This is a genomic window from Acidovorax sp. GW821-FHT11A03 (genome assembly GCF_058809075.1).
The window spans coordinates 1-56,085 of the sequence record NZ_JBXASG010000010.1 but is presented as its reverse complement, the minus strand read 5'-3'; the positions used below and the strand labels follow the sequence as shown (position 1 = coordinate 56,085).

Sequence of the window (56,085 nt, the reverse complement as noted above, 5' to 3'; positions counted from 1 at the left end):
CGTGCTGCAGCGGCTGCACCGCGAAGGGCAGCGAGTAGATGAGCGAGCCCGCCACCAGCCCCCAGAAAGTGAAGGGCAGCGTGCCCAGCCCCAGCGACTGCGTGAACTGGCCCACCGGGCCGTGGGGGCCCATCGTGACCAGCAGGTAAAAGCCGATCACCGTGGGCGGCAGCACCAGCGGCAGCGCCACCACGGCCGACACCGGGCCCCGCCAGCGCGACGGCGTGTGCGCCAGCCACCAGGCCAGCGGCGTGCCCAGCACCAGCAGCAGTGCCATGGTGGTGCCCGCCAGGCGCAGCGTGAGGCCGATGGCCGCAAGGTCGGCGCTGGAAAAAGGCATGGATAGCTGAAAAGCGGATGGGGAGGTGGAGGGAAATCGCCGGGGCCGCGGCGCCGGCGCGTGCGGGCCGCCGGCTCAGAAACTATAGCCGTAGGACCTGATGATGGCGCGTGCCTTGTCGCCGCGCAGGTACTGGAGCAGTGCCGCGGCGGCGGCGCTGTCCTTGCCGGGGGTGAGCAGGGCCGCGTCCTGGCGGATGGGTTCGTGCAGTTCGGCCGGCACCTGCCATGCGGACCCGCCCGTGATCTTGCCATCGGCCATCACCTGCGACAGCGCCACGAAGCCCAGCTGCGCATTGCCCGTGGAGACGAACTGGTAGGTCTGGGCAATGTTCTCGCCCTGCACGAAGCGCGGCTGCAGCCGCGCGGTGACGCCCAGCTTGTCCATCACCTGCATCGCGGCCAGGCCGTAGGGGGCAAGCTTGGGGTTGGCGATGGCCAGGTGCTTGAAGTCGCCGGTCTTGAGCACGGCGCCCTGAGCGTCCACGGTGCCGGGCTGCGCGCTCCACAGCACCAGCGTGCCGATGGCATAGGTGAAGCGCGAGTTGGCGACGGCCTTGCCTTCCTTCTCCAGCCTGGCGGGGGTGGTGTCATCGGCCGCCAGCAGGATCTGGAACGGCGCACCGTTGGTGATCTGTGCATGGAACTTGCCCGTGGCGCCGAAGGACAGCTCCGCCTTGTGGCCGGTGTCGGCCTCAAACGCCGCGGCGATCTTCTGCATGGGGGCGGTGAAGTTGGCGGCCACGGCGACCGACACGCTGTCGGCATGGGCGGCCTGAAACATCGCAAGGCAGATGGCGGTGGCGGCAAGGGAGCGGGGCACAGGAATGAAGCGGAACGGCATGGCGGCGTGGCGCAGGTGCGCTATTCATTAATGGAATAGCGAGAGTATATGAAGCCACGGCGGCCCGGCGCCTGGCGGCAGAAAAAATCGCATCCCGGACATGCACTGGCGAGAGATGTCCCTGCGCCAGGTCAACAGGCGGGTCCGTTGCCACTGCCGCGTTGCGCCGGGGCGCGAAGGCGGGGCGGGGGTGGTGCGCCGTCCGGTCAGAATCCCATGCCGGCCCTGGCCACCAATCCGATCTTCACCATGCCTTCCTCCCTTTCCATTTCTTCCGCGCTGACCCACGCCCTCACCGACAAGCGCATCGACATCCTGCGGCAGATCGGCGCCACGGGCTCGATCTCGCAGGCGGCCCGGGTGGTGGGGGTGAGCTACAAGGCGGCCTGGCAGGCGGTGGACACCCTGACCAACCTCGCGGGCAGCGCGCTGGTGGCGCGGGCCGTGGGTGGGGCGGGGGGCGGCGGGGCGCGGCTGACCGAGGCGGGGCAGCAGTTGCTCGCCGCCGCAGATGCCATGGCCCAGGCGCGCGGCGCGGTGCTGTCGCGCTGGCAGGCCACGCCCCATGCCGGGCCCGCGCTGGCGCGGCTGGCCGTGCGCACCAGCATGCGCAACCAGTGGCCGTGCGTGGTGCGGCGGCTGGAGGTGCAGGGGCAGATCGTGCGGGTGCACCTGGCGCTGGAGACCGGGGAGGGCGGGGGCGGCGCCCCGGCGGCGGCCGTGCTCATCTCGCGGATCACGCGCGAGAGCGCCGAACTGCTGGGCCTGCAGACCGGGCTGGCGGTGCAGGCACTGTGCAAGGCCACGGCGGTGCGGGTGGAACGCCTGGCGGGCCCGCGCACCGAGACCGGCACGCAGGGGACGGAGGAGCCCGCCCGCTGCCGCCTGCCGGCCAGGGCGGTGCGCGTGGTGCGCGGCGCGTCGGGCGACGAGGTGTCCGCCGAACTGGCCGCGGGGGTGCGGATGGTGGGTTTTGCCCCCGCGGGCAGCGGACTGCGCGCCGGCAGCAAGGTGGTGCTGGTCGTCGATGACAGCGCGGTGGTGCTGGCCCTGGCGGAGGTCTGAGGCGGGTGCAGGGCGGCCGCTGGGGGCCGCCGACAGGCGTGCTGGCGGGATTGCTATTGTTTGAATAGCTGCAGCCGCTTGTGTGACAAGCGCGGTGCGGCATTTTCGTGCATGAACGCAGTCCTTGTGCCGGGCCTGGCTGCCTGCGTGCCGGGCCCGAAGACCCGCCCTCAGTGCCCCCTGTGCGCCCCCAGCTTGCGGTACACGGTGGCGCGGCTGATGCCCAGGGCGCGGGCTGCCTCCGCCACGTTGCCGCGGGCATCCTGCACCGCCTGGCGGATGAGGGCGGTTTCCGCCTCGCGCAGCGGCGCGGGGGCCGCTGCGCCGGCAAGGCGCGGCCCATTGGCGGGCAAGGTGGCCTGCGCGCCCGGGGGCGCGGCCGCGAGGCCGTGGACACCCGCCGCGCGCGTGTCGTGGTGCGCCAGCCCCTGCAGCCGCAGGCCGGACCACAGGGGCAGATCCAGCGGCCGCGCCGCGCCGCGCTGGCGGGCGGCGTCGAACAGCAGGGTCCAGGGCAGCGCGATGAGGTCACCGCAGTGCAACGGGCTGCCGGGCGCGCGCAGGGGCTGGGGCAATAGCTGGCGGGCCACGCTGTTGCTGCCGATCACATAGCCATCGCCATCCAGCGCCAGCAGGCCGTCGCCTTCGGCGCCCAGCGGGCAGCCGGGCCAGTTCAGGCGCAGCAGCAGCGCATGGGGCATGTGCAGCAGCAGCGCGTCTTCCATGGCGCGGGCCGAGCGCGCCACCAGGTGCCGCAGCTCGGGGCGCTCGGGCACGTCCACGCCGGTCAGGTCGAGCATGCCCATGCAGTGGCCGTGCGGATCGAACAGCGGCGCGCCCGCGCAGCTGTAGCTGGCGTTGTCGTCAAAGAAGTGTTCGCCCCGGTGCAGCCAGACGGGCTGCAGCTCGGCCAGCGCGGCGCCGATGGCCGTGGTGCCCACCGCGGCCTCCGAGAGATCGATGCCCACGCGGCCGATGGCGCGGGCGCGCGGGTCGCGGCGGTCGAAGGTGCCCTGCACATCCACCACGATGCCGCGCGCATCGGTCAGGATGGCGAAGTAGCGCATGCCCGCGATGGCACGGGTGAGCTGTGCGAGCACCGGCCGCGCGGCCTGCAGCAGGGGGTGGTTCTGTTCCCGGCTGCGGCGCAGCGCGGGGGCGCTGACCATGTCGAACGCCACGTGCTGCGCGGGGCGCAGGCCCTGGGCCAGGCAGCGCTGCCACGATCGCGTGATCCAGGGCTCCACATCGGCGCGCGCGGGGGCCGCGCCATCGGCCAGCAGCGCATGGCGGGCCTGCGCGATCAGCGCGTGGCGGTCGGCGGCCGGCAACGGCGGTGCAGCGGAAAGCATCGGACAGACCCCTGGGACGTGGAAGGCGGAGCGGCGCGCGGAACGCCGTGCGCATGATGCGCCGGTGTGCGGCGCAACATGTTTCATTTTGAGAATATCCCGCGCGCACTCCCGTGAATCTAGGGTTCTCCCTAGGGGTGGGGCCGGGGGGCAGGCAGAAGATTCAACGGCCTATCCAGCCAAAACTCTTCCAGGAGACAGCCAGATGCAAGTCCAGTTCACGGTCAACGGGCGCGCTGCCAGCGTTGACGTCCCGCCCAACACCCTGCTTGTCCATGCGCTGCGAGAGCACCTGCTGCTCACCGGCACGCACGTGGGCTGCGACACCAGCCAGTGCGGCGCGTGCACCGTGCATGTGAACGGCCGCGCCGTGAAGTCCTGCGCCATGCTGGCCGTGCAGGCCCAGGGCGCCGAGGTGCAGACCATCGAAGGCCTGGCCGCCGCGGACGGCACCATGCACCCCATGCAGGCGGCGTTCAAGGAATGCCACGGCCTGCAGTGCGGCTTCTGCACGCCGGGCATGGTGATGAGCGCGGTGGACCTGTGCAAGCACCATCCCCAGGCGAACGAAGGCGAGATCCGCGAGCTGCTCGAAGGCAACATCTGCCGCTGCACCGGCTACCAGAACATCGTGCGCGCGGTGCAGGTCGGCCAAAAAGCCATGGCATCGGCATAAAAAGGAGAACGACCATGGGTGCATCCGACTTTTCCAAGCTGCCGCACATCGGCGAATCGCTCAAGCGCAAGGAAGACTACCGCTTCCTCACCGGCGCCGGCCAGTACACCGACGACGTGGTGCTGGCCGCGCAGAGCCATGCCGTGTTCGTGCGTTCGCCGCATGCGCACGCGCGCATCAACAGCATCAACGTGGACGCCGCCAAGGCCGCGCCCGGCGTGCTGGGCGTGTTCGTGGGCGCCGACGTGGCGGCCGACAACATCAACGGCCTGCCCTGCGGCTGGCTCATCACCAGCACCGACGGCCAGCCCATGAAGGAGCCGCCGCACCCCATCCTGGCGCAGGGCAAGGTGCGCTACGTGGGCGACCACGTGGCCATGGTGGTAGCCCTCACGCAGCAGCAGGCGCGCGACGCGGCCGAGCTGGTGGAGGTGGATTACGACGTGCTGCCCGCCGTGGTCAGCGTGGCAGATGCCGCCGCCGGCACCGTGGCGGGCGCGGGCCTGCATGACATCGCCGAGGACAACCACTGCTACAAGTGGGCCATCGGCGACAAGAGCGCGGTGGACTCGGTGTTCGCTAGTGCCGCGCACGTGACGCAGCTCGACCTGGTCAACAACCGCCTCATCCCCAACGCGATGGAGCCGCGCACGGCCATCGGCTCGTACAGCCGGGCCAACGACGAATACACGCTGTACGTGAGCAACCAGAACCCGCACGTCGAGCGCCTGCTCATGACGGCCTTCGTGATGGGCCTGCCCGAGCACAAGGTGCGCGTGATCGCGCCCGACGTGGGGGGCGGCTTCGGCTCCAAAATCTTTTTGTATGCCGAGGACGTGTGCCTGACCTGGGCGGCCAAGAAGCTCAACCGCAACATCAAGTGGGTGGCCGACCGCAGCGAGTCCTTCCTGTCCGACGCGCATGGCCGCGACCATGTGAGCCATGCCGAAATGGCGATGGACAAGGATGGCAAGTTCCTGGCCATGCGCGTGCACACCGACGCCAACCTGGGTGCCTACCTCTCCACCTTCGCCACGGCCGTGCCCACCATCCTCTATGCCACGCTGCTGGCGGGGCAGTACACCACGCCGCAGATCTATGTGGAGGTGGATGCCTGGTTCACCAACACCGCGCCGGTCGATGCCTACCGGGGCGCGGGCCGGCCCGAGGCCACCTACCTGCTCGAGCGCCTGGTATCGCGCTGCGGCTGGGAGATGAACCTGTCGCAGGACGAGATCCGCAAGCGCAACTTCATCACCAGCTGGCCCTGCCAGACGCCGGTGGCGCTGCAGTACGACGTGGGCGACTACCACGCCTGCATGGCGCAGGCGCAGGAGCTGGCCGACGTGGCGGGCTTTGCGGCGCGCAGGGCGGCCAGCGAGGCCAAGGGCTTCAAGCGCGGCATCGGCTATTCGTCATACATCGAAGCCTGCGGCATCGCGCCGTCCAACATCGCCGGCGCCCTGGGTGCGCGCGCGGGCCTGTTCGAATGCGGCGAGGTGCGCGTGCACCCCACGGGCAGCGTGACGGTGTTCACCGGCTCGCACAGCCACGGCCAGGGGCACGAGACCACCTTTGCGCAGGTGGTGGCCGCGCGCCTGGGCATTCCGGTGGAGAACGTGGACATCGTGCACGGCGACACGGGCCGCGTGCCCTTCGGCATGGGCACGTATGGCTCGCGCTCCATCAGCGTGGGCGGCGCGGCCATCATGAAGGCGCTGGACAAGATCGAGGCCAAGGCCAAGAAGATCGCGGCCCACCTGATGGAGGCGAGCGACGCCGACATCGACTTCAGCGGCGGCGAGTTCACCGTGCGCGGCACGGACAAGAAGATCCCGTTCGGCCAGGTGGCGCTCACGGCCTACGTGCCGCACAACTACCCGCTCGACAAGCTCGAACCCGGGCTCAACGAGACGGCCTTCTACGACCCGACCAACTTCACCTTCCCCGCAGGCACCTACATCTGCGAGGTGGAGGTGGACCCCGCCACCGGCAGCACGCGCGTGGACAGGTTCACCGCCGTGGACGACTTCGGCACCATCATCAACCCGATGATCGTGGAAGGCCAGGTGCATGGCGGTCTGGTGCAGGGCATCGGCCAGGCATTGATGGAAAACTGCGTGTACGACCGCGAGACCGGCCAGCTGCTGACGGGCAGCTTCATGGACTACGCCATGCCGCGCGCCGACGACTTCCCCGAGTTCAAGCTGGGCCATGTGTGCACGCCCTGCACGCACAACCCGCTGGGTACCAAGGGCTGCGGCGAGGCGGGGGCCATCGGCTCGCCACCGGCGGTGATCAACGCCGTGCTCGACGCGCTGCACCCGCTGGGCGTGAAGGAGTTCGACATGCCCGCGTCGCCGCACCGCGTGTGGGAAGCCATCCAGAACGCCAAGGCCTGAGGAGACACACCATGTACGCCTTCACCTTTGAAAACCCATCGTCCACCGCAGCCGCCGCGCAGCTCATCGCCCAGGGCGGCAAGCTGCTGGCGGGCGGGCAAAGCCTGCTGCCGTCGATGCGGCTGCGCCTGGCCAACCCCGAGAAGATCGTCGACCTGAACAGTATTCCCGAGCTGGCGGGCATCCGCCGCGAGGGCAACGCGCTGGTGATCGGCGCCATGACGCGCCACATGGACGTGGCCAACAGTGCAGAGGTCCAAAGCGCCATCCCTGCGCTGGCCGACCTGGCGGCCCACATCGGCGACCGGCAGGTGCGCGCGCGGGGCACACTGGGCGGGTCGGTAGCCAACAACGACCCGGCGGCCTGCTACCCCAGCGCCGTGCTGGGCCTGGGCGCCACCATCGTCACCAACCAGCGCGAGATCGCGGCCGACGACTTCTTCGTGGGCATGTACACCACGGCGCTGGAAGAGGGCGAGATCATCACCGCCATCCGCTTCCCCATCCCCAAGCGCGCGGCCTACCTGAAGTTCAAGCAGGCGGCATCGCGCTTCTCGCTGGTGGGCGTGTTCGTGGCGCAGACCGATGGCGGCGTGCGCGTGGCGGTGACGGGTGCGGCCAGCAGCGTGTTCCGGCACGCGGGGCTCGAGGCCGCGCTGAACCAGAGCTTCACGCCCGCATCGGCGGCGGCGGTCAGGATTGACGCGGGCGATCTCAACGCGGACATCCACGCGAGCGCGGCCTACCGCGCCAACCTCATCAGCGTGCAGACCCAGCGGGCGGTGGCGCAGATGCTGGGCTGACGGGCGGGAGAGTGCCCGCTGCCGCTGTCCGGCATCCAGGAGCGGGTGTTTGAATGAAATTGGCCTCCAGCGCTTGTCTGTCAAGCGCTGGTAGCTATTAAAAATATAGTGATGAACGTTTCCCCTGCTGCGCCCGTGACCGCGCCCGCGCTGTCCTCCATCGATGCCCTGGTGCTGGCCTTGCAGGGCGTCGGGTACTTTGCCGACCGGCGGCTGGCCACGGCCGTGTTCCTGGCGCTCCAGCTGCAGCGCCCGCTGCTGCTGGAAGGGGAACCCGGCGTGGGCAAGACGGCGCTGGCCCAGGCACTTGCCAAGGTGCTCTCGCGCAGCCTGATCCGCCTGCAGTGCTACGACGGGCTGGAGCAGCGCGAGGCGCTGTACGAATGGAACTACGCGGCCCAGCTTTTGCACATGCGTGCGGCGGAAGGCCAGGGCAGTGCCGACATGGCGCAGGTGGAGCGCGAGGTGTACCAGGACCGCTACCTCATCCGCCGCCCCCTGTTGCAGGCGCTGCAGGCACCAGCCCCCGGTGCGGTGCTGCTCATCGACGAGGTCGACCGTGCCGATGAGCCCTTCGAGGCGTTTTTGCTCGAATACCTGGGCGAGTACCAGGTGAGCATTCCCGAGATCGGCACCGTGCGCGCCACGGCCACACCGGTCACCATCCTCACCAGCAACCGCACGCGCGACCTGCACGACGCTGTCAAGCGCCGCTGCCTGTACCACTGGCTGGACTACCCCGAGCGCGAACGCGAGCTGGCCATCGTGCGTGCGCAGGTGCCGCATGCCAGCGCGGCCTTGGCCACCCAGGTGGCGGATTTTGTGGGCCGCCTGCGCAGCCAGCCGTTCGCCAACGCCTTTCAGCGCGCGCCGGGCATCGCGGAGAGCGTGGAGTGGGCCAAGGCGCTGGTGGCGCTCGACACCATCGTGGTGGACCCGGAGGTGGTGTCCGACACCGCCGGCATTTTGTTCAAGCAGCGCGAGGACGTGGCGGCCCTCACGCGCGACATGGCGGCGCAGCTGCTGCAGCCCGCCGAGACGGATGCGTGAAGGCTCGCGCCATGGCTGAGGGCACGACGATCTCGCAGCTGGGGGATGCCCGCACCGGCAAGCTGGCCGACAACCTCACGGGTTTTGGCCGCACGCTGCGCCGTGCCGGCGTGCCCGTGGATGCGGCCCGCATGGCCCTGGCGCAACAGGCCGTGATGCTGGTGGGCGTGGGGCGGGAGGACTTCGGCGCCGCGCTGGAGTCCGTGCTCATCAGCCGCGAGCAGGACCGGCAGGTGTTCCGCGAGCTGTTCGACGCCTATTTCAAGAACCCCGGCATCGCACAGAAGCTGCTGGCCCAGATGCTGCCCAGTGCCGAGTCCAGGGCCGAGCCCGCCAAACGCCGCCCGCGCGTGAGCGAGGCGCTGTCCCCGGTGCGCGCCGCGCGCGATGCGCCAGCGCCGCGCGAGGATGACAAGATCGACCTCGACGCCGCCATGACCGCCAGCGACCTGCAGCGCCTGCGGCACGCCGACTTCAACCAGCTTTCGGCCAGCGAATACAGGCTGGTGGAGCGGCTGGCGCGTGAAATTCCCTTGCCCCTGCCGCGCTATGCGGCCCGCCGCACCCGCCCGGGCACGCGCGGCGGGCGTCCCCACTGGCCGGGCGCCATGCAGCAGGCCGCGCGCACGGGCGGCGAGGTGCTGCGCGTGCCTTTGCTGCAGCGGCGCCGGCAGCCATTGCCGCTGTGCGTGCTGGTCGATGTGTCCGGCTCCATGGAGCGCTACGCGCGGCTCTTGCTTGCGTTTCTGCATGCCGCCACCGCGCCCCGCCACGCAGGCGCGGGCCTGCGCCGCGACGTGTTCGCGTTCGGCACCGGCCTCACCGACCTCACGCCCGCGTTCCGCCTGGCCGATACCGATGCGATGCTGGAGGCGGCCAGCCAGGCGATCCCTGACTTTGCCGGCGGCACGCGCCTGGGCGACAGCCTGGCCCGGTTGCGCGTGCAGCACGCGCGCCGGCTCGTGGGGCGGCGCACGCTGGTGCTGCTGGTCAGCGACGGGCTCGATACCGGCGCGCCCGAGGTGCTGGAGAGGGAGCTGGGCTGGCTGCGCCGGCACTGCGGCCGGCTGCTGTGGCTCAACCCCCTGCTGCGCTTCGAGGGCTATGCGCCCACGGCGCGTGGCGCCGCGGTGCTGCACCGCCAGGCCCACGGCATGGTCGCCGTGCACAACCTCAGCCGCCTGCAGGACCTGGCTGGCAGCCTGGCCGAAGTGCTGCGCCAGTGAGCGCGTGGCCCGCACGCGCACAGCCCCCCCATTGTTCAGGAACCCGGAGGACTCCACCATGGAAATGCAAGCCAGCCGAACCCTCGCCGTCAGCCAGCAGCAGGCCTGGGACGCGCTCAACGATCCCGAAGTGCTCAAGCTGTGCATCCCTGGCTGCGACAAGGTCGAGCCCACGGGCGAGCACCAGTACAGCGTGGCGATGGCGCTCAAGATCGGCCCGGTGTCCGCCAAGTTCGCGGGCAAGATCACGCTCTCCGAGATCGTGCCGCCCGAAAGCTACACCATCGCCTTCGACGGATCGGGCGGCGTGGCCGGGTTTGGCAAGGGCAGCGCCCAGGTCAAGCTGGTGCCGCTGCCGGCCGATGCGGCCGGGCAGGACAGCTGCGAGCTGCACTACACCGTGCACGCCACCGTGGGCGGCAAGATCGCCCAACTCGGCCAGCGCCTCATCGATGGCGCGGCCAAGGGCATGGCCGAGGATTTCTTCAAGCGCTTTGACACCGAGATGCAGCGCCGCCATCCGCGCGCGCCCGTGGCCGACGACCCCGAGCCCGGGGCGGGGGGCGGGGCCGCCGTTGCGGCGTCGGGCGCGCTGGCGGCATCGGCGGGTGAGGACAATCCCCCCAGCGGCATTCCGGTCTGGGTGTGGGTGGTGGGCGCGGCGGCGCTGGTGCTGTTAGCGTGGTGGTGGAACTGAGCCCCTGCAGGTTTGAGCCCCGCCCGAGGCGCCGCGCGCACCCTGTGTGGGCTGCGGGGCCGGAGGCAGGGGCCGTAGAAATGAATGGGCAACGAAGCAAATGGAAAACCTGGATGTGATGGTGCTGCGCACGCTGCAGGGCTGGCGGGCCGCGGGCCGGCGGGCGCTGCTGGCCACGGTGGTGCGGACCTGGGGCTCCTCGCCCCGGCCGGTGGGTTCGATCATGGCGCTGTGTGAAGACGGCTCGGTGGTGGGATCGGTCTCGGGCGGGTGCATCGAGGACGACCTGATCGACCGCCACACGCGGGCCTATGCGCAGGCGGCGGCGCAGGCCGGCACGGGCGATGGCGGCGATAGGCGCATTCCGAGCGGACCTCCCGCGTTTGTCAAATACGGCGTCACGGCCGACGAGGCGCACCGGTTCGGGCTGCCCTGCGGCGGCACGCTGGAGCTGCTGCTGGAATACGACCCCGACCCGGCCAGCCTCCGCGATCTGATCCTTGCGCTGGAGGGCGGGCGGCTCATGCAGCGCACCGTGCGCCTGGCCGACGGGCTGGCCACCGTGCAGCCCGCCGCTGCCCCCGCCGAGCTGGCGGTGGACACCCGGCAGCTGACCAACACCTTCGGCCCGGAGTACCGGATGCTGCTGATCGGCGCCGGCCAGCTGGCGGAATACCTGGCCACCATGGCGCTGTTCAACGGCTTCGCGGTCACGGTGTGCGACCCGCGCGAGGAATACCGCGGCAGCTGGAACGTGCCCGCGGCCACGCTGGTGAGCGGCATGCCCGACGATGTGGTGCTGGCCTTCAGGCCCGACCGGCGCAGTTGCGTGGTGGCGCTCACGCACGACCCCAAGCTCGACGACCTGGCGCTGCTGGAGGCGCTGGACACCGAGGCGTTCTATGTGGGCGGCATCGGCTCGCGCCGCAACAACGAAGCGCGCCGTGCCCGGATGATGGAGCATTTCGGGCAGACCGCCGAGAGCCTGGCCCGCCTGCGCGGCCCGATCGGCATCTACATCGGCAGCAAGACGCCGCCCGAGATCGCGGTGAGCGTGATGGCGGAAATCCTGGCCGTGAAGAACGGCGTGGCCCTGCCGCGCGACGTGGAGGTGGCGCAGGCCAAGAACGAGCGGGAACTGGCGCGGAACGACCCCGGGCCGCTGGTGTGCGGGCTGCGCTAGCGCGGCCCGCCCCTTCCCGCCGTGGCGCCGTCAGGCAGCGCCCATCACCACCGGCCCGCCCTTGGCGATGCCGCGCTGGTACGCCGGGCGTGCCTCCATGCGCTGGCGGTAGGCCTGCAGGCGCGGGCAGTTGCCGGCCGTGCTGGCGCGCGCGAGCGCGGCTTCCACCGCGAAGCTCATCTGGAAGTCGGCCATGGTGAGGTGCTCGCCCGCGAACCAGGTGTGCCGGCCCAGGTGCTCTTCCATGAAGGCCAGCGCGGTGGCCACGTTGGGGTCGATTACCTTGTCCTGCACCTTGCCGCACAGCGCCCGGGCGATGGGCTTCACGAAAAAGGGCATGGGCTGCGTGGGAATGGTCATGAACACCAGCTTCATCACGAGCCAGTTCATGAGCGAGCCCTCGGCGTAGTGCATCCAGAACCGGCACTGGCGGTACTCGGGCGTGCCGGGGGCGGGCTGCAGGTGGGCCAGGTCCCCGCTGGCGCGGGCGCCGTAGGTTTCCACCAGGTATTCGATGATCGCGGCGGATTCGGCGATCACCTCGCCGCCGTCGGTGATCACGGGCGACTTGCCCAGTGGATGGATCTTCTTGAGCTCGGGCGGGGCCAGCCGGGTGGCCTTGTCGCGCTGGTAGATCTTGAGCTCGTAGGGCACGCCCAGTTCTTCCAGGAGCCACAGGACGCGCTGCGAGCGCGAGGTTTCGAGGTGGTGAACGGTGATCATGGGCGGATTAGAACCTGTCCACGGCGGTTCGGGGCCGGGTTGGTGTCGCCTGCACGATGTTCGCGCCCGCAAGCCTGGGGAGCCTTGCCCGCACCGGCCCTGGCGGGGACCAGAAAGCAAAAAGCCCTCTGGCGAGGGCTTTTGCGGGGGCCGGCGCAGCCGGCCGTGGCGATCTGGCGATCAGCCGCCCTTCTTGGAGCGCTTGCCGGGGTTCTTCTTGCTGCGGGTGGCAACACCGCGCTCCAGGCTCACGCGCTGGCCGCGGCCAGGGGTGGCGAGGGTGTAGCCGGGCACCGGCGTGGGCCGGGGGGTGCGCTTGCGGTCTGCTTCGGTGACGATCTTGTTGCCCATGGTAGGTCTCTGAGATAGTGGAAAAAAGAGTGATATTAGGCCACAGCCGGGGTGGGGGGGCTTCCCGGCCACCGCCATCCGCCCCCCGGACCCAGGGGTTTGGCGGCCCATGGGGCGCGAAAAAGCACGGTGCGCGGGCGCACCGGCACCCCTTCACGGCGCGATGAAACCCGCCGCCACGCCCGCACCGTGGTCGGTGGAGAGCGCATCGGTGCAATGGCCGGGCAGCACGAAACCCCGTGCGGCGTCTTCCACGGCCTGGGTCCGTATCACCGGGGGCTGTGCCCGCACGCCGCCGAAGATGGTGGCGAACGCCACGTCCGCCGCATCGCGGCCGGTGCCAAAGCGCAGCAACCCCATGGGTATGGCGGTGCCCGAGGGGTCGAAGATGTACCACCGGTCTCCCAGGTAGGCCTCGACGTAGGCATGGAAGTCCGGCGGGCCCAGGGCCGGGTCGGCACCGTAGTCGGTGCCGGTGGTGAAGCGCGCGGGAATGTTCACGGCGCGGCACAGGGCAATCATCAGGTGCGCGAAATCGCGGCACACCCCCACCTGCTCGACCAGGGTATCGACCGCCGAGGTGTTGGAGTTGGACGTGTTCGAGGTGAACGCCACATGCCGCTGGACCCAGTCCCGGATCGCCTGCACGCGGCTGTGGCCTTGCCAGAGCCCGCCAAACTCGTTGAGGGCAAGGCGCAGCAGGCGGTCGGACTGGCAGTACCGGCTGGGGTAGATGTACCCCATGACTTCCTGCGGCAGGCGCCGCACGGGGACCTCCGCCAGCTGGGAGGGGTCGGTGCGGTAGTGGGTGATGTCCACCGTGGCGGAATACGACACTTCCAGGATGCCGGGTTCGCCGTGCAGGCGCAGATAGCGGTTGCCGGTGGCCGGGTCGGTATGGATATTGTGGGGAATGTCCTGGTTGATGACGAGCCGTTCGCTGCTGACCGCCTGGCTGGGCGTCTGTGCGGCATGGATGTTGAACACGAAGTCCGCGCCGTACTGGTCGATCTCATAGCTCAGGTCGATCTGCAACTCCATGCGCACCCGGCCGTGGCCCTGGTGGATCGCCGGCGCGCGCGCCACCGGGCTGGCCGCAACGGGCTGGGTGGAGGGCGGCAGCGAGGGAAGAGTGGCTTCACCGCCCTGCGCCAGGGTGTTTTCACGGCCCGCGCCAGTGGGCAGGGCCAGGGGTGAAGCCGTGCTGCCGCCGCAGCCTCGAAGAAAAGGCTGGGACCGGGCAGGGGCGCGGGACGGGGTGCTTTCCATGGAAATATCCTTCGTGCGCTGCGCGTCGGGGCATCCGACACGGCGGCGTGATCCGAGGATAGGGCGCGGACCCCGGGGGCGGTGTAGGCGGACGGCCCGCGCTCACGCAGGCATGCGAGGCAGCCCCGCACCGCGCCGCCGCGTCAGTCGATGGCGAACGCTTCGCGCAGGGCGCCGCAGAAGCCCGCATGCCCGCTGAGCGACAGCGTGACCGTGGTCCGGGGAGGGGCCGGGGTGCCGGGCACGGTGGCGATGCGCCCGCTCGCTGCATCGAAGTCCAGCGCCAGCGGCGTGCTCACCTCCTGCACGCCCTGCAGGTCGTATTGCCATTCGCCACTTTCCTCCGAGGGACCGCAGGCGTCGGGGTACTGCGCGTGGGCCCAGCGCAGCACCTGCGCGATCTCGGCGTGCAGGGCGGGCATCTGCGCGGGCGACACGCTGGCCATGGCATCGAAGGTGCCGGTGCCGTCCGTGTCTTCGCTGTAGTCAAAGTCCAGGTAGTGAAGTGGCATGGTGTCTGGTGTCTCGTGGTTGCGGTCCGGGTTCATGTCCAGGTGCGGGCGAGGGCCTGCGCCGCCTCGCTGAGCCGGGGCACCTGCTGCAGGGCCCGCGCCAGCGGCATGCGCACTGCCGGGGCCTGCAGCGCCACCGCGCTGTGCACGCTGCGCCGCCCCCCCGCCGGCACGGGCACCGCAACGCACACCAGCCCATCCACGAACTCCTCGGCGTCGGTGGCATAGCCCTGGCGCGCGATCTGCTCCAGTTCGGCCTCCAGGGCCTTGCGGTCGGTGAGGGTGGTGGCCGTGTGGCGCGTGAGCGGCAACCCGTCCAGGATGGCGCCGCGCCGCGCCGCCGACAGGTAGGCCAGGAAAAGCTTGCCGCTGGCCGAGCAGTGGATGGGCACGCGGGTGCCCGGCCGCAGCTCCAGGCGCAGCGGAAACGCTGATTCCACGCGGTCCAGGTAGATCACTTCGGCGCCGCTCAGGGCGGTTAGGTTGCAGCTCTCGCCGATGTCGGCCACCAGCTGGCGCAGCACCGCGTGGCGCACGCTTTGCTGCGTGCCCGCGCTCAGCGCGCTTTCGGCCAGCCGCAGCAGGCGGGGCGCCGGGGCGTAGCGACGCCCGCCCGGTTCGCGCGCGAGCAGCCCGCCGCCCTCCAGCTGGCCCAGCATGCGGTGCACGCTGGGCTTGGGCCAGCCGCAGGCCTCCACCGCATTGACCAGCGTGAACGGGCGGCCCTGGGCGCACAGGATCTCGAGCAACTCAAAGAGCCGCAGGCTGGGGGATGTTTCTGTCATAAATACCGGAATTCGAGACGAATTCATAAATCATTCCGAGATTATTCCGCACTTTGGCTAAGCTGCAAACACATATCCCCTTGAACAACACATGTCCATGACAGCCTCATTCCAGAACGCGGTACTGACGGGCGCCTGTGGCGGCCTGGGCCAGGCATTGGCGCGGGAACTGATCGCACGGGGCGCCGCGGTGGCGCTGGTGGGGCTGCACCTGCCCACGCTGCAGGCGCTGGCCGCGCTCGCGCCAGAGCGCTGCGCCGTGTACACGCCCGACGTGGCGGACAGTGCCGCCATGCAGGCCATGGCGGCCGACTGGATGGCGCGCGCGGGCGCGCCCGACCTCGTGATCGCCAACGCCGGCGTGGCCGGCGGCTATGACACCGCGCAGGCGGACGACCTGGCCGTGCTGCGCCGCATGCTGGAGATCAACCTCCTGGGCGCCGCCACCACCTTCCAGCCGTTCGTGACCGCGATGCGCTCGCAGCGGCGCGGGGCCCTGGTGGGCGTGGCCAGCATCGCGGGATGGCGCGGCATGCCGGGCAACGGCGCCTATTGCGCCAGCAAGGGCGGCCTGATCCGCTACCTGGAGAGCCTGCGCGCCGAAATGCGCGGCGGGCCCGTGGCGGTGGTCACGGTGAGCCCGGGCTACCTGCGCACGGCCCTCACGGCGGGCAACCGGTTTGCCATGCCCGGCCTCATGGAGCCCGATGCCGCCGCGCGCGCCATGCTGGCTGGCATCGCGCGGGGCCGCACCCACATCGTTCTGCCCGCGCGCATTGGCTGGCTGGCGCGGCTGCTCAACCTCTTGCCCGGCGCCCTGCACGACCGCCTGCTGCTGGGCCAGCCGCGCAAGCCGCGCAGGGGCGAGGCGGGTGCCACGCCGATACCGGGCCTGGCGCCCCCCACCGATCCCCGCGCCTGACCTGCCCATGGCGGGATGGGCCCCAAAAAAATGCCGACAGAAAGCAAAAAAGACATGACACCGGAGACAACCCCCACCGTGGTGGACACCCGCACACAGATCGCGCTCATCGGCGCCGGCCCCAGCGGACTGGCGGCGGCGCGCAACCTGCAGAAGCTGGGCGTGCCATTCCAGGGCTTCGAGGCCCACACGGACGTGGGGGGGCTGTGGAACATCGAGAACCCGCGCAGCACCGTCTACGAATCCGCGCACCTGATCTCCAGCAAGACCACCACGGAGTTCACCGAATTCCCCATGCGCGCCGGCGTGGCCGACTACCCCAGCCACCGCGAGATGCGGCAGTATTTCTTTGATTTCGCGGAGCACTTCGCGCTGCGCCCGCACTACTGGTTCGGCTGCCGCGTATTGAACGTGGAGCCTGCGGGGGAAGGGGCGGCCCCCTTGTGGCGCATCACCTGGAGCCAGCACGGGGGGCCCGCGCAGACCGCGCAGTTCAAGGGCGTGGTCATTGCCAACGGCACGCTGGCCGAACCCAGCATGCCGCGTTTCGAGGGCCGGTTCGACGGCGAGCTGCTGCACACCAGCGCCTACAAGAGCGCCGAGCTGTTCAAGGGAAAACGCGTGCTGGTGGTGGGCGCGGGCAATTCGGGCTGCGACATCGCCGTGGATGCGGTGCACTACGCGCGCAGTGTGGATCTGTCAGTGCGGCGCGGCTACTACTTCGTGCCCAAGTACGTGTTTGGCAAGCCCTCCGACACGCTCGGTGGCAAGTTCAAGATGCCGCCCTGGCTCAAGCAGAAGGTCGACAGCGTGGTGCTGCAGTGGTTCACGGGCGACCCGGTGCGTTTTGGCCTGCCCAGGCCCGACTACAAGATGTACGAGTCGCACCCCGTGGTGAACTCGCTGGTGCTGCACCACCTGGGCCACGGCGACATCCACGTACGACCCGACATCGCGCGCCTGCAGGGGCACACCGTGTTTTTCAAGGACGGCAGCGCGCAGGACTATGACCTGGTGCTCTGCGCCACGGGCTACAAGCTGCACTACCCCTTCATCGACCACAGCCTGCTGAACTGGCAGGGCATGGCGCCGCAGCTGTACTTGAACATCCTTTCGCCGCGCTTCGACAACCTGGCCGTGATGGGCATGATCGAGGCCAGCGGCATCGGCTGGCAGGGCCGCTACGAGCAGGCCGAACTGGTGGCGCGCTTCTTCAGGGCGCAGGCAGAGGGATCGCCCCGCGCCGATGCGCTGCGCCAGGCCAAGGCCGGCCCGGCCCCCGACCTCTCGGGCGGCTTCAAGTACCTCAAGCTCGAACGCATGGCGTACTACGTGCACAAGGACACCTACCGCAGCGCGGTGCGCGCGGCGTCTGCCGCGCTGGCCTGAATTCCCTCCCCACTATTCCGAAGGGCCCACCATGCTGCCTGTCGACGAAATCCGGCTCAATTTCAATCCCGCATCGCTCGTGGTGCTCAACGTGGTGCTGGGCTTCCTCATGTTCGGCATCGCGCTGGACACGCGCGTGGCCGACTTCAAGCGCGTGCTGCGCATGCCAGGCGCCATGGCGGTGGGCGTGGCCGCGCAGTTCATCGTGCTGCCGGCGGTGACCTTCGTGCTCACGCTGCTGCTTTCGCCCGGCCCCAGCATCGCGCTGGGCATGATCCTCGTGGCCTGCTGCCCGCCGGGCAACGTGAGCAACATCCTCACGCACCGCGCGGGGGGCAACGTGGCGCTGTCGGTGTCGATGACGGCGATCTCCAACGCGCTGGCCATCGTGCTCATGCCGCTGAACTTCGCCTTCTGGGGCGGCATGCACCCCACGGCGGCGCCGCTGCTGCGCAGCATCGCGCTGGACCCGCTGGAGATGGCGGGCCACATCGTGGCCATCATCGGGCTGCCGTTCGTGCTGGGCATCCTGTGTGCCGAGAAGCTGCCCCGCTTCACGCGGCGGGTGCACAAGCCCGTGCGCATCCTGAGCTTCGTCTGCCTGATCGGCTTCATCATCGGTGCGGTGGCGGGCAACTGGCGCTATTTTCTCGACTACGTGGGGCTGGTGCTGCTGGCGGTGGCGCTGCACGATGCGCTGGCCTTCGGCACCGGGTATGCCTGTGCACGGCTGAGCGGCCTGTCCGACTACGACCGGCGCGCCGTGAGCATCGAAGTCGGCATCCGCAATGCCGGGCTGGGCCTGGTGCTGATCTTCAGCTTCTTCGGCGGCCTGGGCGGCATGGCCGTGGTGGCGGGCGTCTGGGGCTTCTGGGACATCATCGCGGGCCTGGCGCTGGCGGGATGGTGGGGGCGCCGGCCGCCCGTGGTGCCCCATGCCGTGCGGGAGGGCGGCGCATGATGGCGCGCATTCTCGTGACCGGGGCCGACGGTTTCCTGGGCCGCGGCGTGGTGGCGGCCCTGGCGCGCGAGGGCGCCCCCGTCATCGTCGCCGCCGACGTGCGCGAAGTGCCCGCCGAGCGCCGCCTGCCCGGCGTCACCTACGTGGTGCAGGACGTGCGCGACCCGGCGCTGGCGCAAACGCTGGCCGAGCACTCCATTGACAGCGTGGTGCACCTGGCCTCCATCGTCACGCCCGGCAAGGGCTCCAACCGCGAATTCGAATACTCCGTGGACGTGCTGGGCAGCCAGAACGTGCTCGACGCCTGCGTGGCTACGGGCGTGCGGCACCTGGTCGTCAGCTCCAGCGGCGCGGCCTATGGCTACCACGCCGACAATCCCGACTGGCTGCGCGAAACGGATGCGCTGCGGGGGAACGAAGTCTTTGCCTATGCGCACCACAAGCGCCTGGTGGAGGAGATGCTGGCGCGCTACCGCACACAGCACCCGCAACTCGCGCAGACCGTGCTGCGCATCGGCACCATCCTGGGCGAGCGGGTGGACAACCAGATCACGGCGCTGTTCGAGAAGCGGCGCCTGCTGGCCATCCGGGGCAGCGCCAGTCCGTTCGTGTTCATCTGGGACGAGGATGTCACCGGTGCCATCGTGCACGCGCTGCGCACGCGCCGCGCCGGGTGCTTCAACCTCGCGGGCGATGGCGCGCTGCCGCTGCGCGAGATCGCGGCGCGCCTGGGCAAACCGGTGCTGGACCTGCCGGCGGGCCTGCTGCGCGCCGCGCTGGCGATGGGGTCGGCCCTGGGCGTGAGCCGCTACGGGCCCGAGCAGCTCGACTTTCTGCGCTATCGCCCGGTGCTGCACAACACCGCGCTCAAGGAGGTGCTGGGCTACGTGCCGGCCAAGACCAGCAGCGAGGCCTTCGACGCCTTCGTGGCCGCGCGCGAACGCCAGGGGCGTCCGGTGGCAGTGGGCAGCCGCGTGGTGTCCGCATGAATGCCGCCGCGCTGAGCCGGGGCGACCTGCTGCGCGCCTTGGCGGTGGTGGTCATCTGGGGGCTGAACTTCGTGGTGATGAAGCTGGGCCTGCAGGGGCTTAGCCCCATGCTGCTGGGGGCGCTGCGGTTCTCGGCCGCGTCGCTGCCCTTCCTGCTGTTCGTGCCGCGCCCGGCGCTCCCCTGGCGGTTCGTGCTGGGCTATGGGCTGGCCCAGGGCCTGGGCCAGTTCGGATTCCTGTTCCTGGGGTTGCAGCTGGGGATGACGGCGGGCATGGCGTCGGTCGTCATGCAGACGCAGGCCTTCTTCACGCTGCTGCTGGCCGCCCCGCTGCTGGGCGAGCGCGCCCGGCCCTGGCAGTGGTGGGGCCTCACGCTGGCCTTCGCGGGGCTGATGACCATCGGGCTCGCCCATGGCGAAGGCCCCGGGCAGATGACGCTCGCGGGCTTCGTGCTCACGCTGGCGGCCGCCTTCATGTGGGCGGTGTCCAATCTCGTGGCGCGCCGTGCCGCGACGGCGGGGCCGTACGGGCCGTTCCCGTTCATCGTGTGGAGCAGCACGGTGCCGATCGTGCCTTTCTTCGCGCTGGCGCTGTGGACCGATGGCGCGCAGGGCGTGCTCGCGCAGCTGCGGGCGGTGGACGGCGTGGCGCTGGCGGCCGTGCTGTACCTCGCCCTGCTGGCCACCTTGCTCGCCTACACGTTGTGGACGCAGCTGTTGCAGCGCCACCCCGCCGGGCGGGTCACTCCGTTTTCACTGCTGGTGCCGGTGGTCGGGCTGTGGGCCGCATATGCCTTTCTGGGAGAGCAGCCCGCGCCGCTGCAGTGGGCGGGAGCGGGGGCCGTGCTCTGCGGGCTCGTGGTCAACCAGGCCGGGGGCTGGCTGCGGGCGCGGCGCGCGAGGCCGGCGGCCTCCTAGAATCCCTTCTTTTCTTCTTTTCGCAAGGATGCATGGTGGCCGACAGCGTGGTGTTGCAGGTGCAGGGGTTGCGGTTTGCCTACCCGGAGTGCGCGGTGCTGGAGGGCTTCAGCCTCGCATGGCCCGCGGGGCTGGCGCTGGTGCAGGGCGACGAGAGCACGGGCAAGACCACGCTGCTGCGCGTGCTGGCGGGTGAGCTGGCGCCCCAGGCGGGCGATATCACGCTGCGCGGCGTGCGCCGGGGGGCGGTGCCTGCCGCGGCCTGGCGCGCGCAGGTGTTCTGGCAGGACCCGCGCGCCACGGCGCTGGACCCGCTCACGGTGCGCCAGTGGCTGGGCAGCCTGCCTGCGCACTGCGCGCAGTGGGACGCCGCCGCCCTGGCGGCGCATGTGGAGGGGTTCTCGCTGGAACCTCATCTGGACAAGCCTTTTTTTGCCTTGTCCACCGGCAGCCGGCGCAAGGCGCTGATGGCCGCCGCGCTGGCCAGCGGGGCCGCGCTCACGCTCATCGACGAGCCGGTGGCGGGGCTCGACAAGCCTTCGGTCAGCTACCTCGGCCAGGCCCTGGCCGAAGCCGCGCGCCAGCCGGCGCGGCTGGTGGTGGTGGCGCACTACGAGGCGCTGCCGGGCGTGCCCTGGGACAGCGTGGCGACATTGGCCCGGCCTCGCTAGGGCCCGTCAACACTGTTTTCACCAGTGCCAAGGCCGGGGCCTTGGCTAGGAACGCAACGACGAGTGGCCTGGATGGGATGCAGTGGGCGGCCTCCCCTTCGGGTTGCGATGCCAGCAAAAATAGTGCTGACAGCCCTAAACTGGGCGACCCTGCCTGCCCATTTCTCTTGAAGGACACCCCATGGACGCGCTCCTCTTCGCCCCGGTCGCCGTGGCCATTGCGCTCACGCCCGGCCCCAACAACTTCTGCGGCCTCAACAACGGCATCCGCGCGGGCATCGGCGCGGCGCTGGTGGCCACGCTGGGGCGGGTGGCGGCGTTCGCCATCTTCCTGACCATCTCGGCCGTGGGCCTGGGGGCGATGCTGCTGGCATCCGAGATGGCGTTCACGGTCGTCAAGTGGGTGGGCGCCTGCTACCTCTTCTGGCTGGGCTGGAAGGCATGGCGCAGCCGTGAGTTCAGCGGGCTGGAGGTGGTCGAGGGCGGCGACGTGAAATCCTCCGGCGCCCCGGTGCGGCTGAAGGCGCTCATCACCCAGGAGTTCCTGCTGGGCATCACCAACCCCAAGGCCATCATCCTGTTCGCGGCGATCTTCCCGCAGTTCATCGACCCGAGCCAGCCGGCCGTGCGCCAGTTCGTGGTGCTGGGCGCCGTGTACCTGGCCGCCGAATTCGTGTCCACAGCCGTGTACGCGGCGGGTGGGCGGCAGATTCGCCGCTTCATCCGCACATCGCGTGGGGTGGTGCGGCTGAACAAGGCCACGGGCGGTTTCTTCATGGGGGCGGGCGGCCTGCTGCTGGCCACCAATCGCTGACACCCGGGCGCGGGCGCGCCGCTACATCGCCTTGAACAGGTGGGCGTAGAGGCGGCTCACGGGCAGCTTCTCGGGCCGTCCGGCCAGCTCCAGGTGCAGCTTGCCCGCCTCGTCGCGGGTCACGGTGGTGATGCAACTGGCGCGCACCAGCGTGCTGCGGTGGATCTGCCAGAACACCTGGGTGTCGAGCTGGCCGATCAGGTCCTTGAGCGGGGTGCGGATCAGGTACTCACGCGCTGCGGTCAGCACCCGCACGTACTTGTCGGCCGCCTCGAAATACAGCACGTCGGCCACCGGCACCATGTGGATCTGGCTGCCGCTGCTGGCCTGGATGAGCGTGAGCGGGGTGCCCGTCGCCGGTGCAGCGGGCGCAGCTGCGGCAACGGGGGCCGCCACCCCGGGCGCCACCAGCAGGTTCCGCAGCTGGGCCATGGTTGCTTCAAAATCCATAGCGGCTGGCGCTTTGCTGGCAAGCGCCAGCTGCAGTTTTTGCACCGTTTTTTGCAGCCGCGCGGCCTGCACGGGCTTGAGCAGGTAGTCCACCGCCTGCGCTTCGAACGCCTGCACGGCGTACTGGTCGTAGGCGGTCACGAACACCAGCGCCGGGAAGGGGCGGCCCGCGGGGCCTTCCGTTGGCCAGGCGTCGGCCAGTTCCACGGCCGCGTCCAGCCCGCTCTGGCCGGGCATGCGGATGTCGAAGAACAGCACGTCCGGCTGCAGCGCCAGGGCCTGGCGCACGGCGGACAGACCGTCGCCCACGGTGGCCACGACCTGCAGCCCGGGCCAGGACCGGGCCAGCTCTTGCTGCAGCGCGGCGGCGAGCAGGGGTTCGTCTTCAGCAATCAGGGCGCGCACGGCAGGCTGGGTCATGGGGTGGTGGTCGACGGGCTCGATTTCAAGGGAAAAGTGACCGTAGCGCTTGTCCCGCCAGCGCTACCAGCTATCAATTTCAGAGTGCCCGCCGTTCCGTGCAGTGTGGCCAGCCGCTCACGGGCCTGGGCCAGGCCAAAGCTCTGCCCCGGCCCCGGGGTGGGCAGGGTGTCGGGCAGGCCCGCGCCGGTGTCGGTCACCTCCAGCACCAATAGCGGCCCGCTGTCACTCTGCCGCGTGCTGGCACGCACGGTGATGTGCCCGCCCTCGACCTGCGGCTCCAACCCGTGGCGGATGGCGTTTTCCACCAGGGGCTGCAGCAGCAGCGGCGGCACGGGCACATCGCGCAGCGCGTCGGGCAGGTCCAGCGTGTAGGCCAGGCGCGGGCCCATGCGCACCGCCATCAGCTCCAGGTAGTCACGCAGGCGCTCGAACTCGTTCTCCAGCCGGTGTTGGGTGCTGCGCGAGGCGCTGAGCGTGGCGCGCAGGTAGCCGATCATGCGGTCCAGCATCTCCTGCGCGCGGGCCGGGTCGGTGCCGATCAGCATGCGCAGGTTGGCCAGAGTGTTGAACAGCATGTGGGGTTCGAGCTGCGTTTCCAGCAGCTTGAGCTGCGCTTCGCTCGCCTGGCTGCGCACCTCGTTGACCTTGGCCAGCAGCCAGGCGCTTTTGCTCTTGGTGTAGAAGTAGTAGGTGCCCAGGAACCCCGCCACCACGGTGATGCCGATGGAGATGCGCAACTGCGCACGGCCACCCTGGTCCCACGACGAGCTGCCGCACCACCAGTCGCCCAGCAGCGTGCCGCCCAGGTAGCCCAGCACGATGCTGGCAAACGGCAGCAGGAACCCGGACAGGCCCGTGGGCCAGCCCGTCTCCTTGCTGGACGGAAACAGGTGCCGGCCGAAGTCGATCAGCGCCCAGGTCAGCGAGCCGATGGCCAGCGAGTAGCGGGCCGGGATGTCGTAGGCCTTCTCGGGCTGGAAGGCGTACTGCAGGGCCGCGATGGCCAGGCAGAAGGCCAGCACCTGCAGCAGGTGCTGCAACTTCTCGATCCAGTCGATTTTCATGGCGGCGCGGGCGTGGTGGTCGGGGGCTCGGAGCGGTGCGTGCTAGCGCTGGTTGCGCTCTTGCTGGTCGCGCAAAAGCCGCTCGCGCTCCTTTTGCACCATGCGCTCGCGCAGGCCGCTGCCGGTGCCCAGCACGAACACCGAGATGCCGTGCAGCGCCAGCCCCAGGCCCCAGCCCAGCAGCGGGAACACCGACCACGGCCGGTTGCCGAAGCCGTAGCGCGACAGGCTGAACAGCACCAGGTTGACCACGACGAAGGCGGCGGCGTGCACATACCAGCCCAGCTTGGCGCCAGCGCGCCGGCGGGCCAGTTGTTCGATGTCGTCGGGGGTCATGGGTTGGGGCATGGTGAGGGGTCGATTCTAGGCGGGCGCCGCGCAGGCTCAGCCCTGGCAGGCGTGGGCGATGGTGCGCACGGCCAGCGCGTTCAGCGTGAGGCCGATGTGATTCACGCCGGGCACCAGTGTCACGGACACGGACTTGCCTGCCTGGGCGAAAAGCCCAGCATAGCGCTCGGCGTGGAACAGCTCGTCCTCCTGGCCGGCCACGATGCAGATGTGGCCACGGGCGTTGCGGATGTCGCTCAGGTAGTCGCCGCGCGGGCGGAAGTTGCTGGCCACCGTGTAGGAATAGTGCGGCGTGAGCCCGGCGCGCGAGGCTTCGTCCAGGGCGAAACCCAGCACGGGCAGGTGGTTCCACCAGGCGATGCCCAACTGGTTGAGCAGTGTCAGCGCCATGAGCCGGGGGACGCCCACCGCGGCCCAGCCGCCAGTGTCCGGTCGCGCAGTGGGCGCATTCTGGTGCAGGAAGGGGGCGAGCAGCACGTAGCGGTCGAAAAGCCCCTGCAGGGGGCCGCCCGCAATGCGCAGCGCGAAGCCACCCCCGGCGGAAAATCCCATGAGCGTCTGGGGGCCGGCGTGGGGCACGGCTCGCAGGAAATCCTCTAGGTCATCGTCCATCTGGCCCACATAGGCAGCCTGCCCGCGCGGGCCGGATTCGCCGTGCCCCCGCATGTCCAGCGCTGCCACCGCATAGCCGGATGCGGCCAGCGCCTGGGCCAGCACATGGGTGGACCGAGCCCTCGAGGAAGACCCATGGATCAGCACCACGCGCCGCAGGGGCTCCGCGCCGGCTGCCGCCACGGGGGCGTAGCCGTACCAGGCCAGCGCCGTGCCGTCGCGTGCCGTGTAGCGTTGCACGGGCGGCAGCTGGCTGAAGTCCACGCCCGCAAAAGGCGTGTTCACGCTGTCCAGCGCGGCGATGTCCCGGGGCCCGCCCCAGGCAATGGCGGCCGCGAGCGCGGCGAAGCCGGCAAGGAGAAGGATGGCAGGGATGAGCATGGCGTAAAGGTGGCGGGGACTGATGGGCCAGAAGGACTGCGGCAGGGGGATGCGGACACGGGCTTCATGGCGAAACGGGTGTCTCGCGTCATGCGGTCACGGAGCGCCACGGCGCGGCAGCGGCAGCAGGTGCTGCTCGAAGTAGCGCACGATCCGCAGGTCGACAGCGTGCATCTGGCTGCGGTCGAAGCCCGGCGGGTCGCCCAGCAGCCGCGCCGCCAGCGCGGACATCCGGTCCCGGGGCGGCGGTGGGGAGAGCAGCGCGCCGTGGCCGGCGTCGGGCAGGGCGGCCAGCACGGTGCAGCGGTCGGCGCAGGCCTGGAGCACACGGTCGCTGTGAAAGCGGGGCACCAGCCACAGATCGTGCCCGGAGGTGATCAGCGCCAGGGGCACGCGCGGCCTGGCCAGTGACTCCATGTCGAAATCCGCCGCGGCCGGCACCCCCGCCACCACGGCCGCGATGCGCGGTTCGCCGTGGGCCTGCCAGGCGGCGTCGTCAAAACGCTGGCGGATGACGCCCAGCGCCACGGCCTTCTTCACGCCGTCGAGGACGTTGCCCTTGAGTTCGGTGGCAAGCCCCACGCAGGTCGCGAAGTCGTCCGCGATGTGGGCTTCGCAGTGCTGCCGGAACAAGGCGGGCGACCAGCGTCCGCCAGCCAGGCTGAGGGCGGTGTGGCCGCCGGCGGACATGCCGTACATGCCCACCCGGTCCAGCGACAGCAGGGGCGCCAGGGCCGCGTCCTTGGCGATGGCGTCGATGGCGCGTGAGACCTCGGCCGGGCGCCGCTTCCAGCTTTCGGGGCCGGGGGTCGACGGGTCTTTCGCGTTGTCGCCGGCGTGTTCGGGCAGGGCCACCACGAAGCCCGCGCCCACCAGGGCGCGCGCCAGGTCCGAGTGCACCCACGGGTTGCCGCCGGAGCCGTGCGACACCACGACCAGCCGGCCGTTGCCCGCCACCGGAGCGCCTTGCCAGGCCGCCTGGAGGCTGAAGGGGCCGCGCTGCAGTGCCTCGTCGGGTGCGCTGCTGGGGTAGTACACGGTGACGGGGCCGTCGCCCTGCATGCCCGGAATCTCCATGAGGCCCGTACCCGCCTGCGCCAGGCTGGCGCACACGGCGAGCAGGCCCGCCAGGATCAGGGAAACGTGGTGGTGGATGTGCAGCTGTTTCATGGAGCCTCGCTCAGGATGGGTTGTGGTTCTGGGCAATGCGGTCGCGCTCGGCCTGCACCATGCGCTCGTGCAGGCCGGACCCACCAGCCAGCAGAAACACCACGATGCCGTGCACGGCCAGGCCGATGCCCCAGCCCAGCGCGGGGTAGACGGCCCAGTGGCGGCCGCTGCTGGCGGACAGCGTGACGAGCAGCAGGTTGACCAGAAGATAGACGCTGGCGTGCATGTACCAGCCCAGCTTGGCGCCGGCACGTTTGCGGGCCAGGCGTTCGATGGGGTCGTTGAAGGTCGGTTCTTGGCGCATGGCGGGTTCTCCTAAACAGTCAGGCAAGGAAGGGAAGGGGAGGGCAGGCAACGGGCATGGCCGGGGTTCAGGTGCCCACCGGCGAAGCGCCGAAGACCGCGCTGTGCTGCGCCAGGCGCCACAGACGCAGTGCCCGGGCGGCAAACAGGCCGTTGAACACGCCGTAGAGGGCGGAGATCTGCAGGGCAAACGCGCCGTCCCGGGCCAGGGACGGCTGCAGGGCCAGCTCGGCGCCCACGAAGTACTTGGTCAGGAAGATGCCGATGATCAGCGCCAGCGGCATCGCGCTGCCCGGAACGTGGAAGCTGCGCGAGGAGGCCGCGTAGAGCGTGCCGGCCGGCGCGGTGGGCTGGAACCACAGGGCCAGCGCGCCGATCAGCACCGCGGCCACGAGCCAGGCGCCGACCGCCTGCGCCGCCGTCTGGCCCGCGCCGCCAAACGCCGACACGACGCCCGCCACGGAGAAGATGGCCATGCCCACGGGCATGAGCAGGGTCCGGCGCAGGCTGGCGGTGCGGTCGCACAGCTGGCTGGCCCCCAGCCCCACGAGGGCGGCCAGCAGGCCCCAGACCCAGTAGGGAGTGTGCGTGACGATCTGGATCAGTGCCTGGGGCTGGTGAACAATCACATTGAGCAGCATGGTGTGGTTCCTTGGTGTGGAGGGGATGTGGGGGCTGGAAAGGGGCGGGGTCAGAGCAGGCCCAGCTGGCTCCAGAGCGAGTGCCCCAGAAAACGCCCGGGCAACAGGGTGAAGCCGCCTGCGACGATGCAGGCGCCGATGTAGATGCGCTGCATGACCACGCGGTGGCCGGCGATGTTGCGCCGGGCCAGGTAGATGAAGGACAGCACCAGCATCCCCAGCGTCACCGGGATCAGCAGGTGGATGAGCCCGAAGCTCCCCCAGCGGGGACCATTGCCGCCGCTGATGAAGATGGCGGAGACCGCGGTGGCCACCATGAGGGTGACCCAGGCATATCCGGCGGCGCGGTGCAGGCGGGGGCGCTGGGTGGCGCCCTTGCGCGCCCACAGGGCGAGGGGGCCGATGGCCGTGGCGGCGAGGGCGGCGGCGAGGTGGATGGCGATGACGGGGGTGAGTTGCATGGGGTGCTCCTGGCGCGTTCGATGGAGCGGACTGTGCCGCCGCCCGCCCGGGGCCGCCAGCGCCTTGCGACGAAACGCGGCCTGGCTGCCGCGAAATGCAGGATGGCGGTGCGGCCTGCAGGGCCTTGGGCCCCCGATTTCATGCAAACTCTGGGGAATGTGGGGACGCCGGCCGCCCGGAACGGAAGGTGCCCTGGCGCCCGGCCTCCCAGGTTTACTTTTCTTCGCACAGCGTTCAAGGCAAAGCTTGAATTGACTCTCTACGATCAGGCATGGCGCGATCCCCGCCGCCGCCTGTTGCCATTCCCCCAGTCCGGCCCGCAGCCCAAGAACACGAATCAGGACCGCCATGAACCCGCAAGACGTCAACGCGCCCCCGCCATCGGCCATTCCGCCCGCCCCCGCGGCCCCACCGCCCCGGCGCTCGCGATGGGTGGGCAGCCTGCTGGCCCTGGTGCTGGTGGGCCTTGTCGGCGGGGCTGCCTGGTACCTCGTCCAGCGTTCCGGCGGCGAGCAGGGCGCCGGGCCCGGCCGGGGCATGCCCGGGGGCGGGCGCCCCATGGTCACCGTGGGCGACGCGGTGGCGCGCAGGGCGGAGCTGCCCGTGGTCATCGACGCGCTGGGCACCGTGATCCCCGCCACCACCGTCACGCTGCGGCCCCAGGTGTCGGGCATGCTCACGCAGGTGCTTTTCACCGAGGGCCAGATGGTCAAGAAGGGGCAGGTGCTGGCGCAGATCGACCCCAGGCCCTTCGAACAGGCGCTGATGCAGGCCCAGGGCACCCGGCAGCGGGACGAGGCCCAGCTGGAGAATGCGCGCCTCACGCTGGAGCGCTACCGCACCCTGCTGTCGCAGGACTCCATCGCCCGCCAGGACGTGGACACGCAGGCCGCGCTGGTCAAGCAGCTTGAAGGCACGGTGATGACCGACAAGGCCCAGGAAGGCACGGCGCGCCTGAACCTGGACTACACGCGCATCACCTCGCCCGCCACGGGCCGCATCGGGCTGCGCACGGTGGATGCGGGCAACTATGTGACATCGGGCGACGCGACGGGCATCGCCACCATCACCCAGGTGGCCCCGATTGACGTGCAGTTCTCGGTCCCGCAGGACCGCGTGGGCGATGTCCGGGCGGCGCAGGGCGCGGCGCCCACGCTGGCCGTGACGGCGCTGGACCGCACGCGCAAGGCCGAACTCGACAAGGGCCTTTTTTCCACGCTGGACAACCAGGTGGACACCACCACAGGTACCGTCAAGGCCAAGGCGCGCTTCGAGAACGCGGCGGGGGCGCTGTTTCCCAACCAGTTCGTGAACGTGCAGCTGCTGCTGCGCAACGTGCCCGCGGTGGTGGTCCCGGTGACGGCCGTGCGCACGGGCGCCAATGGCGACTATGTCTATGTCATCAACGAAGACCGCACCGTGTCCCTGCGCAAGGTCAAGCGCGGCCAGGCGACCGTGGGGCTCATGGCCATCGCCGAAGGGCTCCGGGAGGGCGAACGCGTGGTGACCGAGGGCGGGGACCGCCTGCAGGACGGCATGGCCGTGCAGCTGCCCGGTGCCCCGGCGGCCGCGCGCGGCCCCCGCCCGGGCGCCAGCGGGCCCCGCTCGGGAGCGAGCGGGCCGCGTGGCGGTGCCTCCGGTGAAGGTCAGCAGCGCCGCCAGCGCCCCGCGCAGAACCCCTGAGCCGCCACCAGCATGAGTCCTTCACGTCCCTTCATCGAAAGGCCCGTGGCCACCGCGCTCCTGATGGTGGCCATCGTGCTCGCCGGGCTGCTGGGTTTCCGCTTCCTGCCGCTGTCCGCCCTGCCCGAGGTGGACTACCCCACCATCCAGGTCCAGACGCTGTACCCGGGCGCAAGTCCCGAAGTGATGAGCCGCACCGTGAGCGCGCCGCTGGAGCGGCAGTTCGGCCAGATGCCGGGGCTGGAGCGCATGGCCTCGACCAGCGCCTCGGGCGTGTCCATCATCACCCTGCAGTTCGGCCTGGGCCTGGCGCTGGACGTGGCCGAGCAGGAGGTGCAGGCGGCCATCAACGCCGGCAACTCGCTGCTGCCCGCCGACTTGCCCGCGCCGCCGGTGTATGCCAAGGTGAACCCCGCCGATGCGCCGGTGCTCACGCTGGCCATCAGCTCGGACACGCTGCCGCTGACCGAGGTGCAGAACCTGGTCAACACCCGCCTGGCGCAGAAGATCAGCCAGGTCAGTGGCGTGGGGCTGGTGTCGCTGGCGGGCGGGCAGCGCCCCGCGGTGCGCATCCAGGCCGACAGCAAGGCGCTGGCGTCGTACGGCATTGGCCTCGATACCCTGCGCACGGCCATCACCTCGGCCAATGCCAACAGCGCCAAGGGCAGTTTCGACGGGCCGCAGCGCTCCTACACCATCAACGCCAACGACCAGCTGCTGACGGTGGACGACTACAAGAACCTCATCGTGTCCTGGCGCAACGGCGCGCCGGTGCGCATGCTGGAGGTGGCGCGCGTGGTCGACAGCGCCGAGAACAACCGCCTGGGCGCCTGGGCCAACGAGACCCCGGCCATCATCCTGAACGTGCAGCGCCAACCGGGCGCCAACGTGATCGCCACGGTGGACAACATCAAGAAGCTGCTGCCCGAGCTGCAGGCGGGCCTGCCCGCGTCGCTCAAGGTCCAGGTGCTGTCCGACCGCACCACGGGCATCCGCGCCTCGGTGCACCATGTGGAGATGGAGCTGGTCCTGGCCGTGCTCATGGTCGTGCTGGTGATCTTCTTCTTCCTGCACAGCCTGCGGGCCACGGTCATCGCCAGCCTGGCGGTGCCCATCTCGCTCATCGGCACCTGCGGGGTGATGTACCTGCTGGGCTACAGCCTCAACAACCTGAGCCTGATGGCGCTGACCATCGCCACCGGCTTCGTGGTGGACGATGCCATCGTGATGATCGAGAACATCGCGCGCTACCTGGAGGAGGGCGAGCCGCCGTTCCAGGCCGCGCTCAAGGGCGCCACGCAGATCGGCTTCACCATCATCTCGCTGACCGTGTCGCTGATCGCGGTGCTCATCCCGCTGCTGTTCATGAGCGATGTGGTCGGCCGCCTGTTCCGCGAATTCGCGGTCACGCTCGCCATCACCATCCTCATCTCCGGCATCGTGTCGCTCACGCTGGTGCCCATGATGGCCGCGCGCTGGCTGCGTGCCGAACCCGTGGGCGGCCCCCGGGGGATGGCGGGGCGCATCAACCGGGGGTTCGAGCGGGTGATCGCGGGCTACGACCGCTGGCTGCAGTGGGTGCTGCGCCACCAAGGCGTGACCCTGGCGGTGGCGGTGCTCACGCTGGCGCTCACGGCCCTGCTGTATGTGGTGATTCCGAAGGGCCTGTTTCCCACGCAGGACACCGGCCAGCTGCAGGCGCGCATCGAGGCCTCGCAGGACGTTTCGTACGACCGCATGAGCGAACTCCAGCAGGCGGCCGTGCGCGCCATCCTGCAGGACCCGGACGTGTTGTCGCTCAGCTCTTTCGTGGGCGTGGATGCCGCCAACAACACCATGCTCAACGCCGGGCGCATGCTGATCAACCTCCAGCCCCGGCGCGACGCGCAGGAGGCGATCATGCTGCGGCTGCGCGAGCGGGTTCAGGCGGTGGCGGGGGTCACGCTGTACCTGCAGCCCACGCAGGACCTGACGATCGACGCGGAGACGGGGCCGACCGAGTACCGCGTATCCATCGGCGGCGTGGATTCCGCGCAGGTCAACGACTGGACGCGCAAGCTGGTCGAGCGGCTGCAGAGCGAACCCAAGGTGCGCAACGCCACCACCGATGCGGGCGCGCAGGGCCTGTCGGCCTATGTGGACATCGACCGCAACACGGCGTCGCGCCTGTCGGTCACGGCCAGCACCGTGGACGACACGCTGTACAGCGCGTTTGGCCAGCGCATCGTGTCCACGATCTTCACCGAGACCAACCAGTACCGGGTGATCCTGGAGGCGCAGCAGGAGCAGCTCAATACGCCCGAGGCGCTTGGCACGCTGCAGCTACGCACCGGCTCCGGCACCCCGACCCCGCTGGCGGCCGTGGCCACCATCCGGGAACAGCTGGCTCCGCTGCAGGTGACGCGCGTGGCCCAGTATCCGGCCGCGACGCTGGGGTTTGACAAGGCCGAAGGCGTGTCCCTGGGCAGCGCGGTGGACGCGATCCGCGCCGCGGCCAAGGAAATCGGTGTGCCGCCGGGGCTGTCGATGGAGTTCCTGGGTGCCGCGGGGGCCTACGAAAAGTCGCTCTCCAGCCAGCTGTGGCTGATCCTGGCGGCGATGGTGTGCGTCTACATCGTGCTGGGCGTGCTCTACGAAAGCTACATCCACCCCGTGACGATCCTCTCCACGCTGCCATCTGCCGGGGTGGGGGCGCTGCTGGCGCTCATGGTGTCGGGCAACGACCTGGGCGTGATCGGCATCATCGGGATCATCCTGCTGATCGGCATCGTCAAGAAGAACGCGATCATGATGATCGACTTCGCCATCGACGCGGAACGCCACCAGAACATGCCGCCGCAGCAGGCCATCCACCAGGCCGCGCTGCTGCGCTTTCGGCCCATTCTCATGACGACCCTGGCGGCGCTGTTCTCGGCGCTGCCGCTGATGCTGGGCTGGGGCGAGGGCGCCGAACTGCGCCGCCCGCTCGGGCTCGCGATTTTCGGGGGGCTCATCCTGAGCCAGATGCTCACGCTGTTCACCACGCCGGTGATCTACCTGGCGTTTGACCGGCTGGGCCGCCGATGGACGGGCAGGGGCACGGCGGCGGCGCCCTTGCAGGCAGGAGAGGCGCCATGAACCTGTCGCGCCCCTTTGTCGAGCGGCCGGTCGCGACCGTGCTGCTCACCATCGGCATGGCGCTGGCGGGGATCGCGGCTTTTTTCGTGCTGCCGGTCTCGCCTTTGCCGCAGGTGGACTATCCCGCCATTTCGGTATCGGCCAGCCTGGCGGGGGCCAGCCCCGAGACCATGGCCACCAGCGTGGCCACGCCGCTGGAGCGGCGGCTGGGGGTGATCGCGGGGGTCAATGAAATGACCTCGTCCAGTTCCAATGGCTCGGCGCGGGTCAGCCTGCAGTTCGACCTGAACCGCGATATCGACGCGGCGGCGCGGGAGGTGCAGGCCGCCATCAACGCCGCCCGCGCCGACCTGCCCGCCACGCTGCGCAGCAACCCCACCTACAGAAAGCGCAACTCGGCGGCGTCGCCCGTCATCATCCTCGCGCTGACGTCCAAGACCCGCACGCCGGGCGAGATCTACGATGCCGTCTCCAACGTGGTGAGCCAGCGCCTGTCGCAGGTGGAGGGTGTGGGCGAGGTGGAGATCGGTGGCGGCTCGCTGCCCGCCGTGCGGGTGGAGCTGCTGCCGTTCGCGCTCAACCGCTACGGCATCAGCACCGAGGATGTGCGCGCGGCGATCCAGGCATCGAACGCCAACCGCCCCAAGGGCGCCATCGAGGGCGATGGCCGCCGGCTGCAGATCTACACGCCGTCGCCCGCGCGCAAGGCCGCCGAGTACGAATCGCTGATCGTCGCCTGGCGCAACAACGCCGCCGTCCGGCTGGGGGATGTGGCGCGCGTGGTGGATGGCGTGGAGAACCTGCGCACCGTGGGGCTGTTCAATGGCGAGCCCGCCATCATCGTGCTGGTCACGCGCCAGCCCGGCGCCAACATCATCGAGACCGTGGATGCCGTGCGCGCCCTGCTGCCCGATCTGCAGGCGCAGCTGCCGCAGGACATCCAGGTGGCGGTGGCGTCTGACAGCACCAATTCCATCCGTTCGTCCCTGCACGAGATCGAGCTCACCCTGATGGTGTCCATCGCCCTCGTGGTGCTGGTGGTGGGCCTCTTTCTGCGCAAGGCGCGCGCCACCGTGATTCCGGCGGTCGCCACGGTGGTGTCCCTGCTGGGCACTTTCGGCGTCATGTATTTCCTGGGCTTCAGCCTGAACAACCTGAGCCTGATGGCGCTGACGGTGGCCACCGGCTTCGTGGTGGACGATGCCATCGTGGTGCTGGAAAACACCATGCGGCACATCGAGGCCGGCATGGGCCGCATGGAGGCCGCGCTGCGCGGCGCGCGCGAAGTGGGGTTCACCGTGCTCTCGATCAGCCTGTCGCTGGTGGCGGTGTTCATTCCGCTGCTGTTCATGGACGGGCAGGTGGGGCGGCTGTTCCGTGAGTTCGCGATCACGCTGTCGGCGGCGGTGATGATCTCGCTGGTGATCTCGCTCACCACCACGCCCATGATGTGCGCGTGGCTGCTGCGCGAGCATGATCCTGCCAGCGACAAGCCGCCGTCGCGCCTGGCGCGATGGGCCGAGCGCGGCTACCAGGGCGTGCTGCGCGGCTACGAGCACAGCCTGGACTGGGCGCTGGCCAGCAAGGCGCTGGTGGTTCTCATCCTGCTGGCGGTGATCGGGCTCAACGTGTACCTGTTCGCCAAGATTCCCAAGGGGTACTTCCCCGAGCAGGACAACGGACAGCTCAATGCGGGCCTGCGGGCCGACCAGAGCATCTCCTCCGACGCGCTGGCGCGCAAGCTGCGCGAGGCAGTGGAGATCATCCGCAAGGATCCGGCGGTCGATACCGTGGTGGGCTTCTCGGGGGGCAGCCGCGCGGGGGGCGGCTTCATGTTCGTGAATCTCAAGCCCCTGGCGCAGCGCACGGACAGCACGCCGGCCGTCATCGCGCGCCTGCGGCCGCAGCTCAACCAGATCACGGGGCTGCGCGTGTTCCTGAATCCGGTGCAGGACCTGCGGATGGGCGGGCGCTCCAGCAATTCCACCTACCAGTACACGCTCAAGAGCGACAACATGGCGGACCTCAAGCAATGGGCCGGCAAGCTGGCGGAGCGGCTCAAGGATGAACCGCTGCTCAAGGACGTGGACACGGACCAGGCGGAGAATGGCGTGGAGACCTATGTGGAGGTGGACCGCGCCAGTGCCTCGCGCCTGGGGGTGAGTTCATCGGCCGTCGACAACGCGCTGTACAACGCGTTCGGCCAGCGCTCCGTGGCCACGATCTATGGCGAACTCAACCAGTACGCCGTCATCATGGAGTGGGCGCCCGAATACACGCGCGGTCCGCCGGCGCTCAAGGACATCTACGTGGCGTCCAACCCGACCGGCGCCACGGGGACGGCGGCGAACCCGGGACAGCGCGGCGCGTCCACAGGGCAGGTGATCAGCACCACGCCCTCCACCATGGTGCCGCTCAGCGCCATCGCGCACGTGGTGGAAAGGGCCTCGCCCACCTCCATCAGCCACCAGGACGGTGAACTGGCCACCACCATCTCGTTCAACATCGACCCCGGTACCACGCTGGGCCAGGCGCGCCAGGTGATCGAGCAGGCGGAGGCCGACATCGCCATGCCGACCAATGTGCGTGGCAGCTTCCAGGGCACGGCGCTGAGCGCGCAGCAATCCCAGGGGCAGCAGGCGTTCCTGATCATCACGGCCGTCGTGGTGATCTACATCGTGCTGGGCGTGCTGTATGAAAGCCTGATCCATCCGATCACCGTGCTCACCACCCTGCCCTCGGCGGGGGTGGGGGCCGTGCTGGCCCTGCTGCTGTTCAACATGCAGTTCACCATCATCGCGCTCATCGGCGTGTTTCTTCTCATCGGGATCGTGAAGAAGAACGCCATCATGATCATCGACTTTGCCCTGGAGGCCGAGCGTGCCCGCGGCTTGACGGCGCTGGAGGCCGTGCGCGAGGCCTGTGTGCTGCGCTTTCGCCCCATCCTGATGACCACCATGGCCGCCGCGCTGGGCGCCTTGCCGCTGGCCATCGGCTTCGGCCAGGGGTCCGAGCTGCGCCAGCCCCTGGGCGTGGCGATCATCGGCGGGCTGATCGCCAGCCAGCTGCTGACCCTGCTCACCACCCCGGTGGTCTACGTGCTGCTCGACAAGCTGCGCACGCCCGCCCCCAACGAACAACACCTGAGCCGCGCCGGAGCCCCCGGCGCGGCCACCTGATCGGTGCCCATGACACATTTCCATGCCCCGCTCACACCCGGCGCGCCCACGGCGCGCCGCGCCGCCCGCCACCCTGCGCCACGCCCCATGGCCCGCCCGGCCTCCCTGGCGCTGGTGGCGGCCATCGCGGCCCTGCTGTCCGCCTGCTCGGTCACGCCGCCTTACCAGCAACCCGACATGGCGGTGCCCACGTCGTTCAAGGAGGCGGGTGCCACCTGGGCCCCCGCGGCGCCTGCCGACGCGCTGGACCGTGGCCCCTGGTGGGAGCTGTTCCAGGATGCCGAGTTCAACCGTCTGGCCGAGCAGGTGCAGCTGTCCAACCAGAACATCGCCGCCGCCGTGGCGGCCTACGCGCAGGCGCAGGCCGTGGTGCGGCAGCAGCGCGCGGGCCTGCTGCCGTCCGTGAGCCTCTCGGGCGGCGCCACGCGCACGGGCGGCGAGGGCGCCACGCGCTCGGGCCTGTCCACCCAGGCATCGCTGGGGGTGGACTGGGCGCCGGACCTCTGGGGGCGCCTGCAAAGCGGCGTGAACAGCGCCCAGGCCAGCGCGCAGGCGAGCGAGGCGGACCTGGCCTCCGCGCGCCTGTCGGCCGTGGGCACGCTGGCCTCGGCCTACTTCCAGCTGCGCGAGGCGGATGCGGAGATCGAGCTGCTGCAGGCCACGGTGGAGGGCTATGAGCGCAGCCTGCAGATCGCCCGCAACCGCTACGGCGCGGGCGTGGTGGCCCAGACCGATGTGCTGCAGGCACAGACCCAGCTGGCCAATGCGCGCGCCGACCTGGCCACCGTGCGGCAAAACCGCGCGCGCTTCGAGCATGCGCTGGCCGTGCTGACCGGGCGCGCCCCGGCCGATTTTTCGCTGCCGCGCGCGCAGTGGGTGGCGGCGGTGCCCGAGGTTCCGCTGGGCGTGCCCTCGACGCTGCTGCAGCGCCGGCCCGACATTGCGGCGGCCGAGCGCGCGGTGGCGGCCGCCAATGCGCAGATCGGCATCCAGCGCGCGGGCTACTTTCCGAACCTGAGCCTGGGCGCGTCGGTGGGCAGCGGGGGCAGCAGCGTGGCCGACCTGTTCAAGGCGTCCACGCTGGTGTGGTCGCTCGGGCTGTCGGTGGCGCAGACGATCTTCGATGCCGGGGCCACCGCGGCCCGCGTGGAAGAAGCCCAGGCCGCGCGCGAGGGCCGCGTGGCGGTCTACCGCCAGACGGTGCTGACGGCCTTCCAGACGGTGGAAGACCAGCTCACGGTGCTGCGCACGCTGCAGGAGCAGGAGCCCCTGCGCCGCGAGGCGGTGGCCGCGGCGGAGCGCACCGCGCAGCAACTGCTCAACCGCTACCGCGAAGGGCAGGTGAGCTACACGGAGGTCGTGACGGCCCAGGTCTCGGCACTCTCTGCGCAGCGCGCGCTGCTGCAGCTGCAGGTCAACCGCCAGCTCGCGGTGGTGACGCTGGTGCAGGCGCTGGGCGGCGGGTGGCAGGCACCGTGGCAGGTACCGCAACAGACAACTGGGCAGACGCCCCCGCGGGCACGGTCCTGAGGGGTGCCAGGTCCCGCTGCGCATATACTCCTGTTTTGATAGCTGCTAGCGCTTGTCAGATAAGCGGTAGGGGCTGATTTGACTTAAAGTTTTCTCAAGGAGCGCGCGTGGACGTTGTATTGCTGGTCAAGGCCGCCATCATGGGCGTGGTCGAAGGCCTGACCGAGTTCCTGCCCATTTCCTCCACGGGGCACCTGATCCTGGCGGGCTCGCTGCTGGGTTTCGACGACGCCAAGGCCAAGGTGTTCGACATCGCCATCCAGACGGGCGCCATCTTCGCCGTCATCCTGGTGTACTGGCAGAAGATCCGCGAGACGCTCGTGGCCCTGCCCACCGAGCGCCAGGCGCAGCGGTTCGCGCTCAACGTGCTGATCGGCTTCCTGCCGGCCGTGGTGCTGGGCCTGCTGCTTGGCAAGATGATCAAGGCGCACCTCTTCACGCCGGTCGTGGTGGCCAGCACCTTCATCGTCGGCGGCTTCATCATCCTGTGGGCCGAGCGCCGCCCGCCGTCCGCCACGCGCATCCAGACGGTGGATGAGATGACGCCGCTCGATGCGCTCAAGGTCGGCCTGGTGCAGTGCCTGGCCATGGTGCCGGGCACCAGCCGCAGCGGCGCCACCATCATCGGCGGGATGCTGCTGGGCCTGTCGCGCAAGGCGGCCACGGACTTCTCGTTCTTCCTGGCCATCCCCACGCTGATCGGTGCCGGGGTGTACAGCCTGTACAAGGAGCGCGCGCTGCTGTCGGTGGCCGACATTCCGATGTTCGCGACCGGCCTGGTGTTCTCGTTCGTCAGCGCCTGGCTCTGCGTGCGCTGGCTGCTGCGCTACATCAGCAGCCACAGCTTCGTGCCGTTTGCGTACTACCGCATCGTGTTCGGCATCGTCGTCCTGGCGACCGCATGGACGGGCTGGGTGCAATGGGCGGGCTGATAATCCGCGCATGAACCGTCCTGTTCCGTTTGCCTGTCTGTGGTCCTGTGCTGCGGCGCTGGCGTGCCTGGGCGCCACGCCGTTGGCGCGCGGCGCGCAATCGCGCGCTGCCGAGGGGCCGCCTGCCCCCCAGTTCAACTATGCGCTGGGCGCCATCATGGGCTCCAGCCCCGACTATGCGGGGGGCGATGGCCGCAAGAACAGCCTGCGGCCGGCATGGGCGATCGAGTACGGGCGCTTTCGGCTCAGCACATCGCGCGGGAGCGCCTTCATGGGCCACGGGCTCGGTCCACGCGAATCGGGCGCCAGTGCCACGCTGGCGCAGGGGGACCAATTTCACCTGGGAGCGTCGCTGCGCATCGACAAGGGGCGCGATGGATCGGATGCGCCCATCCTCGTGGGGCTGCCCTCGGTGCGCTCCACCTTGCGCGCGAGGGTGAGTGCCGGGTATGCGCTGACGCCGCGGTGGTCCGTGGGCGCGGGCTTCTCGCAGGACATTCTCGGGCGCGACGGGGGCGCGCAGATGTCCGCCAGCGTCGGGTATGCGTGGCCCGTCACCGCGCAGACCACGGTGACCTTCGGCGCGGGTGCCAGCTTTGGCGACCGCAGCTACCTGCGCGGCCATTTCGGCGTGCCGGCGGGCGGTGCCAGCCCCTTGCCGGCATTTGACCCCGGCGCCGGGCTGTACAGCGTGGATGCGGGCGTGGAGGTCATGTCCGCCATCAATCGCCACTGGGTCGTGCTGGGTGCCGCGCGCGTGTCGCAGCTCAAGGGCGACGCACGCCGCAGCCCGCTGACGGTGGAGCCCACGGGGTACTCCGTGACCGTGGGCCTGGCGTACCGCTGCTGCCGGTAGCGGCGTGGGCGGACCTGGCCGCCGGTGCGAAAGAACGCGGTGGGGGCGAGAGCACCCGCAGGCAGGCCGGGGACGGGTGCCCATTGAAAGTGATAAGCTGGGGTTGACACACTGTTACCTGTAGCAGGGCAATGCGAAACGCGTTCCGCCACGGCGGGGCCGGCGCGTGTTGCCTCATCTGTTGATGATCCTTTCCCCGCCGGGGGCTTTCGCCGCATGATGCAAGACGAGCCTGAGTTGCCGCCGCCCGCCTACGCCGTCCGCAAGGAGTCCTGGTCCAAAGCGGAATTGCTCGATCTGATCACCCGCAGCGCCGGGGCGACCATGGCTGTGGTGGACCGCAGCCTGACCATGATCTATGTCAACGATGAGTATGCCCGGTGGTTCGGCACCGTGCCCCACCACCTGATCGGAAAGTCCCTGGTGGAGGTGTACGGCGAGATCGATTGCGCGCGCTTCATGCCCTTTGTCGAGCGCGTGCTGCAGGGCGAGCGCGTGCAGTACCAGCGCCTGCTGCGCACGCCCTATGGCTTTGACGAGTGGCGCACCATCTGCCTGACGCCCTGGCACAACCCGCACGGCGTGATCGATGGCTTCATTACCACAGCGCTCGACGTCCATGAGCTGCAGGTCACCATGAACGCGCTGCGCGCCGCCAACCAGCGGCTTTCCTCGCACATGGAAAACAGCCCGCTCGCGGTGCTGGAGATGGACCACAACCTCAAGCTCCTGCATTGTTCGCAGCGTGCCGTGCAGCTCATGGGCTGGCTGCATGTGGCGGGGCTGGAGGGGCGGCTGCTGACGGAGCTCGTGGACCTGTCGTCCCAGGACGATGGGCTCGAGCATGCCCTGCAGCGCCTGCAGTCCGGGCAGGAGTCCCAGAACCGCGCGGAGACCTGCTTCACGCGGGAGGACGGGACCGAGGTGCATTGCGAGTGGTTCAACTCCGCGTTGACCGATGCCCAGGGCCAGGTCACTTCGATCATGGCGCTGGTGCAGGACGTCTCGGCCAAGATCCAGATCGCACGCCAGCAGCACTACCTGGCCAACCATGATTCGCTCACGGGCCTTTTCAACCGGGCGGCCTTTCAGAACCGGCTAGAGCAATCCCTGAGCCAGGCGCGGCGCAATGCGGGCTCCGTGGCGCTGCTGTTCATCGACCTGGACGGCTTCAAGGGCGTGAACGATTCCGAAGGCCATCGCGCCGGCGACGAGGTGCTGCGCATCGTCGCCCAGCGCATTGCCAGCACGGTGCGTGCGGGCGACACCCTGGCGCGCCTGGGCGGCGACGAATTCCTTGTCATGCTGGACCGGGACGTGACGCGCGATGTGACCGACACCATCGGCCAGCGCATCATTGACGCGCTGCACCAGGCCATGACTGTGGAAGGGCGGGATCTGTTCGTTGGCGCCAGCATCGGTGTCGCGGTGCACCCCCCGCTGGAGGGCGACATCGATGCCCTGATGAACCGGGCGGACCAGGCGATGTATTCCGCCAAGCGCGCGGGCAAGGGCCGGCTGCACTACGCCGACGCCGTCTGCCCTTGAGAGCCTGCCGGGCCCGGGGCAGTGCCCTGGCCCCGCCGCCGGGGCCGCGCGGCTTGCTCAGCCGTTGGGCAGCCGGATGCTCTGCTGGAAGTGGAAGAAGTTCGAGGGGTCGTACCGCGCCTTGACCTGCTGAAGGCGCGGATAGGCCGGGCCCCAGTAGGCCGTGGGGAAGTCCTGCAGGCTCGCGTCCGGGTAGTTCTGGTACACATGCCCGTTCAGGAACGGCTTGACCAGGTTCATGAAGCCATCGAGCCAGGCTTCCATCTGGGTGCGCTCCTGCGCATTGGTCCAGAACACGTCCACCACCAGGTCTGCATCGACATGGCGGTGGATGAAGGCGCTGTCGGCCACCGGGTAGCGGTTGATGGCGCCGCCATAGGGCTCCAGGTATGCGAGCGACCAGGGATTGGGGGAGGTCTGGAAGTAGTCGATGATGCGCTGCCAGTCCGAGCGCGACAAAGGCGCGCTGATGTAGCCGCTGGCCTTGGTCTCCGCCACGCCGTCGGGCAGGTTGTCCGGCAAGGTGTAGGGATGGTCCTCGAGCCAGATGTTCATCTCGGGGTAGGTGCCCGTCTTGTCGACCAGCAGCTGCGCGCTCGGGATCGCCATCAGCCGTGCGATGGCCTGCATGCCCGCCTCGCGCGTGCCGCAGAACATGCCTTGCACCATATAGACCGGCACACCGTTCTGGTAGCCCAGATTCATCATGTAGCCCAGCGCATCGGGGGCCCCGGTTTTCATGTAGTGGGCCTGCATCGTCGTGAGCACGTCCGCCGCGTGCGCCGCATCCCAGCTGATGGCCCAGGCCCACACCTGGTCCAGCCTCAGCATGCGGTAGGTGACCTGCAGCAGCACCCCGAAGTTGCCGCCCGTGCCGCCCCGCAGTGCCCAGTAGAGATCGGGGTTCTCCTGCGCGCTGGCGGTGACGATGGTGCCGTCGGCCAGCGCCACCCGCAACGACTCCACGAGGTCGCTCTGGATGCCGAAGGCGCGCGACGTATAGCCGTAGCCGCCCCCCTGCACGAACCCGCCCACGCAGACGCTGCCGCATGCCCCGGTGGGCACATGCCAGCCGGTGTGGTTCATGGCGCCGTTGAAATGATCGAAATCCGTACCCGGGAGCACGTAGACGCGCTCCCGGGCGGGATCGAGCACCACGCCCTGCAGTTCGCTCAGGTCCACCACCATGCCGCTGTTGACGGAATAGCCCGCCGTGCTGTGCCCGCCACAGCGCACGGCCACCCAGACCTGATAGGTGCGCGCGACGGAAAGGCATTCGAGCACATCGTTCTCGCACGCGCAGTACACGATGATCTCGGGATAGGCCTGAAACGCGGGATTGGACTCCTGGCGGGCCGCGTTGTAGTCGGGGCTCGATGGCAGCACGATGCGGCCCACCAGCCTGGCCTCCAGCGCAGCGACCGCGTCCCAGGTGAGTGTCGCGCCGGGCGCGTTCTGGGCGGTGGCCTGCCGGGCGGCAAGCGACCGGAAGTGCGCGATGCGGGCGTCTTTGGCAACGCGGGCGGGACTTTTGCGATGGGCCATGGCGAACAATCCTTCGTGAAAACGCGAAGTCCCGTGTTTAACTGAAGCCACGCTGTTTGACCAGTTCGGAATGGCCCGTGTTGCCGGCGGTGCTCAGGCGGAGGACAGTGCGAGGTCGCCGGTATTGCGCCGAAGGCAGAATTTGCCGCCCTGCTTGCCGCTGTACATGGCCGCATCCGCCAGCTTCAGAAGGCCGATGGCATCGTTGCTGTCGTCCGGGGCAATGGCATAGCCGATGGTCAGGCCCACTTCCACCCGCACGTTGCCCAGCGAGAAGGGCGAGCGGAATGCGTCCAGCAGCTTGTGCCCCAGCTCCTGCGCCTGTTGTTCGCTGCCCAGGTGGCCCGTCATCACGACGAACTCATCACCCCCCAGGCGGGCCACCACGTCGCTCTGGCGCACGTGGCCCTGCAGGCGCCGGGTCACCGCGACGAGCAATTCGTCGCCCACGTCGTGGCCGTGCTGGTCGTTCACGGGCTTGAACCCATCCAGGTCCATCACGTACACGGCCAGCAGCTTGTCGGGCCCGCAGCGCGCCAGCGCGGATGCCAGCGCGATGTTCAGGCCGCGCCGGTTGGGCAGGCCGGTCAAGGGGTCCGTGTGCGCGAGGGAGCGCATGGCGTCGCGCTCGCGGTTGGCGTCCAGCGCCTCCAGGCGCAGTGCCTTGGTGCGCAGGCCCAGCACGCGCATGAAGAGCAGCATGTCCAGCGTCGCGCCGAACTCGAAGGAGTGCAGGGTCCAGAAGTTCACCGGCACCCAGCCACGGATCACGCCGATCACCGTGGCCGTGGCCGCGAAGTAGACCAGCCACGCCAGCAGCAGGCTGCTGCCCACGGGGTCGCCCTGGCGCGCGCGGCGCACGGCGCCCGGGATGCCCATGAGCGCGGGAACCAGGCCGAGGATGCTCACGATGGCGGCAACGGCCGGCGTGCTCAGGATGTCCAGCGCATGGATGAAAGCCAGCAGCACGCACAGCAGGGCGCCACCGCGCATCGTGCGCAGCAGGAGGCTCTTGGGGCGGTGCCCCACGAGGGCCTGGCTGATGAAGAGAAACGATCCGCAGGTGGCCATCAGCGCGGACAGGCCCGCCGCGTGGACTTCGAACCAGAGGCTGTCCTGCCAGAGGTACTGCGTGCCCAGGCCGAAGAGATGCAGTGAGAACAGCAGGCTGCCCGTGAGCAGCAGCGCGTACTGGATGAACAGCACGTCCCGCAGATTGATCCATTGCGCCAGGCTGTAAACCAGCAGGCACAGTGCCAGGCCCGTCAGGATGCCCTGCAGCATCTGCTCGTTCATTGCGGCGCTGTGCCATGCGGTGGGTTTGTTCAGCGTGACCGGCAGCACCATGGCGCCCCGGGTTTCCACGCGCAGCAGCAGGTCGTAATCGTGCCCGGGCTGCATGGCGAGGGCCAGGGCGTGGGTGCGGCTGCGCAGCGGTCTTTGTGAAAAAGGCTGCAGGCTGCCCAGCGTGGCCTGCTGGCTGACATGGCCGTCTGTGGTGAGATAGACCTCGACGCGGTTGAGAACCGGGTAGTCGATGTCGGCGATCCAGATGCCGTCGGAGGTGGGCGATACCGTCAGCGGGATGCGGATCCACATGGCGTCGGACCGCACGCCCAGTGTTCCGCTGGTTCCGGGCGGCGCGGAGAAATCCGGGGCACGGGCCATCGCATCCTGCACCGACTGCAGCCGGGTGGGATCGGCCAGCACCGTGACCGCTGGCCAGACGTTGACCGAAGGCACGTCGTCGCGCAGAAGCAGCCGGTCCGTGGCGGCCTGGCAGCCCTCGCCCGCGTGCACGAGCAGCAGCAGGCATCCCAGCACCCATTGCCAGGCCGGGGCCGGCAGCCATTGCCACGGGAGCAGGGAAGGGACTGGGCGCATGGTGCTCGTCAATGCGCTGTGAGTATAGGAAGGCCCGCAACGCCTGGCACGCGGTATTTGCGCACGCCGGGGTCCCGCGCTTCCAGGGAGGATGTGATGCCCGCTCCACCGGCCCCGCCGGCCCCGCCCGCCCGGACGCTGTGGGTGCGCTGCCGGATGTTCGCCACAGCGGCCAGCGTGCCACTGCGCGAGCATGGATTCACGGCGGGCGCGTCGCCATCTGTGCTTGCCATGTTGCTCCCCGGCCTGCAGGGCGACAAGGGACTGCGGTGCTCCATCATCCCGCCAGCGCCGGTGTGGTGGTGATGCGCCGCACCGCGTGCTTGCCGCCTTGTTTGCCCGCGTACATCGCGGCGTCTGCGTGCCGCATCAGGGCCTGCGGGTCATCACTGTCCAGGGGCGCCAGTGCGTACCCGATGGTCAGCCCCACCTGGATGTGCAGGTGGCTCAATGTGAAAGGCTGCTCGAAGGCCCGCAACAGCGAGCGGCCCAGATCTTCGGCCTGCTCGGGCGTCGCCAGGTCGCGGGCCATGATGATGAATTCGTCGCCGCCGAGCCGGGCCACGAGGTCGGTCTGGTGCCGCACGTTGGCCTGCAGGCGCCGGCCCACGGCCACGAGCAAATCGTCGCCCACATCGTGGCCGTGCGCGTCGTTCACGGGCTTGAATCCATCCAGGTCCATGAGGTACAGCGCCACCAGCCGCTGCGGCGAACACTGGGCCAGCGCGGCCTCCAGGGCGTGCTGCAGGTCGCGCCGGTTGCTCAGTCCCGTGAGCGGATCGGTGTGGGCCAGCGAGTGCATCACATCGCGCTCTCGCATGGCCTCCTGGGCCTGTGCCTTGGCGGCCTGGGCGCGCAGGCCCAGCACGCGAAAGAAGAGCAGCATGTCCGCCGTGGCGCCGAACTGGAACGAGTGCAGGGTCCAGAAGTTCGCGGACACCCAGCCCTGGACCAGGCACACCATCACGGCGGCGGCCACGCCGAAGGCGATCCAGGCCACCAGCAGGGTGGCGCCGATGGGGTCTTTCTGCCGCACCCGCGCGACGGCGGCAGGCAGGCTGATGAGGGAAGGCAGGGTGCCCGCCAGGCTCATGAACGCGATGGCGATGGGCACGCTCAACCAGCCGAACACGACGGCTGCGCAGACCATGGCCGTGATTGCTGCGCCCGCCCGCATGGTGCGTGCGTACCGGCTGCCCTGCGTGTGGCCGGCCAGGGTGTGGCCCAGGAAGAGGAACGAGCCCGCGAGGGCCGCCAGCCCCGCCACCAGGCCCGAATACCGATCCATCCATGGATTGCCAGGCCACAGGTACTGCGGACCGATGCCGAAGAACTGCAGCGAAAAGCCCGCGCTGCCCAGCACCACCAGCGCATAGAAGCCGAACATGGGATCGCGCTGCGTGACCCACTGCATCAGGCTGTACATCAGCAGGCAGAGCGCCAGCCCGTTGAGCAGGCCCTGCAGCATCTGCTCGCCCAGGGCCTGGCGCATGTGAATGGGCATTTCGCTGACCGTGATGGGCAGGATCAGCGGACCGGTGGCCTGCACGCGTATCAACAGGTCGTAGGGCTGCCCGGCCCGCAGGTCGAACACCATCGCCGGCGTGCGGCTGGACCGCTGCGTCTGGTCAGACGGGCTTGTGCGGACCTGCTGAAGCACCTGGCCGCCGCTGGCCAGATACATTTCGGCCTGCAGCGAGCTGTAGCCGATATTGACCACCCAGGGGGTGCGCGGCGCCTCGGGCGCGATGATGGGGATGTGCAGCCACATCGCTGCCTTGTGCACGCCCAGCGAGCCGCCGCGCCGCGCGGGCGCCTCGAATTCGTCCAGGCGGCCCAGCATGTCCTGCGCCGAGAGCTGGTACGTGGGATCGGCCTTGAGCGTGATGGCCTCCCAGGCATTCACTTGCGGCCTCTCCTGCGTGAGCACCAGGGGCGTGCCCGCCTGCGCGCCCACGGGCAGGGCCAGGGGAGCGAGCAGCCACAGCAGGATGGATGCCCTGCGGCAATGCGCGCGCCAAAGCCGGGCCAGCATCAGGAGAACGCGGGGCAGCAGGTGCATCGGCGTGAGAACAACGGCTACGTGGCTTGCCGCGCCGGGCCCGTGCTGGCGGCCTGCGCCTTCCCGGCCAGGCCCAGGCTCCAGCTGCCATGGGTGGTCAGCCGGTCCTCGATGCGGTTGAGCCAGCGGGGGGCGTGGGGGTCATCGCTCCAGCTGTGCATCACTTCGTCCACCTGGTTGAGCAGCTCGGTGGGCAGCTGGAGGGGGCGGGTCTGGCTCATGAGCACCTTGCTCATGAAGTGGTAGCCCAGGATGCGGGTGAGGGCCCGCACGATGGAGAAGCGGGGGAGCACCATCCGCGCAGCCACGTCGACGGCCCGCGCCAGCAGCAGCACTCCCCAGAACAGCAGCGCCGACGGCCAGGGCACGGGCTGTGTCAGGCCCAGATCGCTCGCCGTGTCACGCCCGCACAGGTAGCGGGTCATGAGCCGGGGAAAGGGCTTCACGATGGGCCAGGGCAGGGCGTTCTCCATGGTCTGCATCAGGGCCTGGCCCAGGGCGGGACGGGGGTCTGGCGTGACGGGTTCGGCGCGGCCGCGGGCCTGCATCCGCGCCATCAGGGCCTTGCCCTGGTCCATGGTGTCCACCATCAGGGCGCGGTCGATGCCCAGGATGTGGCCCACCACGTTCCAGGCATGCAGATAGGCTTCCTCGTCGGCCGCCCGCAAACCGATGCCCAGGCGGCGCAGGCTGCGCAGGAACACATAGCCAAACGTGAGCAGGGTGTAGGCCAGTTCTTCCTGGTTGCAGGGCAGGCCGTCACCTTGGAGGTTCCAGCCACGGGCATACAGCGTCTGGAACATGGCCTGGCGTCCGCCCTGGGTCTGCAGGGCCTGCGGCGCAATACGCCCCGCGCCGCCCGCCAGCAGGTCCCTGACGGCATTCTGGGGGCTGCCATGCAGGATCAGGTTGCGGATGGTGGCGTGGATCAGGCGTACCTTGAGCACCTGCGCCACGCCGGCGCCGCGCTGGCTGAGGCCACCATGCATCATCACCGGAAAGATCATCGCGGCGGTGGAGCGGATGCGGTACTCCGCGTTCTGCTCCAGCTGGCCGGAGGTGTGCAGCACGCTCGACAGGTCGGGAATCACGTAGCACTCGGGCAGGCTGGCGCAGAACAGCAGGATGCATGACAGCGCCCCGTGTTCCATGAACAGCTTCTCGGCGCGCTCGATCTTGCGGGCATCGGCCCAGGGCGGCAGCACCTGGGCGGTCTGCACGTAGTGGTCCAGGGCCTTGGACATGGCCGCATCCACGCCCTCGCCCTGGGCGGTCCAGCCCACCAGGCTCGCGTTGTCCGCCCACTGACCGAACAGGCGGTTCACGGTGTCGATGCGCGACCATTGCGGTGCGTCCATCGCCACGTCCCCTTCGGGCCAGTCGCCCAGGATGTCGGCGATGGTCTGGTCGGCCAGCGGGTCGGCGTGGCGCTGCATGCCTGCAAGCTCCGAATCGGACAGCGGGGATGGTGAGAGGGTCTTGCCGTGGTTCATGCTGCGGTCTCCGTGGTTGCGCGCCAGCGCCGAAAACCCGCCAGGGCGCACAGCAACGGGATGCCCATGGCGAACGGCGCGATCGAGCGGATCTCCACCGGATTGCCCAGGATCATCTGGAACACCATGCCCGATGCGTAGATGGCCAGTGGCACCAGCGCATGGCGGCGCAGGAAGGGGCTGGTCGGTCGAAGCGCGAGTTTGCGCACCGACATGCGAAAGCCAAAGATGATCACGAAGGCCACGAACACCCAGCCAAAGAAGCCCTGCACCGTTTCGCCAAACCAGGCGCCGTCGGTCTTGGCCATGATCCAGGCTTTCAGGGTGTAGACCAGGTAGGGGTCGGCGCCCAGGTCGAACGCGGTGACGATCATCGCCGCCAGGAACGACAGCATCGCGGCGTGGCCCAGCCCCGGCGCGCCGTCCACCGGCGACTGCCAGACGATGAGGTTGCTGATCACGTAGCCCGCATACGTCAGCGCGAACCACATCATGGGAATGACGATGGGAACATCCACAAACCGCGCGCCCAGTACCTCGGTGTAGGTGTAGTGCCCGAAGAACCAGCCATGCGTGGTACCCATCTGCTCGGCGAACCAGCCCAAGGCCAGGGCGATCAGCACGAACTGCAGCGCGGGCCGGGCGCCCAGCAGGTGCGTGGCGCTGGCCCAGCAGCACGCGAACATGAGCACCGAGGCCGTGACGATGGCGATGGTGGTGTCGTTGTGGGTGCGCACCGCCGTGGCCACCAGGAAGGCGGCCAGCAGGGCAAAGCTCAGCGCCGGCAGGCGCGCGGCCAGTGGGGTCCGTGCAGGCATGTGTGTATCACGCTGTAACAAACCTCCAGTGTAGAGGATGGAGCCCAAAATGGCGCGGCCTGTGTGTCCTGCGCATCAGCGCGCTTTTTCGGCGCTTTTGGCGGCTGTTCCGGTGCTATACCGCTGGGCTCAGGGGGTCAGCGACGCCAGGTTGAGCAGGGAGGCCTCCATGGCGGCGGCCGTGGCCAGCGGCTGCTCCATGGGGAAAAGGTGGCTGCCGTCGAGCATCATCGTGCGGCCCTGGGTGATGCGCAGCGTCATGGCCATGCCCACCTGCTTCATTTCGTCCGAGTCCCGCCCGCCGATGAAGGCGGCCGGGCATTGCAGCGGATGGGTGCCGAGCAGCCGGCCCAGGTTGTGCGGCAGCGTGTTGTAGATGGCGGTTTCCACCGCACGGTCGAATCCGAGCACGCGCTTGCCATCGTGGTCCTGCAGTCCGTGGCTGATGTAGTCCTGCAACACGTCCGGATGCCACTGTGCAAAGGCCTTCTTCTTGCGGAAGTGTTCCAGCGCCTCGTCATTGCTGGCCCAGCTGAAGCGCCGCTGCCGGCTGATCTTGCCGGGCGAGATGGAGCCCACCACCTGCGTGCGCTTGGCCACCCCGACCGCGTTGGCCTTCCAGCCGCCCAGCAGGGGAGAGTCGATCAGCAGCACGCCGCGCACGAGCTCGGGGTGGCGGGCCGCTGCCATCACGCTCAGAAAACCGCCGAGCGAATGCCCTGCCAGAAACACTGGCGCACCCAGGCGCTGGACCTGCGCCGTGGCGAAGTCGGCGAGCTGCTGCACCAGGTGCGGCCAGTTGTTGGTGACGGGGTACCTGGGGTCGTGCCCATACCGATCCACCGCGCTCACTTCGAACCCGCGGGCCCGCAGGTGCTTGAAAAGGACGCGGTAGGTGCTCGCTGGGAAGCTGTTGGCGTGCGAAAAGACGATGGGAAGCATGGGGTACCCGGCAGGAGGGAAGGTCGGGCGCTGCGGCCCCGCGGCCGTCAGATCAGCTTGTCCAGATGGTTGGTGATCTTCTTGAGCGGCTTGCTGCGCGCCGGGTTCACCATGATGGGCACGGTGGTCACGCCGCCGCCCCAGGCGGGGTCTTCGATGCTGTCGAACACCTGGCGCAGCTTCTGGCCCCAGCTGTCGTGCAGCATGCGGAAGTAGGGATTGTTCTCGTCGATGCACACCACTTTCTCGGTCGAGAAACGGTCCACCTCATAGACGACGAGGTCCAGCGGCAGGCCCACCGAGAGGTTGGACTTGAGCGTGCTGTCCATGGAGACCAGCGCGCACTTGGCGGCTTCGTCCAGCGGTGTTTCGGGCGTCAGCACGCGGTCGAGCACGGGCTTGCCGTACTTGGATTCGCCGACCTGGAAGTACGGCGTCTCGGACGTCGCCTCGATGAAGTTGCCGGCCGAATACACCTGGAACAGGCGCATGCCCTCGCCCTTGATCTGGCCGCCGAACACCATGGACACATTGAAGTCCACGCCCGAGCGCTTGAGCGCCGCCCCGTCGCGCTCGTGCACGTGGCGCACGGCGGCGCCCAGCACGCGGGCCGCGTCGAACATGCTTTTGGCGTTCCAGATGGAGATCGTCTCGCCCGAGTCACCGTCCTTGAGCTGCTCGGTCTGCAGGATCTCGCGCACCGACTGCGAAATGGACAGGTTGCCCGCCGACAACAGCACCATGAAGCGGTCGCCCGCCTTCTCATACACCATCATCTTGCGGAAAGAGCTGATCTGGTCCAGGCCGGCGTTGGTGCGCGAATCGGACAGGAAAACCAGCCCGGCGTTGAGTTTGATGGCGACGCAATACGTCATGGAAAAAGTGGGGTCGTTGGAAGAGAGGAACCCGCGAGTTTAGTCTGGCGTGGGAAGGCCTCCTCGGGAGGTGGTGCCGGACGGCTCTCCTGTGCTCTGTGGCGGGTATGCGAAATTGATAGCAATGGAGGGTGGATGGACAAGCGCTGCAGGCTATTTTTAATAAGAATCGGCTTGCTGCAACCCCCGCCGCCAACCCGGGGCCACAGCAGTTGGCAACGCAAGGTCCGCCGAGGGGGCAAAGGGCTATTCCTCCCGGGCCAGGCAGCATGCGCCCGCCGCTCCTATCATCCGCCGCTTCACCTGAAGGGCCCTGCCGTGTTGAAGAATCCACTGATCCTGTCTGGAACCCGCCGCGCCTGCGCGCTGGCCCTGGTTGCATTGCTGGCGGCCTGCGGCGGGGGCGGCACGGAAGAACCTGGCGATGGTGGCAACCCGCCAGCGCCACCGCCTGCCCCGGTGCGCTCCGGCCAGCTCGAATCCGCCGCCGCGCTGGGCACCGTGCCGACCGCCGACATCGCCGCGGCCCTGGCCGCCAAGGAGTCGCTGGCCCAGGACGTGGTGCCGCGCTACAGCGTCGCCTCCTACCGGCTCGAATACCTCACCACCGATGCCGACGGCAAGGAGGTGCGCGCCTCCGGCCTGGTCAGCGTGCCGCAAAAGCCCGCCGGTGCGAAAAGCCCGGTGCTCAGCTACCAGCACGGCACCATCTTCCGCGATGCCGAGGCGCCCAGCAACAACGCGGTGGCGTCGGAGGTGTCGGTGGTGCTCGCATCGCTGGGCTACATCGTGCTGGCGCCCGACTACGTGGGTTTTGGCGCCTCCAAGGGCACGCCCCACCCCTACCTGCTGGCGGCGCCCTCGGCGGCCGCCACGGCGGATTTTCTGACGGCCGCCCGCACCTGGCGCGGCCAGGCCAACGTGGCGGACAACGGCCAGCTCTTTCTGACCGGCTACTCCGAGGGCGGCTACGTCACCATGGCCACGCACCGCGCGCTGCAGGCGGGCGGATCGCCGCACCTGCAGCAGCTGCGCATGGTGGTGCCGGGCGCGGGGCCCTACAACGTGCAGACCACCATGGATGGCCTGGTGGACCTTGTGCGGCAAGAACAGCCGGTGATCGGCGCATTCATCAACCCGGGCTTCCTGCGCTACCTGGGCGGCAGCGTGCAGCGCGAGGTGCGCCGCCTGCTGCTGCGTGCGCTCATCCCGGGCGATGCCGACGTGGCCTATGACACGCGCTTCATCGACCACTTCCTGGCCGACGATGTGCAGGCCCTGGCCAGCGCCAGCAACGTCTACGACTGGAAACCCAACGTGCCCGTGCGCCTGTACCACGGCCGCGACGACCGCACGGTGCCCTACGCCAGCTCGGTCAGCACCGTGCGCGCCATGCAGAATCGCGGCGCGGGCGACCTGGCCGGCCTGACCGAGTGCCGCGCACGACCGGTGGCCGGGCATCTGCAGTGTGTGCCGCCGTTCATCACCTTCATGCTCGGGCAGCTGGCACCAGTGGCGCAGGATCTTTGAGCCGGGGCGCCGCGGTGGCCTTCCGGGGCGCCGGGCCGGGAGCCTGGTGGCGTCGCCTCAGCCCGCCATCTTCTTGAGCTGGTAGAGCGCATCCAGCGCCTCGCGCGGGCTCAGCGCATCGGGATTGATGCCCGCCAGCGCGGCCTCCACCGGGCTGGCGCCCGCGCCCTCGGGCGCGGCCGGGGTGGCGAACAGGTCCACCTGCAGGTCGTTCTCGCCCGCGCGCTCCTCCAGCGCGGCCAGCGCATGGCGGGCGTGGTGCAGCACCGGCGAGGGCATGCCCGCGAGCTTGGCCACCTGGATCCCGTAGCTGCGGCTGGCCGGCCCGGGCTGGATCTCGTGCAGGAACACGATGTCCGCGCCCGACTCGGTGGCGCTCACGTGCATGTTGATCGCGTGGCGCGCCTTGGCGGGCAGCTCGGTCAGTTCGAAGTAGTGCGTGGCAAAGAGCGCGAACGCGCGGGTCTTGTCGTGCAGGTGCGTGGCGATGCCGCTGGCCAGCGCCAGGCCGTCGAAGGTGCTGGTGCCCCGGCCGATCTCGTCCATCAGCACCAGGCTGTGGGGCGTGGCCGCGTGCAGGATCTGCGCGGCCTCGGTCATCTCCAGCATGAAGGTCGACTGCGCGTTGGCCAGGTCGTCCGCCGCGCCAATGCGGGTGTGGATCGCGTCGATGGGCCCCAGCCGGCAGCTCGCGGCCGGCACGTGGCTGCCCATGCTGGCCAGCAGCACGATCAGCGCCACCTGCCGCATGTAGGTCGACTTGCCGCCCATGTTGGGGCCGGTGATGACCTGCATGCGCGTATTGGCGTTCAGCCGCGTGTGGTTGGCGATGAAGCTGCCGCTCGACGTCTCGGCCAGGCGCGCCTCGACCACGGGGTGGCGGCCCCCTTCGATCTCGATGCAGGGCTCGGGCACGAACTGCGGCGCGCACCAGTTCAGCGTGAGCGAGCGCTCGGCCAGCGTGCACAGCACGTCCAGCGTGGCCAGGGCCTGCGCCAGGCGGGTGAGCGCGGGCACGTGGGGCTGGAGCTGGTCGAGGATCTGCTCGTACAGCCACTTCTCGCGCGACAGGGCGCGCTCGTTGGCCGACAGCGCCTTGTCCTCGAAGGCCTTGAGCTCGGGCGTGATGAAGCGCTCGGCGTTCTTCAGGGTCTGGCGGCGGCGGTAGTCGTCGGGCACCCGGCCAAGGTTGCTGCTTGTCACTTCGATATAGAAGCCGTGCACCTTGTTGAACTGCACGCGCAGGTTGGCGATGCCGGTGCGGGTTTTCTCGCGCGTTTCCAGGTCCAGCAGAAAGGCATCGCAGTTGGTCTGGATGGCGCGCAGTTCGTCGAGTTCGGTATCGAAGCCCGGGGCGATCACGCCGCCGTCGCGCACCAGCGCGGCGGGCTCCTCGGCGATGGCCGCGCACAGCAGGGCGGTACAGCCCTCGGGCGGATGCAGGTGGCTGAAGATCTGAATCAAATAGGGCTCTGGCGCTTGTCCAGAAAGCGCTAGCAGCTCTGATTTTTGTAGCGTCTTGCAGAGCGCGACCAGCTCGCGCGGGCGCACCTGGCGCAGCGCGATGCGGGCGGTGATGCGTTCCACATCGCTCACGCCCTTGAGTTCGCCGCGCAGTGTGGACCAGGGGCCCGCACCGCCGCCTGCGCCGCCCGCACCCCGCAAGGCTGTGGTGGCCGACAGGCGCTGGCGTGCCTCGGCGCGGTCGCGGCGCGGCTCCAGCAGCCAGGTCTTGAGCAGGCGGCTGCCCATGCCGGTCATGCAGGTGTCCAGCAGCGAGAACAGCGTGGGCGCGTCGTCGCCGCGCAGGGTCTTCACGAGCTCCAGGTTGCGCCGCGTGGTGGCGGGCAGGTCGATGAGGTCGTCGCCGCGCTGCACCTGCACGCTGTGCACGTGCGTGAGCGTGCGGCCCTGGGTGTGCTCGGCATAGGCCAGCAGGCCGGCCGCGGCGGCGTGCGCCTCGCCCAGGTCCTGCGCGCCCCAGGCCTGCAGGCTGGCGGCGCCCAGGTTTTCGAGCAGCTTGCGCTCGCCCAGGGCGCTGTCGAACTGCCAGTCGGGCCGGGGGCTCATGGGGCAGTTGAAGGCGCCGCCCTGGCGCAGCGCCTGCAGCTGCTGCTCGAAGCGGTCCGTCACGCCCGCGCTGTAGATCAGCTCGCTGGGGCCCACGCGCGCGATCCACCCGCCCAGTTCGTCCTGCGCGCATTCGGCCAGGTACACGCGCCCTTGCGTCACGCTCAGCCACGCCAGGCCGCAGCGCGCGCGCGGCGCCTGGTGCACGGCCATGAGCAGCGATTCGGACTTGTCGGACAGCAGCTCCGTGTCGGTCAGCGTGCCGGGCGTGACCACCCGCACCACCTTGCGCTCCACCGGCCCCTTGGCCGCGCCCACTTCGCCCACCTGCTCGGCGATGGCCACCGACTCGCCCATCTTGATGAGGCGGGCCAGGTAGTTCTCCAGCGCATGGAAGGGAACGCCCGCCATGGTCACCGGCTGGCCGCCCGACTGGCCGCGCTGCGTGAGGGTGATGTCGAGCAGGCGCGCCGCCTTTTCGGCGTCGCCATAGAACACCTCGTAGAAATCGCCCATGCGGTAGAACACAAGCGTTTCGGGATACCCGGCCTTCAGGGCCAGGTACTGCTGCATCATGGGGGTGTGGTGTTCGAGCGTGTCGGACATGCGGGGGGCCGGGAAATGAGGCGTGGACTGTAGCAGTTCGCCCGGCACGCGCCGCCGCGGGCCCCGCGCGGCGAAACCTGGCGGCGGGCCCGTGCCGGTCCCTGCGGTGTGTCCGGCGGGCCTCGGGTTTTCCCTTGGGGAAATGCCCCAGGTTTTGAACGAATGTTACGTTTAGACATACTCTTGCCTGTATGCTGGCACTTTGGCTTTTGACCGTCGGCCCCGCCCTGCGCAGGCGGGACCCATCCCAACCGCAGGCTTCAGAGGTTCCAGAGCGACCGTGATCTCGTCCGAACTGTTGACCGATCTCCTCGCCCCCGCTGGTGAGGGCCCCATAGAGCCCATGGCGCAGGCGCGCTTGCAGGCCCTGGTCGATGCCGTTCCGGTGGCATTGATGGAGTTCCGGCTGCAGCGGGGCCGCTTGCTGCTGTTGGCCGCCAACGCCGCCGCCCGCCGCATGCCCGGCCTGGGCGCCGTGCGCAACCCGGGCGCGGATGCGAGCGAGGTGTTCGACCTGCTGGAAGGCACGGCGCTGCTGGACCAGCTGCACGGCGTGGTCCGGGTGGGGGCGCCGCTCGAATGCCGCCAGGTGGTGCGCGAGCCGGGCCGGCTGCTGCTGGCCTGGGATCTTTCTGCCCGCCGCGTGACCAATGACTGCATCGTGGTCACGGTGCGCGATGCCACCGAGGCCGAAACCCTGCGCTCGGCGCTGGCCGCTTCCGAACGCGCGCTGGAGGAGGTGCGCCGCGAGCTGCGCGAGCAGACCGAGGTCTTCAACGCCATGGAGAGCCTGGCGCGCACCGGCCACTGGCGCCGCATCGAAGACCCTGGCGAGACGGTGCTGCTGTGGTCCCCGGGGCTGTGCGAGATCGCGGGTTTCGAGCAGCAGGAATGGGTGGACCCGGAGCGCGCCGTGAGCGGCATCCTGCCCGAAGACCGCCAGGTGTTCGACAAGGTGCGCGAGCGTGGAGCCGGCGGGGATGTGGAATACCGCTGGCGCCGTCCCGATGGCGAGGTGCGGTGGATGCGTTCCCGCGTGCGGCGCACGCTCCCGCGCGACGGGGTGCAGGTGGTGATGGGCGTGGTGCAGGACGTGACGGACGAGCACCGCGCCGCCGAGCAGTTGCGCGAACAGCTGCTGTTCATCCAGCGCATCGCCAGCCGCATTCCGGGCTTCATCTACGAATACCGCCTGCACGCGGATGGCGGCACCAGCGTGCAGTACATCAGCGATGCGGTGCGCGAATTCATGGGCGTGGAGCCGCACGAGGTCACGGCCGACCACGGCGTGCTCATGCACCGCGTGCTGGCCGAGGATCTGCCCCAGGTGCAGCGCTCCGCCATCACCTCGGTGCGCAAGCTGGTGCCCTGGCAGTGCGAATACCGCGTGCGCATGCCCGACGGCAGCGTCCGCTGGCACATGACCAATGCCATTCCGCACCGCGAGCCCGATGGCTCGGTGGTATCGCACGGCTTCACGATGGACATCACGGACCGCAAGCGAGCGGAGCAGGAGATCGAGCGCCTGGCGTTCTTCGACGCGCTGACGGGCCTGCCCAACCGGCGGCTGCTGCTCGATCGCCTGCAGCGCTCCATCGCCGCGTGCCAGCGCACCAGGAAC

The 56,085-nt window shown here is 69.5% G+C and carries 48 protein-coding genes (1 of these 48 only partly in view); 24 read left to right on the top strand and 24 right to left on the bottom strand.

The features are described from left to right. Both modB and modA read right to left on the bottom strand, forming a co-directional pair. Window positions 1-340, bottom strand: the 5' portion of a protein-coding gene (gene modB, locus AC1RVY_RS22870; RefSeq protein ID WP_218293791.1) for a molybdate ABC transporter permease subunit. It extends 344 nt beyond the left edge of the window; the window shows 340 of its 684 coding nt (coding positions 1-340); the start codon lies at window positions 338-340; the stop codon falls past the left edge of the window. A 75-nt stretch (window positions 341-415) separates the two neighbouring features. Next, complete coding sequence (gene modA / locus AC1RVY_RS22865; RefSeq protein WP_255591847.1) at window positions 416-1,123, bottom strand: molybdate ABC transporter substrate-binding protein; 708 nt, start codon at window positions 1,121-1,123, stop codon at window positions 416-418. Between the two features lie 309 nt (window positions 1,124-1,432). On the opposite strand from modA, the gene AC1RVY_RS22860 reads away from it, so the two are divergent. Then, complete coding sequence (locus AC1RVY_RS22860; protein ID WP_492808311.1) at window positions 1,433-2,248, top strand: TOBE domain-containing protein; 816 nt, start codon at window positions 1,433-1,435, stop codon at window positions 2,246-2,248. Window positions 2,249-2,418: 170 nt separating this feature from the next. On the opposite strand, the gene AC1RVY_RS22855 is transcribed toward AC1RVY_RS22860, so the two are convergent. Then, complete coding sequence (locus AC1RVY_RS22855; RefSeq protein ID WP_492808309.1) at window positions 2,419-3,600, bottom strand: helix-turn-helix domain-containing protein; 1,182 nt, start codon at window positions 3,598-3,600, stop codon at window positions 2,419-2,421. Between the two features lie 205 nt (window positions 3,601-3,805). Here AC1RVY_RS22855 and AC1RVY_RS22850 point away from each other — a divergent pair, with 205 nt between their 5' ends. The 7 genes from AC1RVY_RS22850 to AC1RVY_RS22820 all read left to right on the top strand — a co-directional run bounded on the left by AC1RVY_RS22850 (window position 3,806) and on the right by AC1RVY_RS22820 (window position 11,637). Beyond that, the gene (locus AC1RVY_RS22850) at window positions 3,806-4,276 is read left to right on the top strand and encodes a (2Fe-2S)-binding protein (protein ID WP_218293798.1); all 471 of its coding nucleotides are present in this window, start codon (window positions 3,806-3,808) and stop codon (window positions 4,274-4,276) included. Between the two features lie 14 nt (window positions 4,277-4,290). Then, a complete protein-coding gene (locus AC1RVY_RS22845; RefSeq protein WP_492808307.1) occupies window positions 4,291-6,678 on the top strand; it encodes a xanthine dehydrogenase family protein molybdopterin-binding subunit in 2,388 nt (795 codons plus the stop codon). A gap of 11 nt (window positions 6,679-6,689) precedes the next feature. Beyond that, a complete protein-coding gene (locus AC1RVY_RS22840; RefSeq protein ID WP_218293801.1) occupies window positions 6,690-7,481 on the top strand; it encodes an FAD binding domain-containing protein in 792 nt (263 codons plus the stop codon). Window positions 7,482-7,592: 111 nt separating this feature from the next. Next, on the top strand, window positions 7,593-8,531 hold the full coding sequence (locus AC1RVY_RS22835) for an AAA family ATPase (RefSeq protein ID WP_492808305.1): 939 nt from the start codon (window positions 7,593-7,595) through the stop codon (window positions 8,529-8,531). Window positions 8,532-8,542: 11 nt separating this feature from the next. Further along, window positions 8,543-9,757 (top strand): vWA domain-containing protein, encoded by a 1,215-nt coding sequence (locus AC1RVY_RS22830; RefSeq protein WP_492808303.1) that lies wholly within the window; start codon window positions 8,543-8,545, stop codon window positions 9,755-9,757. A gap of 58 nt (window positions 9,758-9,815) precedes the next feature. Further along, window positions 9,816-10,454, top strand: a complete 639-nt coding sequence (locus AC1RVY_RS22825) for an SRPBCC family protein (protein ID WP_492808301.1) — start codon at window positions 9,816-9,818, stop codon at window positions 10,452-10,454. 100 nt (window positions 10,455-10,554) lie between these two features. Beyond that, window positions 10,555-11,637 (top strand): XdhC family protein, encoded by a 1,083-nt coding sequence (locus tag AC1RVY_RS22820; RefSeq protein WP_492808300.1) that lies wholly within the window; start codon window positions 10,555-10,557, stop codon window positions 11,635-11,637. Between the two features lie 30 nt (window positions 11,638-11,667). Here the strand turns inward: AC1RVY_RS22820 and AC1RVY_RS22815 are convergent, their stop codons facing one another. The 5 genes from AC1RVY_RS22815 to AC1RVY_RS22795 all read right to left on the bottom strand — a co-directional run bounded on the left by AC1RVY_RS22815 (window position 11,668) and on the right by AC1RVY_RS22795 (window position 15,277). Beyond that, on the bottom strand, window positions 11,668-12,360 hold the full coding sequence (locus tag AC1RVY_RS22815; protein WP_218293806.1) for a glutathione S-transferase family protein: 693 nt from the start codon (window positions 12,358-12,360) through the stop codon (window positions 11,668-11,670). 180 nt (window positions 12,361-12,540) lie between these two features. Further along, window positions 12,541-12,711 carry a hypothetical protein gene (locus AC1RVY_RS22810; RefSeq protein ID WP_162995995.1) on the bottom strand — a complete coding sequence of 57 codons (171 nt, stop codon included), beginning with the start codon at window positions 12,709-12,711 and terminating at the stop codon, window positions 12,541-12,543. Window positions 12,712-12,864: 153 nt separating this feature from the next. Beyond that, on the bottom strand, window positions 12,865-13,752 hold the full coding sequence (locus AC1RVY_RS22805) for a transglutaminase-like domain-containing protein (RefSeq protein ID WP_218341721.1): 888 nt from the start codon (window positions 13,750-13,752) through the stop codon (window positions 12,865-12,867). 371 nt (window positions 13,753-14,123) lie between these two features. Further along, window positions 14,124-14,492, bottom strand: a complete 369-nt coding sequence (locus AC1RVY_RS22800) for a hypothetical protein (protein WP_492808298.1) — start codon at window positions 14,490-14,492, stop codon at window positions 14,124-14,126. Between the two features lie 32 nt (window positions 14,493-14,524). Further along, complete coding sequence (locus AC1RVY_RS22795) at window positions 14,525-15,277, bottom strand: IclR family transcriptional regulator (RefSeq protein ID WP_492808296.1); 753 nt, start codon at window positions 15,275-15,277, stop codon at window positions 14,525-14,527. A gap of 97 nt (window positions 15,278-15,374) precedes the next feature. Between AC1RVY_RS22795 and AC1RVY_RS22790 the strand changes: the two genes are divergently transcribed. The 7 genes from AC1RVY_RS22790 to AC1RVY_RS22760 all read left to right on the top strand — a co-directional run bounded on the left by AC1RVY_RS22790 (window position 15,375) and on the right by AC1RVY_RS22760 (window position 21,940). Further along, complete coding sequence (locus AC1RVY_RS22790; protein WP_218293809.1) at window positions 15,375-16,199, top strand: SDR family oxidoreductase; 825 nt, start codon at window positions 15,375-15,377, stop codon at window positions 16,197-16,199. A gap of 54 nt (window positions 16,200-16,253) precedes the next feature. Further along, complete coding sequence (locus AC1RVY_RS22785) at window positions 16,254-17,588, top strand: flavin-containing monooxygenase (RefSeq protein WP_218293810.1); 1,335 nt, start codon at window positions 16,254-16,256, stop codon at window positions 17,586-17,588. A 31-nt stretch (window positions 17,589-17,619) separates the two neighbouring features. Then, window positions 17,620-18,549, top strand: a complete 930-nt coding sequence (locus AC1RVY_RS22780) for a bile acid:sodium symporter family protein (RefSeq protein ID WP_218293811.1) — start codon at window positions 17,620-17,622, stop codon at window positions 18,547-18,549. Beyond that, window positions 18,546-19,538: an SDR family oxidoreductase gene (locus AC1RVY_RS22775; RefSeq protein WP_218293812.1), complete on the top strand. Its 993-nt coding sequence runs from the start codon at window positions 18,546-18,548 to the stop codon at window positions 19,536-19,538. The genes AC1RVY_RS22780 and AC1RVY_RS22775 overlap by 4 nt, the downstream gene beginning before the upstream one ends. Beyond that, on the top strand, window positions 19,535-20,455 hold the full coding sequence (locus tag AC1RVY_RS22770) for an EamA family transporter (protein WP_218293813.1): 921 nt from the start codon (window positions 19,535-19,537) through the stop codon (window positions 20,453-20,455). Before AC1RVY_RS22775 ends, AC1RVY_RS22770 begins: the two co-directional genes overlap by 4 nt. A 32-nt stretch (window positions 20,456-20,487) precedes the next feature. Next, window positions 20,488-21,126 carry an ABC transporter ATP-binding protein gene (locus AC1RVY_RS22765; protein WP_255591800.1) on the top strand — a complete coding sequence of 213 codons (639 nt, stop codon included), beginning with the start codon at window positions 20,488-20,490 and terminating at the stop codon, window positions 21,124-21,126. Between the two features lie 181 nt (window positions 21,127-21,307). Further along, entirely contained in the window at window positions 21,308-21,940 is a 633-nt protein-coding gene (locus AC1RVY_RS22760; protein ID WP_218293814.1) for a LysE family translocator, read from the top strand. A gap of 21 nt (window positions 21,941-21,961) precedes the next feature. On the opposite strand, the gene AC1RVY_RS22755 is transcribed toward AC1RVY_RS22760, so the two are convergent. From AC1RVY_RS22755 to AC1RVY_RS22720, 8 genes are all read right to left on the bottom strand, one after another. Next, on the bottom strand, window positions 21,962-22,810 hold the full coding sequence (locus tag AC1RVY_RS22755) for a LytR/AlgR family response regulator transcription factor (RefSeq protein WP_492808293.1): 849 nt from the start codon (window positions 22,808-22,810) through the stop codon (window positions 21,962-21,964). Continuing rightward, on the bottom strand, window positions 22,807-23,877 hold the full coding sequence (locus AC1RVY_RS22750; protein WP_218293816.1) for a sensor histidine kinase: 1,071 nt from the start codon (window positions 23,875-23,877) through the stop codon (window positions 22,807-22,809). The genes AC1RVY_RS22755 and AC1RVY_RS22750 overlap by 4 nt, the downstream gene beginning before the upstream one ends. Window positions 23,878-23,919: 42 nt before the next feature. Then, window positions 23,920-24,225, bottom strand: a complete 306-nt coding sequence (locus tag AC1RVY_RS22745) for a 2TM domain-containing protein (protein ID WP_218293817.1) — start codon at window positions 24,223-24,225, stop codon at window positions 23,920-23,922. 36 nt (window positions 24,226-24,261) lie between these two features. Continuing rightward, a complete protein-coding gene (locus AC1RVY_RS22740) occupies window positions 24,262-25,218 on the bottom strand; it encodes an alpha/beta fold hydrolase (protein WP_218294435.1) in 957 nt (318 codons plus the stop codon). Window positions 25,219-25,314: 96 nt separating this feature from the next. Further along, the gene (locus AC1RVY_RS22735; protein WP_492808291.1) at window positions 25,315-26,388 is read right to left on the bottom strand and encodes an alpha/beta hydrolase family protein; all 1,074 of its coding nucleotides are present in this window, start codon (window positions 26,386-26,388) and stop codon (window positions 25,315-25,317) included. Window positions 26,389-26,398: 10 nt separating this feature from the next. Beyond that, complete coding sequence (locus tag AC1RVY_RS22730; RefSeq protein ID WP_218293819.1) at window positions 26,399-26,692, bottom strand: 2TM domain-containing protein; 294 nt, start codon at window positions 26,690-26,692, stop codon at window positions 26,399-26,401. A gap of 67 nt (window positions 26,693-26,759) precedes the next feature. Next, window positions 26,760-27,332: a DUF6622 family protein gene (locus tag AC1RVY_RS22725; protein ID WP_218293820.1), complete on the bottom strand. Its 573-nt coding sequence runs from the start codon at window positions 27,330-27,332 to the stop codon at window positions 26,760-26,762. A gap of 50 nt (window positions 27,333-27,382) precedes the next feature. After that, window positions 27,383-27,793 (bottom strand): DUF2306 domain-containing protein, encoded by a 411-nt coding sequence (locus AC1RVY_RS22720; RefSeq protein ID WP_492245757.1) that lies wholly within the window; start codon window positions 27,791-27,793, stop codon window positions 27,383-27,385. Window positions 27,794-28,142: 349 nt separating this feature from the next. Between AC1RVY_RS22720 and AC1RVY_RS22715 the strand changes: the two genes are divergently transcribed. From AC1RVY_RS22715 to AC1RVY_RS22685, 7 genes are all read left to right on the top strand, one after another. Beyond that, the gene (locus AC1RVY_RS22715) at window positions 28,143-29,477 is read left to right on the top strand and encodes an efflux RND transporter periplasmic adaptor subunit (RefSeq protein ID WP_218293822.1); all 1,335 of its coding nucleotides are present in this window, start codon (window positions 28,143-28,145) and stop codon (window positions 29,475-29,477) included. Window positions 29,478-29,489: 12 nt separating this feature from the next. Then, window positions 29,490-32,594 carry an efflux RND transporter permease subunit gene (locus AC1RVY_RS22710; protein WP_492808289.1) on the top strand — a complete coding sequence of 1,035 codons (3,105 nt, stop codon included), beginning with the start codon at window positions 29,490-29,492 and terminating at the stop codon, window positions 32,592-32,594. After that, on the top strand, window positions 32,591-35,773 hold the full coding sequence (locus AC1RVY_RS22705; protein WP_492808287.1) for an efflux RND transporter permease subunit: 3,183 nt from the start codon (window positions 32,591-32,593) through the stop codon (window positions 35,771-35,773). Before AC1RVY_RS22710 ends, AC1RVY_RS22705 begins: the two co-directional genes overlap by 4 nt. An 87-nt stretch (window positions 35,774-35,860) precedes the next feature. Then, window positions 35,861-37,303 (top strand): efflux transporter outer membrane subunit, encoded by a 1,443-nt coding sequence (locus AC1RVY_RS22700; RefSeq protein ID WP_492808615.1) that lies wholly within the window; start codon window positions 35,861-35,863, stop codon window positions 37,301-37,303. Between the two features lie 107 nt (window positions 37,304-37,410). After that, on the top strand, window positions 37,411-38,235 hold the full coding sequence (locus tag AC1RVY_RS22695; RefSeq protein WP_218293825.1) for an undecaprenyl-diphosphate phosphatase: 825 nt from the start codon (window positions 37,411-37,413) through the stop codon (window positions 38,233-38,235). Between the two features lie 10 nt (window positions 38,236-38,245). Next, window positions 38,246-39,091 (top strand): MipA/OmpV family protein, encoded by an 846-nt coding sequence (locus AC1RVY_RS22690; RefSeq protein ID WP_255591799.1) that lies wholly within the window; start codon window positions 38,246-38,248, stop codon window positions 39,089-39,091. Between the two features lie 216 nt (window positions 39,092-39,307). Next, window positions 39,308-40,639 (top strand): diguanylate cyclase domain-containing protein, encoded by a 1,332-nt coding sequence (locus AC1RVY_RS22685; RefSeq protein ID WP_492808284.1) that lies wholly within the window; start codon window positions 39,308-39,310, stop codon window positions 40,637-40,639. Between the two features lie 57 nt (window positions 40,640-40,696). On the opposite strand, the gene AC1RVY_RS22680 is transcribed toward AC1RVY_RS22685, so the two are convergent. The 7 genes from AC1RVY_RS22680 to AC1RVY_RS22650 form a co-directional block, all read right to left on the bottom strand. Then, window positions 40,697-42,184 carry an FAD-binding oxidoreductase gene (locus AC1RVY_RS22680; protein ID WP_218293827.1) on the bottom strand — a complete coding sequence of 496 codons (1,488 nt, stop codon included), beginning with the start codon at window positions 42,182-42,184 and terminating at the stop codon, window positions 40,697-40,699. A gap of 93 nt (window positions 42,185-42,277) precedes the next feature. Then, window positions 42,278-44,068, bottom strand: coding sequence for a diguanylate cyclase (locus AC1RVY_RS22675; protein ID WP_218341647.1), 1,791 nt, complete (start codon window positions 44,066-44,068; stop codon window positions 42,278-42,280). A gap of 277 nt (window positions 44,069-44,345) precedes the next feature. Continuing rightward, window positions 44,346-46,103, bottom strand: coding sequence for a diguanylate cyclase domain-containing protein (locus AC1RVY_RS22670; protein WP_492808614.1), 1,758 nt, complete (start codon window positions 46,101-46,103; stop codon window positions 44,346-44,348). A gap of 44 nt (window positions 46,104-46,147) precedes the next feature. After that, window positions 46,148-47,623 carry an oxygenase MpaB family protein gene (locus AC1RVY_RS22665; RefSeq protein WP_492808283.1) on the bottom strand — a complete coding sequence of 492 codons (1,476 nt, stop codon included), beginning with the start codon at window positions 47,621-47,623 and terminating at the stop codon, window positions 46,148-46,150. Further along, window positions 47,620-48,441: a carotenoid biosynthesis protein gene (locus tag AC1RVY_RS22660; protein WP_492808281.1), complete on the bottom strand. Its 822-nt coding sequence runs from the start codon at window positions 48,439-48,441 to the stop codon at window positions 47,620-47,622. The genes AC1RVY_RS22665 and AC1RVY_RS22660 overlap by 4 nt, the downstream gene beginning before the upstream one ends. A 129-nt stretch (window positions 48,442-48,570) precedes the next feature. Then, window positions 48,571-49,383: an alpha/beta fold hydrolase gene (locus AC1RVY_RS22655; protein WP_492245753.1), complete on the bottom strand. Its 813-nt coding sequence runs from the start codon at window positions 49,381-49,383 to the stop codon at window positions 48,571-48,573. A 47-nt stretch (window positions 49,384-49,430) separates the two neighbouring features. Further along, on the bottom strand, window positions 49,431-50,258 hold the full coding sequence (locus AC1RVY_RS22650) for a proteasome-type protease (protein ID WP_218293832.1): 828 nt from the start codon (window positions 50,256-50,258) through the stop codon (window positions 49,431-49,433). Between the two features lie 318 nt (window positions 50,259-50,576). Here AC1RVY_RS22650 and AC1RVY_RS22645 point away from each other — a divergent pair, with 318 nt between their 5' ends. Continuing rightward, complete coding sequence (locus AC1RVY_RS22645) at window positions 50,577-51,788, top strand: alpha/beta hydrolase family protein (protein WP_492808278.1); 1,212 nt, start codon at window positions 50,577-50,579, stop codon at window positions 51,786-51,788. A 57-nt stretch (window positions 51,789-51,845) separates the two neighbouring features. On the opposite strand, the gene mutS is transcribed toward AC1RVY_RS22645, so the two are convergent. Next, complete coding sequence (mutS, locus tag AC1RVY_RS22640) at window positions 51,846-54,464, bottom strand: DNA mismatch repair protein MutS (protein WP_218341644.1); 2,619 nt, start codon at window positions 54,462-54,464, stop codon at window positions 51,846-51,848. A 280-nt stretch (window positions 54,465-54,744) separates the two neighbouring features. Between mutS and AC1RVY_RS22635 the strand changes: the two genes are divergently transcribed. Continuing rightward, window positions 54,745-56,085 (top strand): PAS domain-containing protein (locus tag AC1RVY_RS22635; RefSeq protein WP_492808276.1); only part of this gene is annotated, 1,341 nt, incomplete at its 3' end.

What these genes read in the sequence shown, in the direction of transcription:
- AC1RVY_RS22855 (WP_492808309.1), bottom strand. Translation starts at nt 3,600, where the DNA reads ATGCTTTCCGCTGCACCGCCGTTGCCGGCCGCCGACCGCCACGCGCTG.
- AC1RVY_RS22840 (WP_218293801.1), top strand. Translation starts at nt 6,690, where the DNA reads ATGTACGCCTTCACCTTTGAAAACCCATCGTCCACCGCAGCCGCCGCG.
- AC1RVY_RS22715 (WP_218293822.1), top strand. Translation starts at nt 28,143, where the DNA reads ATGAACCCGCAAGACGTCAACGCGCCCCCGCCATCGGCCATTCCGCCC.
- AC1RVY_RS22765 (WP_255591800.1), top strand. Translation starts at nt 20,488, where the DNA reads ATGGTGGCCGACAGCGTGGTGTTGCAGGTGCAGGGGTTGCGGTTTGCC.
- AC1RVY_RS22750 (WP_218293816.1), bottom strand. Translation starts at nt 23,877, where the DNA reads ATGAAAATCGACTGGATCGAGAAGTTGCAGCACCTGCTGCAGGTGCTG.
- AC1RVY_RS22655 (WP_492245753.1), bottom strand. Translation starts at nt 49,383, where the DNA reads ATGCTTCCCATCGTCTTTTCGCACGCCAACAGCTTCCCAGCGAGCACC.
- AC1RVY_RS22670 (WP_492808614.1), bottom strand. Translation starts at nt 46,103, where the DNA reads ATGCTGGCCCGGCTTTGGCGCGCGCATTGCCGCAGGGCATCCATCCTG.
- AC1RVY_RS22680 (WP_218293827.1), bottom strand. Translation starts at nt 42,184, where the DNA reads ATGGCCCATCGCAAAAGTCCCGCCCGCGTTGCCAAAGACGCCCGCATC.
- AC1RVY_RS22800 (WP_492808298.1), bottom strand. Translation starts at nt 14,492, where the DNA reads ATGCCACTTCACTACCTGGACTTTGACTACAGCGAAGACACGGACGGC.
- AC1RVY_RS22810 (WP_162995995.1), bottom strand. Translation starts at nt 12,711, where the DNA reads ATGGGCAACAAGATCGTCACCGAAGCAGACCGCAAGCGCACCCCCCGG.
- AC1RVY_RS22755 (WP_492808293.1), bottom strand. Translation starts at nt 22,810, where the DNA reads ATGACCCAGCCTGCCGTGCGCGCCCTGATTGCTGAAGACGAACCCCTG.
- AC1RVY_RS22820 (WP_492808300.1), top strand. Translation starts at nt 10,555, where the DNA reads ATGGAAAACCTGGATGTGATGGTGCTGCGCACGCTGCAGGGCTGGCGG.
- AC1RVY_RS22850 (WP_218293798.1), top strand. Translation starts at nt 3,806, where the DNA reads ATGCAAGTCCAGTTCACGGTCAACGGGCGCGCTGCCAGCGTTGACGTC.
- AC1RVY_RS22735 (WP_492808291.1), bottom strand. Translation starts at nt 26,388, where the DNA reads ATGAAACAGCTGCACATCCACCACCACGTTTCCCTGATCCTGGCGGGC.
- AC1RVY_RS22815 (WP_218293806.1), bottom strand. Translation starts at nt 12,360, where the DNA reads ATGATCACCGTTCACCACCTCGAAACCTCGCGCTCGCAGCGCGTCCTG.
- AC1RVY_RS22860 (WP_492808311.1), top strand. Translation starts at nt 1,433, where the DNA reads ATGCCTTCCTCCCTTTCCATTTCTTCCGCGCTGACCCACGCCCTCACC.
- modA (WP_255591847.1), bottom strand. Translation starts at nt 1,123, where the DNA reads ATGTTTCAGGCCGCCCATGCCGACAGCGTGTCGGTCGCCGTGGCCGCC.
- AC1RVY_RS22720 (WP_492245757.1), bottom strand. Translation starts at nt 27,793, where the DNA reads ATGCAACTCACCCCCGTCATCGCCATCCACCTCGCCGCCGCCCTCGCC.
- AC1RVY_RS22700 (WP_492808615.1), top strand. Translation starts at nt 35,861, where the DNA reads ATGGCCCGCCCGGCCTCCCTGGCGCTGGTGGCGGCCATCGCGGCCCTG.
- AC1RVY_RS22780 (WP_218293811.1), top strand. Translation starts at nt 17,620, where the DNA reads ATGCTGCCTGTCGACGAAATCCGGCTCAATTTCAATCCCGCATCGCTC.
- AC1RVY_RS22685 (WP_492808284.1), top strand. Translation starts at nt 39,308, where the DNA reads ATGATGCAAGACGAGCCTGAGTTGCCGCCGCCCGCCTACGCCGTCCGC.
- AC1RVY_RS22690 (WP_255591799.1), top strand. Translation starts at nt 38,246, where the DNA reads ATGAACCGTCCTGTTCCGTTTGCCTGTCTGTGGTCCTGTGCTGCGGCG.
- AC1RVY_RS22730 (WP_218293819.1), bottom strand. Translation starts at nt 26,692, where the DNA reads ATGCGCCAAGAACCGACCTTCAACGACCCCATCGAACGCCTGGCCCGC.
- AC1RVY_RS22665 (WP_492808283.1), bottom strand. Translation starts at nt 47,623, where the DNA reads ATGAACCACGGCAAGACCCTCTCACCATCCCCGCTGTCCGATTCGGAG.
- AC1RVY_RS22650 (WP_218293832.1), bottom strand. Translation starts at nt 50,258, where the DNA reads ATGACGTATTGCGTCGCCATCAAACTCAACGCCGGGCTGGTTTTCCTG.
- AC1RVY_RS22710 (WP_492808289.1), top strand. Translation starts at nt 29,490, where the DNA reads ATGAGTCCTTCACGTCCCTTCATCGAAAGGCCCGTGGCCACCGCGCTC.
- AC1RVY_RS22740 (WP_218294435.1), bottom strand. Translation starts at nt 25,218, where the DNA reads ATGCTCATCCCTGCCATCCTTCTCCTTGCCGGCTTCGCCGCGCTCGCG.
- AC1RVY_RS22760 (WP_218293814.1), top strand. Translation starts at nt 21,308, where the DNA reads ATGGACGCGCTCCTCTTCGCCCCGGTCGCCGTGGCCATTGCGCTCACG.
- AC1RVY_RS22660 (WP_492808281.1), bottom strand. Translation starts at nt 48,441, where the DNA reads ATGCCTGCACGGACCCCACTGGCCGCGCGCCTGCCGGCGCTGAGCTTT.
- mutS (WP_218341644.1), bottom strand. Translation starts at nt 54,464, where the DNA reads ATGTCCGACACGCTCGAACACCACACCCCCATGATGCAGCAGTACCTG.
- AC1RVY_RS22745 (WP_218293817.1), bottom strand. Translation starts at nt 24,225, where the DNA reads ATGCCCCAACCCATGACCCCCGACGACATCGAACAACTGGCCCGCCGG.
- AC1RVY_RS22835 (WP_492808305.1), top strand. Translation starts at nt 7,593, where the DNA reads ATGAACGTTTCCCCTGCTGCGCCCGTGACCGCGCCCGCGCTGTCCTCC.
- AC1RVY_RS22825 (WP_492808301.1), top strand. Translation starts at nt 9,816, where the DNA reads ATGGAAATGCAAGCCAGCCGAACCCTCGCCGTCAGCCAGCAGCAGGCC.
- AC1RVY_RS22725 (WP_218293820.1), bottom strand. Translation starts at nt 27,332, where the DNA reads ATGCTGCTCAATGTGATTGTTCACCAGCCCCAGGCACTGATCCAGATC.
- AC1RVY_RS22805 (WP_218341721.1), bottom strand. Translation starts at nt 13,752, where the DNA reads ATGGAGTTGCAGATCGACCTGAGCTATGAGATCGACCAGTACGGCGCG.
- AC1RVY_RS22790 (WP_218293809.1), top strand. Translation starts at nt 15,375, where the DNA reads ATGACAGCCTCATTCCAGAACGCGGTACTGACGGGCGCCTGTGGCGGC.
- AC1RVY_RS22830 (WP_492808303.1), top strand. Translation starts at nt 8,543, where the DNA reads ATGGCTGAGGGCACGACGATCTCGCAGCTGGGGGATGCCCGCACCGGC.
- AC1RVY_RS22785 (WP_218293810.1), top strand. Translation starts at nt 16,254, where the DNA reads ATGACACCGGAGACAACCCCCACCGTGGTGGACACCCGCACACAGATC.
- AC1RVY_RS22775 (WP_218293812.1), top strand. Translation starts at nt 18,546, where the DNA reads ATGATGGCGCGCATTCTCGTGACCGGGGCCGACGGTTTCCTGGGCCGC.
- AC1RVY_RS22845 (WP_492808307.1), top strand. Translation starts at nt 4,291, where the DNA reads ATGGGTGCATCCGACTTTTCCAAGCTGCCGCACATCGGCGAATCGCTC.
- AC1RVY_RS22705 (WP_492808287.1), top strand. Translation starts at nt 32,591, where the DNA reads ATGAACCTGTCGCGCCCCTTTGTCGAGCGGCCGGTCGCGACCGTGCTG.
- AC1RVY_RS22770 (WP_218293813.1), top strand. Translation starts at nt 19,535, where the DNA reads ATGAATGCCGCCGCGCTGAGCCGGGGCGACCTGCTGCGCGCCTTGGCG.
- AC1RVY_RS22675 (WP_218341647.1), bottom strand. Translation starts at nt 44,068, where the DNA reads ATGCGCCCAGTCCCTTCCCTGCTCCCGTGGCAATGGCTGCCGGCCCCG.
- AC1RVY_RS22795 (WP_492808296.1), bottom strand. Translation starts at nt 15,277, where the DNA reads ATGACAGAAACATCCCCCAGCCTGCGGCTCTTTGAGTTGCTCGAGATC.